General features: G+C 67.4%; 53 protein-coding genes (2 of these 53 running past the window's edge). 28 read left to right on the forward strand and 25 right to left on the reverse strand.

What is annotated here, in order from left to right; genetic code table 11:
• The 6 genes from repC to hutU all read left to right on the forward strand — a co-directional run.
• Positions 1-103, forward strand: partial view of a plasmid replication protein RepC gene (repC, locus tag B2P87_RS12115; RefSeq protein WP_141889075.1) — the end only. It extends 1,037 nt beyond the left edge of the window; only the last 103 of its 1,140 coding nucleotides appear in the window; its start codon lies beyond the left edge, outside the window; the stop codon is at positions 101-103.
• 360 nt (positions 104-463) lie between these two features.
• Entirely contained in the window at positions 464-1,777 is a 1,314-nt protein-coding gene (locus tag B2P87_RS12120; RefSeq protein WP_141889076.1) for an MFS transporter, read from the forward strand.
• A gap of 116 nt (positions 1,778-1,893) precedes the next feature.
• Positions 1,894-3,102, forward strand: a complete 1,209-nt coding sequence (gene hutI, locus B2P87_RS12125) for an imidazolonepropionase (protein ID WP_141889077.1) — start codon at positions 1,894-1,896, stop codon at positions 3,100-3,102.
• A 5-nt stretch (positions 3,103-3,107) separates the two neighbouring features.
• A complete protein-coding gene (gene hutH / locus B2P87_RS12130; RefSeq protein WP_141889175.1) occupies positions 3,108-4,631 on the forward strand; it encodes a histidine ammonia-lyase in 1,524 nt (507 codons plus the stop codon).
• A complete protein-coding gene (hutG, locus tag B2P87_RS12135) occupies positions 4,628-5,410 on the forward strand; it encodes an N-formylglutamate deformylase (protein WP_141889078.1) in 783 nt (260 codons plus the stop codon). Before hutH ends, hutG begins: the two co-directional genes overlap by 4 nt.
• Complete coding sequence (gene hutU / locus B2P87_RS12140; RefSeq protein ID WP_141889079.1) at positions 5,407-7,089, forward strand: urocanate hydratase; 1,683 nt, start codon at positions 5,407-5,409, stop codon at positions 7,087-7,089. The genes hutG and hutU overlap by 4 nt, the downstream gene beginning before the upstream one ends.
• An 88-nt stretch (positions 7,090-7,177) precedes the next feature.
• On the opposite strand, the gene B2P87_RS12145 is transcribed toward hutU, so the two are convergent.
• From B2P87_RS12145 to ugpB, 5 genes are all read right to left on the reverse strand, one after another.
• On the reverse strand, positions 7,178-8,119 hold the full coding sequence (locus B2P87_RS12145; RefSeq protein WP_141889080.1) for a glycerophosphodiester phosphodiesterase family protein: 942 nt from the start codon (positions 8,117-8,119) through the stop codon (positions 7,178-7,180).
• A complete protein-coding gene (locus B2P87_RS12150) occupies positions 8,119-9,174 on the reverse strand; it encodes a sn-glycerol-3-phosphate import ATP-binding protein UgpC (RefSeq protein ID WP_141889081.1) in 1,056 nt (351 codons plus the stop codon). Before B2P87_RS12150 ends, B2P87_RS12145 begins: the two co-directional genes overlap by 1 nt.
• A gap of 13 nt (positions 9,175-9,187) precedes the next feature.
• Positions 9,188-10,039 (reverse strand): sn-glycerol-3-phosphate ABC transporter permease UgpE, encoded by an 852-nt coding sequence (ugpE, locus tag B2P87_RS12155; protein WP_141889082.1) that lies wholly within the window; start codon positions 10,037-10,039, stop codon positions 9,188-9,190.
• A complete protein-coding gene (ugpA, locus tag B2P87_RS12160) occupies positions 10,039-10,920 on the reverse strand; it encodes a sn-glycerol-3-phosphate ABC transporter permease UgpA (RefSeq protein WP_058284797.1) in 882 nt (293 codons plus the stop codon). The genes ugpE and ugpA overlap by 1 nt, the downstream gene beginning before the upstream one ends.
• 71 nt (positions 10,921-10,991) lie before the next feature.
• Complete coding sequence (gene ugpB / locus B2P87_RS12165; protein WP_141889083.1) at positions 10,992-12,293, reverse strand: sn-glycerol-3-phosphate ABC transporter substrate-binding protein UgpB; 1,302 nt, start codon at positions 12,291-12,293, stop codon at positions 10,992-10,994.
• A 137-nt stretch (positions 12,294-12,430) separates the two neighbouring features.
• On the opposite strand from ugpB, the gene B2P87_RS12170 reads away from it, so the two are divergent.
• Positions 12,431-13,348 (forward strand): LysR substrate-binding domain-containing protein, encoded by a 918-nt coding sequence (locus B2P87_RS12170; RefSeq protein ID WP_141889084.1) that lies wholly within the window; start codon positions 12,431-12,433, stop codon positions 13,346-13,348.
• 101 nt (positions 13,349-13,449) lie between these two features.
• Here the strand turns inward: B2P87_RS12170 and B2P87_RS12175 are convergent, their stop codons facing one another.
• Positions 13,450-14,124: a GntR family transcriptional regulator gene (locus tag B2P87_RS12175; protein ID WP_141889085.1), complete on the reverse strand. Its 675-nt coding sequence runs from the start codon at positions 14,122-14,124 to the stop codon at positions 13,450-13,452.
• Positions 14,125-14,231: 107 nt separating this feature from the next.
• Between B2P87_RS12175 and B2P87_RS12180 the strand changes: the two genes are divergently transcribed.
• From B2P87_RS12180 to B2P87_RS12235, 12 genes are all read left to right on the forward strand, one after another.
• The gene (locus B2P87_RS12180; protein WP_141889086.1) at positions 14,232-14,834 is read left to right on the forward strand and encodes an amino acid synthesis family protein; all 603 of its coding nucleotides are present in this window, start codon (positions 14,232-14,234) and stop codon (positions 14,832-14,834) included.
• Positions 14,806-15,609 carry an alpha/beta fold hydrolase gene (locus B2P87_RS12185; protein ID WP_141889087.1) on the forward strand — a complete coding sequence of 268 codons (804 nt, stop codon included), beginning with the start codon at positions 14,806-14,808 and terminating at the stop codon, positions 15,607-15,609. The genes B2P87_RS12180 and B2P87_RS12185 overlap by 29 nt, the downstream gene beginning before the upstream one ends.
• The gene (locus B2P87_RS12190; protein ID WP_141889088.1) at positions 15,606-16,532 is read left to right on the forward strand and encodes a flavin reductase; all 927 of its coding nucleotides are present in this window, start codon (positions 15,606-15,608) and stop codon (positions 16,530-16,532) included. The genes B2P87_RS12185 and B2P87_RS12190 overlap by 4 nt, the downstream gene beginning before the upstream one ends.
• Positions 16,529-17,566, forward strand: a complete 1,038-nt coding sequence (locus B2P87_RS12195) for an LLM class flavin-dependent oxidoreductase (protein ID WP_141889089.1) — start codon at positions 16,529-16,531, stop codon at positions 17,564-17,566. Before B2P87_RS12190 ends, B2P87_RS12195 begins: the two co-directional genes overlap by 4 nt.
• Before the next feature lie 11 nt (positions 17,567-17,577).
• Positions 17,578-19,041 carry an aldehyde dehydrogenase gene (locus tag B2P87_RS12200; RefSeq protein ID WP_141889090.1) on the forward strand — a complete coding sequence of 488 codons (1,464 nt, stop codon included), beginning with the start codon at positions 17,578-17,580 and terminating at the stop codon, positions 19,039-19,041.
• A gap of 190 nt (positions 19,042-19,231) precedes the next feature.
• The gene (locus tag B2P87_RS12205; protein WP_141889091.1) at positions 19,232-20,506 is read left to right on the forward strand and encodes a flavin-containing monooxygenase; all 1,275 of its coding nucleotides are present in this window, start codon (positions 19,232-19,234) and stop codon (positions 20,504-20,506) included.
• A 59-nt stretch (positions 20,507-20,565) separates the two neighbouring features.
• On the forward strand, positions 20,566-20,982 hold the full coding sequence (locus B2P87_RS12210) for a RidA family protein (protein ID WP_141889092.1): 417 nt from the start codon (positions 20,566-20,568) through the stop codon (positions 20,980-20,982).
• A 121-nt stretch (positions 20,983-21,103) separates the two neighbouring features.
• Entirely contained in the window at positions 21,104-21,778 is a 675-nt protein-coding gene (locus B2P87_RS12215; RefSeq protein ID WP_141889093.1) for a DUF1028 domain-containing protein, read from the forward strand.
• Positions 21,779-21,910: 132 nt separating this feature from the next.
• Positions 21,911-22,849, forward strand: coding sequence for a LysR family transcriptional regulator (locus B2P87_RS12220; RefSeq protein WP_141889094.1), 939 nt, complete (start codon positions 21,911-21,913; stop codon positions 22,847-22,849).
• A 159-nt stretch (positions 22,850-23,008) separates the two neighbouring features.
• The gene (locus B2P87_RS12225) at positions 23,009-23,215 is read left to right on the forward strand and encodes a dodecin (RefSeq protein WP_058284809.1); all 207 of its coding nucleotides are present in this window, start codon (positions 23,009-23,011) and stop codon (positions 23,213-23,215) included.
• Positions 23,208-24,359, forward strand: coding sequence for an acetylornithine deacetylase (gene argE, locus B2P87_RS12230; protein ID WP_141889095.1), 1,152 nt, complete (start codon positions 23,208-23,210; stop codon positions 24,357-24,359). The genes B2P87_RS12225 and argE overlap by 8 nt, the downstream gene beginning before the upstream one ends.
• A gap of 296 nt (positions 24,360-24,655) precedes the next feature.
• Positions 24,656-25,558 (forward strand): complex I NDUFA9 subunit family protein, encoded by a 903-nt coding sequence (locus B2P87_RS12235; protein ID WP_141889096.1) that lies wholly within the window; start codon positions 24,656-24,658, stop codon positions 25,556-25,558.
• A 72-nt stretch (positions 25,559-25,630) separates the two neighbouring features.
• Here the strand turns inward: B2P87_RS12235 and B2P87_RS12240 are convergent, their stop codons facing one another.
• Genes B2P87_RS12240 through B2P87_RS12250 form a run of 3 tightly spaced genes read right to left on the reverse strand, consistent with a single transcriptional unit; the run spans position 25,631 to position 29,146 of the window.
• Positions 25,631-27,808, reverse strand: coding sequence for a xanthine dehydrogenase family protein molybdopterin-binding subunit (locus tag B2P87_RS12240; protein ID WP_141889097.1), 2,178 nt, complete (start codon positions 27,806-27,808; stop codon positions 25,631-25,633).
• A gap of 1 nt (position 27,809) precedes the next feature.
• Positions 27,810-28,271 (reverse strand): (2Fe-2S)-binding protein, encoded by a 462-nt coding sequence (locus tag B2P87_RS12245; RefSeq protein ID WP_141889098.1) that lies wholly within the window; start codon positions 28,269-28,271, stop codon positions 27,810-27,812.
• Between the two features lie 35 nt (positions 28,272-28,306).
• A complete protein-coding gene (locus B2P87_RS12250; protein WP_141889099.1) occupies positions 28,307-29,146 on the reverse strand; it encodes an SDR family NAD(P)-dependent oxidoreductase in 840 nt (279 codons plus the stop codon).
• Between the two features lie 201 nt (positions 29,147-29,347).
• On the opposite strand from B2P87_RS12250, the gene B2P87_RS12255 reads away from it, so the two are divergent.
• The gene (locus B2P87_RS12255) at positions 29,348-30,238 is read left to right on the forward strand and encodes an AraC family transcriptional regulator (RefSeq protein WP_141889100.1); all 891 of its coding nucleotides are present in this window, start codon (positions 29,348-29,350) and stop codon (positions 30,236-30,238) included.
• Positions 30,239-30,275: 37 nt separating this feature from the next.
• Here B2P87_RS12255 and B2P87_RS12260 read toward each other — a convergent pair whose 3' ends face one another.
• From B2P87_RS12260 to B2P87_RS12280, 5 genes are all read right to left on the reverse strand, one after another.
• Positions 30,276-31,661, reverse strand: coding sequence for an aldehyde dehydrogenase family protein (locus tag B2P87_RS12260; protein WP_141889101.1), 1,386 nt, complete (start codon positions 31,659-31,661; stop codon positions 30,276-30,278).
• A complete protein-coding gene (locus B2P87_RS12265; protein WP_141889102.1) occupies positions 31,658-33,331 on the reverse strand; it encodes an acetolactate synthase large subunit in 1,674 nt (557 codons plus the stop codon). Before B2P87_RS12265 ends, B2P87_RS12260 begins: the two co-directional genes overlap by 4 nt.
• Before the next feature lie 34 nt (positions 33,332-33,365).
• Complete coding sequence (locus tag B2P87_RS12270; protein WP_141889103.1) at positions 33,366-34,874, reverse strand: FMN-binding glutamate synthase family protein; 1,509 nt, start codon at positions 34,872-34,874, stop codon at positions 33,366-33,368.
• Positions 34,875-35,174: 300 nt separating this feature from the next.
• On the reverse strand, positions 35,175-35,648 hold the full coding sequence (locus B2P87_RS12275) for a RidA family protein (RefSeq protein ID WP_141889104.1): 474 nt from the start codon (positions 35,646-35,648) through the stop codon (positions 35,175-35,177).
• 139 nt (positions 35,649-35,787) lie between these two features.
• Positions 35,788-36,699, reverse strand: a complete 912-nt coding sequence (locus tag B2P87_RS12280) for a LysR family transcriptional regulator (protein WP_141889105.1) — start codon at positions 36,697-36,699, stop codon at positions 35,788-35,790.
• Between the two features lie 129 nt (positions 36,700-36,828).
• Between B2P87_RS12280 and speB the strand changes: the two genes are divergently transcribed.
• Entirely contained in the window at positions 36,829-37,794 is a 966-nt protein-coding gene (gene speB / locus B2P87_RS12285; RefSeq protein ID WP_058284849.1) for an agmatinase, read from the forward strand.
• A 50-nt stretch (positions 37,795-37,844) separates the two neighbouring features.
• Here speB and B2P87_RS12290 read toward each other — a convergent pair whose 3' ends face one another.
• A complete protein-coding gene (locus tag B2P87_RS12290; RefSeq protein WP_141889106.1) occupies positions 37,845-39,887 on the reverse strand; it encodes a pyridoxamine 5'-phosphate oxidase family protein in 2,043 nt (680 codons plus the stop codon).
• Between the two features lie 75 nt (positions 39,888-39,962).
• Positions 39,963-40,583 carry a glutathione S-transferase family protein gene (locus B2P87_RS12295; RefSeq protein WP_141889107.1) on the reverse strand — a complete coding sequence of 207 codons (621 nt, stop codon included), beginning with the start codon at positions 40,581-40,583 and terminating at the stop codon, positions 39,963-39,965.
• 143 nt (positions 40,584-40,726) lie between these two features.
• Between B2P87_RS12295 and B2P87_RS12300 the strand changes: the two genes are divergently transcribed.
• The 7 genes from B2P87_RS12300 (at position 40,727) to B2P87_RS12330 (ending at position 48,803) form a co-directional block, all read left to right on the forward strand.
• Positions 40,727-41,614 (forward strand): LysR family transcriptional regulator, encoded by an 888-nt coding sequence (locus B2P87_RS12300; RefSeq protein WP_141889108.1) that lies wholly within the window; start codon positions 40,727-40,729, stop codon positions 41,612-41,614.
• Positions 41,615-41,940: 326 nt separating this feature from the next.
• On the forward strand, positions 41,941-43,077 hold the full coding sequence (locus tag B2P87_RS12305; protein ID WP_141889109.1) for an ABC transporter substrate-binding protein: 1,137 nt from the start codon (positions 41,941-41,943) through the stop codon (positions 43,075-43,077).
• 73 nt (positions 43,078-43,150) lie between these two features.
• Entirely contained in the window at positions 43,151-44,071 is a 921-nt protein-coding gene (locus B2P87_RS12310; RefSeq protein WP_058284823.1) for a branched-chain amino acid ABC transporter permease, read from the forward strand.
• Positions 44,068-45,057: a branched-chain amino acid ABC transporter permease gene (locus tag B2P87_RS12315; protein ID WP_058284824.1), complete on the forward strand. Its 990-nt coding sequence runs from the start codon at positions 44,068-44,070 to the stop codon at positions 45,055-45,057. The genes B2P87_RS12310 and B2P87_RS12315 overlap by 4 nt, the downstream gene beginning before the upstream one ends.
• Positions 45,050-45,805 carry an ABC transporter ATP-binding protein gene (locus B2P87_RS12320; RefSeq protein ID WP_141889110.1) on the forward strand — a complete coding sequence of 252 codons (756 nt, stop codon included), beginning with the start codon at positions 45,050-45,052 and terminating at the stop codon, positions 45,803-45,805. The genes B2P87_RS12315 and B2P87_RS12320 overlap by 8 nt, the downstream gene beginning before the upstream one ends.
• On the forward strand, positions 45,802-46,491 hold the full coding sequence (locus B2P87_RS12325; RefSeq protein ID WP_141889111.1) for an ABC transporter ATP-binding protein: 690 nt from the start codon (positions 45,802-45,804) through the stop codon (positions 46,489-46,491). The genes B2P87_RS12320 and B2P87_RS12325 overlap by 4 nt, the downstream gene beginning before the upstream one ends.
• 212 nt (positions 46,492-46,703) lie before the next feature.
• A complete protein-coding gene (locus tag B2P87_RS12330) occupies positions 46,704-48,803 on the forward strand; it encodes a TonB-dependent siderophore receptor (protein WP_141889112.1) in 2,100 nt (699 codons plus the stop codon).
• Positions 48,804-48,891: 88 nt separating this feature from the next.
• Here the strand turns inward: B2P87_RS12330 and B2P87_RS12335 are convergent, their stop codons facing one another.
• The 9 genes in view from B2P87_RS12335 to B2P87_RS12375 are tightly spaced (at most 11 nt apart) and all read right to left on the reverse strand, a layout consistent with a single transcriptional unit that may run on beyond the window.
• Complete coding sequence (locus B2P87_RS12335; protein ID WP_141889113.1) at positions 48,892-49,725, reverse strand: energy transducer TonB; 834 nt, start codon at positions 49,723-49,725, stop codon at positions 48,892-48,894.
• Entirely contained in the window at positions 49,722-50,105 is a 384-nt protein-coding gene (locus tag B2P87_RS12340; protein ID WP_141889114.1) for an ExbD/TolR family protein, read from the reverse strand. Before B2P87_RS12340 ends, B2P87_RS12335 begins: the two co-directional genes overlap by 4 nt.
• Positions 50,106-50,115: 10 nt before the next feature.
• Complete coding sequence (locus B2P87_RS12345) at positions 50,116-50,493, reverse strand: ExbD/TolR family protein (protein WP_141889115.1); 378 nt, start codon at positions 50,491-50,493, stop codon at positions 50,116-50,118.
• Between the two features lie 4 nt (positions 50,494-50,497).
• Positions 50,498-51,415 carry a MotA/TolQ/ExbB proton channel family protein gene (locus tag B2P87_RS12350; RefSeq protein ID WP_141889116.1) on the reverse strand — a complete coding sequence of 306 codons (918 nt, stop codon included), beginning with the start codon at positions 51,413-51,415 and terminating at the stop codon, positions 50,498-50,500.
• Positions 51,412-52,464 carry a siderophore-interacting protein gene (locus tag B2P87_RS12355; RefSeq protein WP_141889117.1) on the reverse strand — a complete coding sequence of 351 codons (1,053 nt, stop codon included), beginning with the start codon at positions 52,462-52,464 and terminating at the stop codon, positions 51,412-51,414. Before B2P87_RS12355 ends, B2P87_RS12350 begins: the two co-directional genes overlap by 4 nt.
• A gap of 11 nt (positions 52,465-52,475) precedes the next feature.
• A complete protein-coding gene (locus B2P87_RS12360) occupies positions 52,476-53,258 on the reverse strand; it encodes an ABC transporter ATP-binding protein (protein WP_141889118.1) in 783 nt (260 codons plus the stop codon).
• A complete protein-coding gene (locus B2P87_RS12365; protein ID WP_141889119.1) occupies positions 53,258-54,274 on the reverse strand; it encodes a FecCD family ABC transporter permease in 1,017 nt (338 codons plus the stop codon). The genes B2P87_RS12360 and B2P87_RS12365 overlap by 1 nt, the downstream gene beginning before the upstream one ends.
• Entirely contained in the window at positions 54,271-55,302 is a 1,032-nt protein-coding gene (locus B2P87_RS12370; protein ID WP_141889120.1) for a FecCD family ABC transporter permease, read from the reverse strand. Before B2P87_RS12370 ends, B2P87_RS12365 begins: the two co-directional genes overlap by 4 nt.
• 1 nt (position 55,303) lies before the next feature.
• Positions 55,304-55,870, reverse strand: partial view of an ABC transporter substrate-binding protein gene (locus B2P87_RS12375; RefSeq protein ID WP_141889121.1) — the 3' portion only. The gene runs 456 nt beyond the window's last position; 567 of the gene's 1,023 nt are visible here — the last part of the coding sequence; its start codon lies off the right edge, out of view — the gene reads right to left on this strand; the stop codon is at positions 55,304-55,306.

Consider the following 55,870-nt stretch of genomic DNA (forward strand, 5'->3'; position numbering starts at 1 on the left):
TCTGCGGCGGCTGGCGCAGAAGGCGCGGGCGGGTCAGTTTTCGACCAAGCCGATGCTGGATGCGCTGCTGCAAAGGGGTGCCGGGGCGGAAATTGTCAGCTGACAATTTTCTGCCATGTGCGGGATTGCGAAGGGTCTGCAAACCCGGATGGCGCTGCTGCGGGATGATGCACGCCCTGCCCGCGGTCCTGCTGAACTCGGCTCGCATCGTCCGCCAATGAAAAATTGTCAGCTGACAATCCCGGCTGTTTCTGGCGGCGCCTGCCGCTCACACAGGCCATTCCGAACCGGTTTCGCAGCCAGCCTCTGCCCGCGCTCAGCACCTGCGCGCGCTTGGACTGCGAAAATTGTCAGCTGACAATTTTCCTCTGCCGCCGCGTTCCGGTGATCCGGGCCGTTGCTTTTACCGCCGGCCTGCGGCCACAGTGGCGGCAACGCTCCCAGCCCGAGGACCCCGCTGCCCATGCTGTCCATCCTGAAGAACCGCACCTACCGGCATTTGTTCCTGGCCCAGATCGTCGCGCTGACCGGCACCGGGCTGGCGACCGTGGCGCTTGGCCTGCTGGCCTTTGACCTGGCGGGCGAGCGTGCCGGGCTGGTGCTGGGCACCGCGCTGACGATCAAGATGGCGGCCTATGTCACCGTGGCCCCGATCGCCGCCGCCTGGGCGGAACAGGCGGACCGGCGCAAAATGCTGATCGCCCTGGATCTGGTGCGGATGCTGGTGGCGGTTTGCCTGCCGTTCGTCAGCGAGGTCTGGCAGGTCTATGTGCTGATCTTCGTGCTGCAATCGGCCTCTGCCGGGTTCACGCCCGCGTTCCAGGCCTCGATCCCCGATGTGCTGACGGATGAGAAGGAGTACACCCAGGCGCTGTCGCTGTCGCGGCTGGCGTTTGAGCTGGAGAGCCTGGCCAGCCCGATGCTGGCCGCGGCGCTGCTGCTGGCGGTCAGTTCCGGCACCCTGTTCTGGGGCACCGCGGCGGGGTTCGCCGGATCGGCCCTGCTGCTGCTGACAATCGCGCTGCCGTCGCCCGCGCCCCGGGCGCCGCGGCCGGTCTGGGAACGCACCACCCGCGGCATCCGCAACTATCTGAAGACACCGCGGCTGCGCGGGCTTCTGGCGCTGAACTGGGTGGTGTCTGCCATCGGCGCGATGGTGATCGTCAACACGGTGGTGCTGGTGCGGGCCGGCATGGCGCTGCCCGAAAGCTCCGTGGCGCTGGCGCTGGCGGCGTTCGGCGGCGGCTCGATGCTGTCGGCCATGCTGCTGCCGCGGCTGCTGCAGCGGCTGCCGGACCGGACCGTGATGCTGGCCGGGGCAGGGCTGAGCATTGCCGCCATGGCGTGCCTGGCGCTGGCCGCCTTTGCCGCGCCGCTGACCTTTGCACGGCTGGCAATCGGCTGGGCTGTGATCGGCGTGGGCTGGTCGGCGGTGCTGACGCCTTCGGGGCGGCTGCTGGCGCGCTCGGCCCATCCGGCGGACCGGCCCGCGATCTTTGCCGCGCAGTTCACCCTGTCGCACGCCTGCTGGCTGCTGTTCTACCCGCTGTCGGCCTGGCTGATGGCCGCCTGGGGCGGCGGCGCGGCAATGCTGGCGCTGGCGCTGCTGGCCGCGGCAGGGCTGATCGCCGCGCAGCGCCTGTGGCCCCGCGACAGCGCCGCCCCGGTTGCGCACAGCCATCCGGATTTGCCAGCGGACCATCCGCACCTGCAAGGCGCCGCGCCGCACGCGCATCCGATCATCATCGACGATCTGCACCCGCGCTATCCCCGCTGAAGGGGGCAGGCGGCGGCCGGGCGCGGGCGCGGCCTTTGCGATTTTATGACTAGACATAATATCCTAATTGAGTAGCTTAATGCCGAACCAGCAGCACAGCGACTCGGGGGGATTCCGTGACAGGGAACTACGTTCTGACAGACGCCCGGCTGGCCACGATGGCCAGTTCAGACACGCCTTATGGCCTGATCGAGGACGGGGCCGTCGCGGTCTCGGACGGCAGCATCGTCTGGGCCGGGCCGCGGGAAAAATTGTCAGCTGACAATTTCCCGTGGGAGCAGCGCAGCCTGGGCGGGCGGCTGGTCACGCCGGGGCTGATCGACTGCCACACCCATATCGTCTTTGGCGGCAACCGCGCGATGGAGTTTGAGATGCGCCTCAACGGGGCGTCCTATGAGGAGGTCGCGAGGGCAGGGGGCGGTATCGTCTCCACCGTCTCGGCCACCCGCACCGCATCGCTGGAGGATCTGGTGCAGGGCGCGCTGCCGCGTCTGGAGGCGCTGATCGCCGAAGGGGCTGCGGTGGTGGAGGTGAAATCCGGCTACGGGCTGGATCTGGACACCGAACTCAACATGCTGCGCGCCGCCCGCCGTCTGGGCGAGCTGCGCCCGGTCACAGTGAAAACCACCTTCCTCGGCGCCCATGCCACGCCCGGCGAGTACAAGGGCCGCGACGATGACTATATCGATCAGGTCTGCATCCCCGCCCTGCGTGCCGCCCATGCGGAGGGGCTGGTGGATGCGGTCGACGGCTTCTGCGAAAACATCGCGTTTTCCCCTGCGCAGATCGAACGCGTGTTCAAGGCGGCGCAGGAACTGGGCCTGCCGGTGAAACTGCACGCCGAACAGCTGAGCCATCAGGGCGGCACCAAACTGGCCGCGCGCTACGGCGCGTTGTCAGTCGATCACGTGGAATACGCAACCGAGGAGGACGCCAGGGCGATGGCCGCGTCCGGCTCCGTCGCGGTGATCCTGCCCGGTGCGTTCTACACCATCCGCGAGACGCAAGCGCCGCCGATTGACCACTTCCGTGAGCATGGCGTGCCGATGGCGCTGGCGACCGATTGCAATCCCGGCTCCTCGCCGCTGACCTCCTTGCTGCTGACAATGAACATGGGCTGCACCCTGTTCCGGATGACCCCGGAGGAGGCGCTGGCAGGCGTCACCCGCAACGCAGCCCGCGCGCTGGGGCTGACGGATCGCGGCCAGATCGCCGCCGGTCTGCGCGCCGATCTGGCGGTCTGGGACGTGGAAACCCCGGCAGAGCTTGCCTACCGCATCGGCTTCAACCCGCTTTACACCCGTATCTATGAGGGCACCCTATGATCGAGATGATTCAGATGGTTCCGGGCACAGTGACCCTGGCCACGCTGGAAGATATCTACCGCAACCTGACCCCGGCCAAGCTGGATGCCTCGGCCCGCGAACCGGTGGAGGCTGCTGCGAAAATGGTGGCGGATGCCGCAGCGGGGGAGGAGGCCGTCTATGGCATCAACACCGGCTTCGGCAAGCTCGCCTCGACCAAGATCGCACCGGCCGATACCGCCACCCTGCAGCGCAACCTGATCCTAAGCCATTGCTGCGGGGTAGGGGAGGCGCTGCCGGAGGACAAGACCCGGCTGATGATGACGCTGAAGCTCCTGTCGATGGGCCGCGGTGCCTCCGGCGTGCGCTGGCTGGTGATCGAGCAGATCGAGCAGATGCTGGAACGCGGCGTGGTGCCGGTGATCCCGTCGCAGGGCTCCGTCGGCGCCTCCGGCGACCTGGCGCCGCTGGCGCATATGGCGGCGGCGATGATCGGGGCAGGGGAGGCCACGTTTGAAGGGATCCGCATGTCCAGCGCGGATGCGCTGAAAAAGGCCGGGTTAGAGCCTATTGTGCTCGGCCCCAAGGAGGGCCTGGGGCTGATAAACGGCACCCAGTTCTCCACCGCCTGCGCGCTGGCCGGGCTGTTTGACGCCTGGCGCATGGCGGAGGCGTCGATGGCGATTGCCTCGCTCACCACTGACGCCATCATGGGGTCCACCGCGCCGCTGGTCGCCGATATCCATTCCTTGCGCGGCCACGCCGGGCAGATCGACGTGGCGCGGGAGATGCGCGCCATCATGGACGGATCGGAAATCCGCGAAAGCCACCGCGAGGGCGACACCCGGGTGCAGGATCCCTATTGCATCCGCTGCCAGCCGCAGGTGGTGGGCGCGGCGCTGGACGTGCTGCGGATGGCCGCCAAAACGCTGGAGATCGAGGCCAACGCCGTTACCGACAACCCGCTGGTGCTGGTGAACGAAGGCCGCATCGTCTCCGGCGGCAACTTCCATGCCGAATACGTGGGCTTTGCCGCCGATCAGATCGCGCTCGCCGTGGCCGAAATCGGTGCCATCGCGCAGCGCCGGGTGGCCTTGATGGTGGACCCGACCCTCAGCCACGACTTGCCGCCGTTCCTGACGCCGGATCCGGGCCTCAATTCCGGTTTCATGATCGCCGAGGTGACCACCGCGGCGCTGATGAGCGAGAACAAGCATTTGGCGAATCCTTGCGTCACGGATTCAACCCCGACGTCAGCAAACCAGGAGGACCACGTGTCGATGGCCGCCCACGGCGCGCTGCGGCTGGGACGGATGAACGCCAACCTGTCGGTGATCCTGGGCGTTGAAATGCTCTGCGCCGCGCAAGGGGTGGAGGCCCGCGCGCCGCTCAAGACCTCGGCCCGGTTGCAGGACGTTCTGGCGATGTTGCGCGCGGAGATCCCCGCGCTGGCGGAGGACCGCTACCTGGCGCCGGATATCGAAGCTGTCAGCGCCATGGTCCGCGCAGGCCGCGTCGCGGACGCCGCAGGCGTCAAGGTGGCGGCATGATCGAGGTCACCAATGGGTCGTCGCCGCTGGTGCTGGGGCTGCCCCACACCGGCACCGATGTGCCGCCAGAGGTCTGGGACTGCCTGAACGGGACGGGCAGGGCGCTGGCCGACACCGACTGGCATATCCATGACCTCTACGCCGGGCTGGTGGAGGACATCACAACCGTCCGCACGCCGGTCCATCGCTATGTGATCGACGTGAACCGCGATCCCGCCGGTATCAGTCTCTATCCTGGGCAAAACACCACCACCCTGGTGCCGTTGACAGACTTTGACGGGCTGCCGATCTGGCAGGACGGCAAGGAGCCGGACGAGACCGAAATCGCACGCCGCCGCGACGCCTATCACGCGCCCTATCACACCGCGCTGGCGGCGGAGCTGGAGCGGGTGAAGGCCCTCCACGGCTTTGCCATCCTCTATGACTGCCACTCGATCCGCGGCGATATTCCCTTCCTGTTCGAGGGCCGCCTGCCGGATTTCAACGTCGGCACCGACATGGGCGAAACCTGCGATCCTGCCATCGAGGCGCTGACCGTGGCCCATTGCGAGGCGGCGGAGGGTTATACCTCCACCCTCAACGGGCGCTTCAAGGGCGGCTGGACCACCCGCCACTACGGGCGGCCCGGCGAAGGCCTGCACGCGATCCAGATGGAGCTGGCGCAGGCCACCTACTGCCAGGAAAGCCCGCCCTGGACCTACCTGCCGGAGCGCGCGGAAGACCTGCGCGCCCATCTCACCAAAATTCTCACCGATCTTCAGACCTGGAGGCCCGCATGAGCGATCCCCGCAAGAACACCCGCGACATCTTCCCGCCGACCGGCACGGAGCTTAACGCCAAGTCCTGGATGACCGAGGCGCCGCTCAGGATGATGATGAACAACCTGCATCCGGATGTGGCCGAAAACCCGCATGAGCTGGTGGTTTACGGCGGCATCGGCCGCGCCGCGCGCACCTGGCAGGATTTCGACTTGATCGTAGAGACCCTGAAAAACCTTGAGGAAGATCAGACCCTTATGGTGCAGTCTGGCAAGCCCGTGGGCGTGTTCCAGACCCACAAGGACGCGCCCCGCGTGCTGATCGCCAACTCCAACCTGGTGCCGCATTGGGCCAACTGGGACCACTTCAACGAGCTCGATAAGAAGGGCCTGATGATGTACGGCCAGATGACGGCCGGCTCCTGGATCTATATCGGCACCCAAGGCATCGTGCAGGGCACCTACGAGACCTTTGCCGAAGCCGGCCGCCAGCATTATGGCGGCGACCTCAAGGGCAAATGGATCCTGACCGGCGGCCTCGGCGGCATGGGCGGCGCGCAGCCGCTGGCAGCCGTGTTTGCCGGAGCCTGCTGCCTGGCGGTGGAGTGCAACCCGGACTCCATCGACTTCCGCCTGCGCACCAAATACCTGGACGAAAAGGCCGAAACCCTGGACGAGGCGCTGGAGATGATCGAGCGCTGGACCGCGGCGGGCGAGGCGAAATCCGTGGGCCTTCTGGGCAATGCGGCAGAGATCTTCCCCGAACTGGTCGAGCGCGCCAAGGCGGGCGGCATCCGCCCCGATATCGTGACCGACCAGACCTCTGCGCATGACCCGGTGAACGGCTACCTGCCGCTGGGCTGGACCATGGGCGAATGGAAGGAACGCCGGGTCTCCGAGCCGAAGGCGGTGGAAATGGCCGCCCGCGCCAGCATGCGCGTGCAGGTGAAGGCGATGTGCGATTTCCATGCGATGGGCGTGCCGACGGTGGATTACGGCAACAACATCCGCCAGATGGCGCTGGAGGAGGGGCTGGAGAACGCCTTTGACTTCCCCGGCTTCGTGCCCGCCTACATCCGCCCGCTGTTCTGCCGCGGCATCGGCCCGTTCCGCTGGGCGGCGCTGTCCGGCGATCCGGAGGATATCCGCAAGACCGACGCCAAGATGAAGGAGCTGTTCCCGGATAACGAGGGCCTGCACCGCTGGTTGGACATGGCGCAGGAGCGCATCGCGTTCCAGGGCCTGCCCGCGCGGATCTGCTGGATCGGGCTTGGCGACCGCCACAAGGCGGGCCTTGCCTTCAACGAGATGGTCCGCACGGGCGAGCTGAAGGCGCCGGTGGTCATTGGCCGCGACCATCTGGACTCGGGTTCCGTGGCGTCCCCGAACCGCGAGACCGAGGCGATGATGGACGGCTCCGACGCGGTGTCCGACTGGCCGCTGCTGAACGCGCTCCTGAACACCGCCTCCGGTGCGACCTGGGTGTCGCTGCACCACGGCGGCGGGGTTGGCATGGGCTTCTCGCAGCATTCCGGCGTGGTGATCTGCTGCGACGGCAGCGAGGACGCCGACCGCCGTATCGGGCGGGTGCTGTGGAACGACCCGGCCACCGGCGTCATGCGCCATGCGGATGCAGGCTATGACATTGCCAAGGACTGCGCGCGCGAGCACGGGCTGAACCTGCCCGGCATCCTGGGCTGATTGAGAGAAGGCTGAAATCCGGCGCGGATTTCAGCCATGAAAAATCCAATTTTTCATGGCCGTTTCCCTTGCAGGGAAACGGCTTTGTTTAGTCTGTGCGCCAGTGCAGCCCGTGCATCAGCAAGCGCCGCTGCACCCGGCCCGGGTAATCGGTGCAGATCGCATCGACCCCTAGGGCGATCATCCGGTCGATGTCTTCCGGCTCATTCACCGTCCAGACCACCGTCACCAGCCCCAGCGCGCGGGCGCGGGCCAGCGCGTCTGCTGTGATGTCCAGAAAATAGGGGCACCAGAACTGGCCCTTGGCAGCGGCAACCCGGTCCGGCAGGTCCAAAGCGCTGCAGCCCGCCACCGGGTTCACCGCCTTGGAGGAATCCTCGCCCGGGTCATCGGCATTGTCGGGCAGCTGGGTCAGGAAGGAGGCAGGCATCTCCGGCGCGATCCGCTGGCACTCCGCCAGCAGGTCCCAGTCGAAACTGTGCAGCACCGTGCGCGGCTGCATATGGGCCTTGCGCACCTCCGACACCACTGCCTCCACCAGTTTGCGGCGCGCGGTGGTGTCGCCGATTAGGTCCGGATCGGATTTGATCTCCAGCAGCAGATGCACGTTGTGATGCTCAGGCCGCTGCAGCAGCGCCAGCAGGTCCGCCAGCCGGGGTATGCGCACGCCTGTCAGAAACGCCTGATCCGGGAACCGCCGGCCATAGGTGCTGCTGCCGTCCAGCCCGCCCGCGTCATAGGCCTGCAGTTCGGCGTAAGTCAGAGACGACACCTTCGGCTCTTCCCCCTGCAGCCAGCAGCCATCGGCGCCGCGGATCATCGAGCGGGTGAGGCGGTGGTTGTGGGTGATCACCGGGACGCCGTCGCGGGTGGCGGTCACGTCCAGCTCCAGCAGCTCCACCCCGGCGGCCAGGGTGAAGGCAAAGCCTTCCATCGTGTTTTCCGGCAAGACGCCGCGGGCGCCGCGGTGGCCGATCAGGCGGATCACGCCGGGCCGGGCGGCGAAGGCGGGGATCTGGGGGTACTGCATCAGTCCTCCAGACGTTTACCGGTGGCGGGATCGAACAGATGGGTCAGCTCCGGCGCCACCGAGAAGCGGCGGATGCTGCCGGTGCCGTCATTGGCATGGCCCGGCACGCTGGCGGTGATGCTGAGATCGGTGCCCGGCAGGCGGCCGTGGATCAGGGTGTTGGCGCCCAGCTGCTCCAGCAGCTCCACCTCGATGGCGATCGGGCCAGCGGGGTCTTGCATCAGGTGTTCGGGGCGCAGGCCCAGGGTGGCGGTGCCGGAATGGGCGGAGGCCACCGGCAGCATGCCGCCGCCGGGCAGGGCGGCCTGGCCGCCGCGGATCTCTGCCGGGAAGAAGTTCATCGCCGGGCTGCCGATGAACCCCGCCACAAACACCGAGGCCGGGCGGTCATAAAGCTCGATCGGGGTGCCGAACTGTTCGACATAGCCGCCGTTCAGCACCATCAGCCGGTCGCCCAGCGTCATCGCCTCGACCTGATCGTGGGTGACGTAGATCGACGTGACCCCCAGCCGCTGCTGCAGCTTGCGGATCTCCAGCCGCATCTGCACCCGCAGCTTGGCGTCGAGGTTGGACAGCGGCTCATCGAACAGGAACACCTGCGGATCGCGCACGATGGCGCGGCCCATGGCGACCCGCTGGCGCTGGCCGCCCGACAGCTGGCGCGGCTTGCGGTCGAGGTACTGTTTGATCTCCAGGATCTCCGCCGCCTCCTCGACGCGGCGGTTGATTTCGTCCTTCGGCAGTTTGCGGATCTTCAGGCCATAGGCCATGTTCTGGCGCACCGACATATGCGGATAAAGCGCGTAGTTCTGGAACACCATGGCGATGTCGCGCGCCGAGGGTTCCAGCTCGTTCACCCGGCGCCCGCCGATGGAGATTTCACCGGAGGTAACGCTTTCCAGCCCCGCCACCATCCGCAGCAGAGTGGACTTGCCGCAGCCGGAGGGGCCGACGATGACGATGAACTCGCCATCCCGGATGTCGCCTTCGATATGGTGCAGCACCTCGGTCGGCCCGTAGGATTTCACCAGGTCTTTGAGTTGAATATCAGCCATTATTCGGGGCGCCTTACTTATCGGTTTCCGTCAAGCCCTGCACAAAGAGCTTTTGCATTGCGATCACCACAAACACCGGCGGGATCATCGCCAGAAGGGCCGTGGTCATGATGATGTTCCACTGCGGGCTTTGCTCTGCCGCCTCCAGCATCTGCTTGATCGACATCACGATGGTGGTCATCGAGGTGTCTGTGGTGATCAAAAGCGGCCAGAGGTACTGGTTCCAGCCGAAGATGAACAGGATCACGAACAGCGCCGCGATGTTGGTGCGCGATAAGGGCAGCAGGATGTCGAAGAAGAACCTAAGCGGCCCGGCGCCGTCGATGCGGGCGCTTTCCAAGAGCTCATCCGGCACCGTCAGGAACACCTGGCGGAACATGAACGTTGCGGTGGCCGAGGCGATCAGCGGCACCGACAGGCCCCAGTAGCTGTTCAGCATCCCGAGGTTGGCGACCACCTCGAAGGTCGGCAGGATCCGCACCTCGACCGGCAGCATCAGGGTGATGAAGATCATCCAGAAGAAGGTCATGCGGAACGGGAACTTGAAATAGACGATGGCAAAGGCGGACAGCAGCGAAATCGCGATCTTGCCGGTGGAGATCATCAGCGCCATCGCCAATGAGTTCAGCAGCATCAGCCAGACCGGCGCGGTTTCGGTCCCGCTGAGGCCGGAGCCGAACAGGGTCTGCTTCATGTTCACCAGGAAATAATCGCCGGGCCACAGCGGCAGCGGCGCCTGGTTCATCCGCAGCTGGTCGTGGGTGGCGGCGACAAAGGTGATCCACACCGGCAGCGCGATCGCCAGAACGCCAAGGATCAGCACCAGATGGGTGAGGAAGGCGGTAAGGGGGCGGTTTTCGACCATCAGTAAGCCACCTTTCTTTCAACAAAGCGGAACTGAACCACGGTCATGGCGATCACCAGCACCATCAGCACCACCGACTGCGCGGCGGAGCCGCCGAGGTCGAGGCCAACAAAGCCGTCGTTGAACACCTTGTAGACCAGGATGGTGGTGGAGGTGCCGGGGCCGCCCTGGGTGACCGCGTGGATGATGCCGAAGGTCTCGAAAAACGCATAGACCATGTTGATCACCAAGAGGAAAAACGTGGTGGGCGAGATCAGCGGGAAGATGATGGTCCAGAACCGCCGCGCCGGGCCTGCGCCGTCGATGGCGGCGGCCTCGATCACGGAATTGGGGATCGACTGCATGGCGGCAAGGTAGAACAGGAAGTTATAGGCCACCTGCTTCCACGCGGCGGCCAGGATCACCAGCGCCATCGCCTGGGTGCCATTGAGGTAGTGGTTCCAGGTGATGCCCGCGAATTCCAGGAAATAGGGGAAGATGCCAAGGGTGGGGTTGAACATGAACACCCACAGCGCGCCCGCCAGCACCGGCGCCACCGCATAGGGCCAGATCAGCATGGTGCGGTAGAACATGGCGCCGCGCACCACCCGCTGGGCAAAGCCCGCGAGGATCAGCGCAACGCCCATCGACAGCGCCGCCACCAGGAGCGAGAACACCGCGGTGCGCTGGAAACTGGCCAGATAGTGGGGATCGGTGGCGAGAACCTCGAAATTCTCGAACCAGACGAATTCGGTGCCAAGGCCAAAGGCGTCTTCGATCAGGAACGACTGATACATCGCCTGGCTGGCGGGCCAGAGGAAGAACACCAGGGTGATGGCGATTTGCGGCGCCACCAGCAGGTAGGGCAGCGCCGAGGTTGGGAAATGCACCCGTTTGAGCATGAGGAACCCCGATCAGGAAAATGACCCTGCCGCCCGGGGGAGGGCGGCAGGGCCGGATGTGTCAGAGTGGTTTACTTCGCGGTGCGCTCGAACTTGCGCAGCAGGTCGTTGCCGCGCTCAACCGCCGCGTCCAGCGCCTCTTGCGCGGTTTTCTCGCCGCCCCACAGCGCTTCCAGCTCCTCGTTGATCACGTCGCGGACCTGCACGAAGTTGCCATAGCGCAGACCGCGGCTGTTGGCGGTGGGCGTGTTCAGGCTCAGCTGCGTGATCGCGGTGTCGGTGCCCGGGTTGCTGTCATAGAACCCCTGCTCCTTGGACAGCTCATAGGCGGCGGTGGTGATCGGCACGTACCCGGTCTCCTGATGCCACCAGGCCTGCACCTCGGGCGAGGACAGGTAGGTCAGGAACTTGGCGGTGCCTTTGTATTCCTCTTCCTCGTGGCCGGCCAGCACCCACAGGGTGGCGCCGCCGATGATCGAGTTCTGCGGCGCGTCGGCCACCTTGGTGTCCAGCGGCAGCATGGTCTGGCCGAATTCGAACCCGGCCTGATCCTTGATCGAGCCGTAATAGGCCGAGGAGTTCATCCACATGCCGCATTCGCCGTTGGTGAACAGCGGCAGGCTGTCGCCGCGGCGGCCGCCGTAGACGAACAGGCCGTCCTTGCCCATCGACGCGACATCATCCAGGCGCGCGGCCAGCTTGTCGTTGTTGAAGGTCAGTTCGGTGTCAAAGCCCGCAAAGCCGTTTTCCTGGGTGCCGGTGGGCAGGTTGTGCCAGGCCGAGAAGTTCTCGATCATCACCCAGGACTGCCATCCGAAGGACAGGCCGCATTTCATGCCGTTATCGACCAGCTTCTGCGCGGCGGTTTTCACCTCGTCCCAGGTCTCGGGCACCTCGGCGCCGGCCGCGTCCAGCGCGTCCTTGTTATACCACAGCACCGGGGTGGAGCTGTTGAACGGCATCGACAGCAGCTCGCCCTCGGGGGTTTCGTAGTAGGAGACCACGGCGGGCAGGAAGGCGTCGCCGTCAAACGGTTCGCCCGCGTCGTTCATCAGCTGCTCGACCGGGTAGATCGCGCCCTTGGCGGACATCATGGTGGCGGTGCCGACCTCGAAGACCTGCACAAGCTGCGGGTGTTCCTTGGCGCGGAAGGCGGCAATCGCCGCGGTCATCGTCTCGGTGTAGTTGCCCTTGTAAACCGGCACGACCTTGTAATCGTCCTGGGTGGCGTTGAAATCTTCGGCAATCTTGTTGACGCGCTCGCCATTGGTGCCGCCCATGGCGTGCCACCACTGAATTTCGGTTTCTGCAAATGCGGTGCTGCCGGCAACGGCCAGAACGGCCGAGGCGCAGAGCAAGGATTTAACGGACATAATCTTCTCTCCCAGTTTTGTTCTGCAAAAGCTTTTGTCCGGCCAAGGGAATAATTCAAGCAAAAGTTTTTTGACAAGAATCATAATATCATGTTATGCCGCCGCGTGTTCACCCCCAGCCGAAGGCCGCTAATCCCTTGAAATTCAGTCTCAGACAGCTGGAGGCCTTTCAGGCCGTGGCCCGCAGCGGCTCTGTCACCCGTGCGGCGGAGACGCTGGGAATCTCGCAGCCAGCCGCCAGCCGGCTGCTTTCGGATTTTTCAAAATCGGTGGCGGTGGAGCTGTTCACCCGCCAGGACGGTGTGCTGATTCCCACCAGCGAGGCGCGGTACCTGCTGTCCGAGGTGGGGCGCGTGTTCGACAGCCTGAACCACCTGGAAGAACTCAACCGCGACTTGACCGAGCGCACCGCCGGGCATCTGCGCATCGCCTGCCTGCCGGGCTTTGCCACGGCGCTTTTGCCCAAGCTGCTGGCCCGGTTCCTGGAGCACCGCCCGGGCGTGCGGCTGACGCTGGAGCCGGACCGGCCGGAGCGGATCCTGGAGTGGATCATCGGCGAGCAGTATGACTGCGGCATCACCGACGGCTTTGCCGCCCATCCGGCGGTGGAAAACATCGACATCCCGATGCGCACCGTCTGCGTGCTGCCCGAAGCGGATCCGCTGGCAGAACAGGATGTTATCACGCCCCGCGATCTGCGGGACCGCAAGATCATCCACACCCGGCGCGACAGCCCGTTTTACCGCAAGCTGCACAAGGCGTTTTCCGAAGACGGGGTGGAGCTGAACAGCTGGATCGAGGTGCGCCAGTTCTCCACCGCCTGCATCATCATCAGCCAGGGGCAGGGCGCTTCGGTGGTGAGCGCCTTGGACGCCGAGCAGTTCCGCGGCCAGGGGATTGCCATCGTGCCGTTTGCTCCGGAGCTGCACCACCGGCTGTCGATCCTGCGGCCGGTGTCGGGCAGCCGCTCGCTGCTGGCGCTGGATTTCCTGGACGCCTTTGTCGACAGCCTGAAACCCTTCCGCGCCGATCCGTCTCAGCCGCCGCGGATCTGAGGCTTAGCTGCCGGGGCAAGCGGCCCGCGGGCTGAAATCCGGCGCGGATTTCAGCCATGAAAAATCGATTTTTCATGGCCGATTTCCTCGCAGGAAATCGGTTACCCCTCTTTCAGCAGCCGCTCGGCAGTGTGTTTCGCGTCACTCAGATGCTGTTCAATGGCGGCCTGCGCGGCCTTGGCATCGCCTGATACGATGGCGGCGCAGATCTCCTGCATATGGGCGGGGCCGGGTTTCTGCCGCTCGGCAGTTGACAGCGTCACCGCCCGCAGCCGGCTGATGCGGCCGTTCAGACGCTGGGCGATCTCCCAGGCGACCGTGTGGCCGGCGCCGGCAAAGATGATCCGGTAAAACTCCGTCGTGGCGCGCAGCATCGGGCCGGGCACGCCTGCCGCCACCGCCTCTTGCAGCTCCAGCAGCGCGGCCTTCAGCTGCTCCGCCAGCGCTGGCGTGATGTTCCTGGCGCATTCGGTGGCGGCGGCGGTCTCCAGCATCTGGCGGATGTCGTAGATCTGCCGCGCGTCCTCACAGCTGAGCTGCGCCACGATCGGCCCCTTGCCGGGCAGGATCTCCACCAGACCCTCCGCCTCCAGATAGCGGATGGTTTCGCGCACCACGGTGCGGCTGACGCCAAGCTGGTCGCACAGGGGCCGCTCCACCAGACGCGCGCCGGGGGCAAACTGGCCGGAGATGATCGCCTCGCGCATCCGCTCCTGCACGATGTCGCGCAGGGTCTGCGGGGGGTGGTCGATCTTGCTCATAACGGGACTGGTCATGGGACCTCCGATAGCAACAGGGGCAGGTCGGAACAAGGCTGCATTGACATACTGTATGATGGTATACCATATTACGGCAACTGGAATCAGACAGGAAAGACCCGCCCATGCCCGCCGAGATCCGCAAGACGCTGCTGCATGTCGAAGAGACCCTGATCGAGGGCGGCAAACCAGCTGAGACCCCGCTGAAAATGATTGCCGCGGTGGCGGTGATCAAAAACCCCTGGGCGGGGCAGGGGTTTGTCGAGGATCTGCGCCCGGCCATCCACGACTGCGCGCCGGGTCTGGGGGCCAGGCTGACCGCGATGATCCTGGAGGCCGCTGGCGGCGGCGGCAAGGTTGAGGGCTACGGCAAATCCGCCATTGTCGGTGTGAATGGCGAGGTGGAGCATGCCTCTGCCCTGATCCACACGCTGCGCTTCGGCAACCACTTCCGCGAGGCGGTGGGCGCGAAATCCTACCTCGCCTTCACCAACACCCGCGGGCCGGCCAATGCCTCGCTGCAGATCCCGCTGATGGACAAGAACGACGGCGGGCGGCGCAGCCATTACCTGACCATCCAGCTGTCGGTGGCCGATGCGCCCGGCCCGGATGAGATCGTGATCGCGCTTGGCGCCTCCATCGGCGGGCGGCCGCATCACCGTATCGGCGACCGCTATCAGGACCTGAAGGAACTGGGCCATGACGCCGACAACCCTGCCGCTGTCTGAGCCTTACGGCACCGTCACCTGCCAGCGGGCGGGGCGTGGCGATCCGCTGGTGCTGATCCACGGGGTTGGCATGCAGGCGGCGGCCTGGGGGCCGCAGATTGAGGCGCTCTCGAACTCTCACGAAGTAATCGCGCTGGACATGCCCGGCCACGGCGGCAGCGCGCCGCTGCCGGAGGGCGCGGAGCTGCCGGACTATGTGGCCTGGCTGCATGAAGTTCTGACGGCGCTGGACCTGGGGCCGGTGTCGCTGGCGGGCCATTCCATGGGGGCGCTGATTGCCGGCGGCTATGCGGTCTGCCATCCTCAGAATGCGGCCCGCGTAGCGCTGCTGAACGGGGTGTTCCGCCGCTCAGCCGGGGCACGGGCTGCGGTGGAGGCGCGCGCCGCCGAAATCCGCGCGGGCAGCTTTGATCTGGAAACGCCGCTGGCGCGGTGGTTCGGGGAGAGCGCCGCAGACCAAGCGGCGCGGGTGAAAGTTGCCGGATGGCTGTCGGCTGTGAACCTTGCAGGCTACGCGGCCGCTTACACTGCCTTTGCCCGCGGCGACAGCACCTATGCGGACGGCTTCGGCGGCATCCGCTGCCCGCTCTTGGCGCTGACCGGCGATGGCGACCCGAACTCGACACCGGAAATGGCCGAGGCGATGGCACAGGCCGCGCCGCGGGGCAGGGCGGTTGTCATCGAAGGCCACCGGCATATGGTCAACCTGACCGCGCCCGCAGAAGTCAACGCGGCCCTGCGGGACTGGCTGAACGAGGAGGAGGAGCCGTCATGAGCGACCTTGACCCGAGATCCTTACGCAATGCCTTTGGCACCTTCATGACCGGCGTCACCGTGGTGACAGCGCATGATCCGGACGGAAACCCCATCGGCTTTACCGCCAATTCCTTCACCTCTGTCTCGCTGGACCCGCCGCTGGTGCTGGTCTGCATCGCCAATTCCTCCAGCAACTATGCCGCGTTCGAACAGGCCGCAGGCTTTGCCGTCAATGTGCTGGCGGAGGATCAGAAGGATGTCTCCAACACCTTCGCCCGCCCCGTGGAGGACCGCTTTGCTGCCGTGAGCTGGCAAAAGGGACCGCAGGGCAGCCCAGTGTTCGCGGGCGTTTCCGCCTGGTTCGACTGTTCCATGCACAACCGGGTGGAGGCGGGCGACCATCTGATCCTGATCGGCCGGGTCGAGGCGTTTGAGACCTCGCCCGCGCCGGGGCTGGGATATGCCCGCGGCGCCTATGTGACGGCGGCGGCAGAGGCGGAGGCGCTGAGCCAGGGGGCCAAGCTGATCGTCTCGGCCTTGATCGAGCATGAGGGCAAGGTGCTGCTCATGGGCAACGGCCAGGGCAAGCTGACGCTGCCGGAAACCCGGGTCGGCAAGGAGGGCGCCTCAGCCGCGCTTGCCCGGCTGATCGCGGAAACCGGCGTCGCGGCGGAGCCGGGGTTCATCTATTCCGTCTTCGAGGACAAGGCGCGCGAACATCAGCACATCTCGTTCCTGTGCCAGTCGGCCGGCGGCACACCGGCCAAGGGGGTCTTCACGGCGCTGACCCAATCCACGCTGATGGACATCGCCGATGCGGCGGTCTGCACCATGCTGGAACGGTTCGCCAGTGAAAGCCGGATGGGCAATTTCGGGGTGTATTACGGCAATCAGACCAGCGGGCAGGTTCGGCCCGTTGCCACAGGGAGCAAGGGCGCATGAAGTTTTCCCTCTTTGCGCATATGGAGCGGATTTCCGCGGCGGACGACCAGAAGCAGCTCTATGACGAATTCATCCAGCTGTGCAAAATCGCCGATGACGGCGGGATGCACGCGGTCTGGACGGGTGAGCATCACGGGATGAACTTCACCATCTCGCCGAACCCGTTCCTGAACCTCATCGACGTGGCGCGGCACACCCGGAACGTGCGGCTGGGGACGGGGACGGTGATTGCGCCGTTCTGGCATCCGATCCGGCTGGCGGGCGAGGCGGCGATGACCGACATCATCACCAATGGCCGCCTGGATCTGGGCATCGCGCGCGGCGCCTATTCGTTCGAATACGAGCGGATGATGCCCGGCATGGACGCCTGGGAAGCAGGCCAGCGGATGCGGGAGCTGATCCCGGCGGTGCAGGGCCTGTGGCAGGGCGATTACGCGCAGGAGGGGGAGTTCCACTCCTTCCCCAAGGCGACCTCTTCGCCCAAGCCGCTGCAGGAAAACGGCCCGCCGGTCTGGGTGGCGGCGCGCGATCCCAACAGCCACGAGTTCGCCGTGGCCAACGGCTGCAATGTGCAGGTGACACCGTTGTGGAAAGGCGACGAGGAGATTGCCGACCTGATGGGCAAGTTCAACGACGCCTGCGCCAAGCATAGTGACGTGCCGCGGCCCAGGATCATGCTGTTGCAGCACACCTATGTGGCGGACAGCGCCGCGGACGTGAAACGCGGGGCGGAGGAACTCAACCGCTTCTACTGCTACTTCGGCGCATGGTTCATGAACCAGCGGGACGTGTCGCAGGGCCTGATCGACCCGCTTTCAGATGAGGAAATCGCAGCCCATCCGTTCTACTCGCCCGAGGCGATGGAGCGCGATCTGGTGATCGGCGAACCGGCGGCGGTGATCGAGCGGCTGAAGAAATACGAGGCGCTGGGGTATGATGAATATTCGTTCTGGATCGACTCCAGCATGAGTTTCGAACGCAAGAAAGCCTCGCTAGAGCGGTTCATCGCGCAAGTGATGCCGGCGTTTCAATAAGGGAGCGGCAGATGCAGACCTTCCAGCAGTATATTGGCGGGGCGTTTGAGGACGCAGGCGAGACCTTTGCCAGCCTCGATCCGGCCACCGGCAAAGCCTGGGCACGGATGCCAAGCGCTTCGGCGGCGGATGTGGACCGGGCGGTTCGGGCCGCGGAGACTGCATTCTTCTCACCCGAGTGGGCGGGCATGAGTGCCACCCAGCGCGGCAAGCTCCTGCTGCGGCTGGCGGATCTGGTGGCGGAAAACGCGCCCCGGCTGGCGGAGCTGGAAACCCGCGACACCGGCAAGATCATTCGCGAAACCTCGGCCCAGATCGCCTATGTGGCGGACTACTACCGCTATTACGCAGGGCTGGCGGACAAGATCGAGGGCGCGCATCTGCCGATCGACAAGCCGGACATGGAGGTCTGGCTGCGGCGCGAGCCGGTGGGGGTGGTGGCCGCCATCGTGCCGTGGAATTCGCAGCTGTTCCTGTCGGCGGTGAAAATCGGCCCGGCGCTGGCGGCGGGCTGCACGGTGGTGTTGAAAGCGTCTGAGGACGGTCCCGCGCCGATGCTGGAATTTGCCCGGATCTTTGATCAGGCGGGCTTTCCGCCCGGCGTGCTGAACGTGATCACCGGCGGGCCGGAGGCGGGGGCGGCGCTGACCCGCCACGCCTCGGTCGCGCATGTCGCTTTCACCGGCGGACCGGAGACCGCACGCCATATTGTGCGCAATTCTGCGGAAAACCTCGCCTCCACCTCGCTGGAGCTGGGCGGCAAGTCGCCCTTCATCGTGTTCGACGACGCCGATCTGGAAAGCGCGGTGAATGCGCAGGTGTCGGGGATCTTTGCCGCCACCGGGCAAAGCTGCGTTGCCGGATCGCGGCTGGTGATCCAGAGGGGCATCAAGGATGCGTTTCTGAAGCGGCTGAAGGAAAAGGCCGAAGCGGTGGTCATCGGCGCGCCGGATGACATGGCGACCGAAGTAGGGCCGCTTTGTACCCTCAAACAGCGCGGCCATGCGCTGCGGCTGATCGCGGCGTCGGTCGAGGCGGGTGCGAAGCTGATCACCGGCGGCACCGTGCCGGAGGGGGAGGGGTTCTATTTCCCGCCCACGGTGCTGGACTGCTCTGACGCGCCGGGGGCGCCCTGCCTCAGCACCGAATTTTTTGGTCCCGTCCTGTCTGTTGTGGAGTTCGGCACCGAGGCGGAGGCGGTGGAGATTGCCAACAGCACTGCCTTCGGCCTCGCCTCGGGCGTGTTCACCCAGAACCTGACCCGGGCGCACCGGATGATCCGGGGCATCCGGGCCGGGATTGTCTGGGTCAACACCTACCGCGCGGTCAGCCCGGTTGCGCCCTTTGGCGGCCACGGGCTGTCCGGCCACGGGCGCGAGGGCGGGCTGCAGGCGGCGCTGGATTACACCAGGGTGAAGACGGTCTGGCTGCGCACCAGCGATGAGGTGATCCCGGACCCCTTTGTGATGCGCTGACGGCCGTGCGCCGGGGCGGGCTGTGCTGCGGATGTCCCGCAAGGCCCTGAACGCAGCGAAAACTCCTTGCTTAGCCTCAAGCGAAGCAGCGGTTCGCCATGCACTTCTTTGCCTTGGCCCTGTGATGTGGAAATGCTGCCGGGACAGCGCGGCGGGGCAGCAGCCCGCGCGGGATCGCAGGGGGGCGGATATGGCGGCAGAAACGGTTGACACGCTGGTGGTTGGCGCAGGCCAGGCGGGCATCGCCATGAGCGAGCATCTGAGCCGCAACGGCGTGCCGCATCTGGTGCTGGAAAAGAACCGCGTCGCCGAGGCCTGGCGGACCGGCCGCTGGGATTCCCTGGTCGCCAACGGACCGGCCTGGCATGACCGCTTTCCCAATCTCGAATTCACCGGCACCGGCCCGGAGGCGTTTGCGGGCAAGGACCGGGTGGCAGAGTATTTTGCCGAATATGCCGAACGCATCAGCGCGCCGGTCCGCACCGGGGTGGAGGTGCTGAAGGCAGAACGCCTCGACGGCTGCGGCAGGTTCCGGGTGGAGACCTCGGACGGGGTGATCGAGGCGCAGCGCATCGTCGCCGCCACTGGCGCCTTTCAGCACCCGGTGATCCCGCCGCTGGTGCCGCAGGCGGCGGGCGTGCATCAGCTGCACTCCTTCCGCTACCGCAACCCCGGGCAATTGCCGGACGGCGCGGTGCTGGTGGTGGGGGCGGGTTCCTCCGGCGCGCAGATCGCCGATGAGCTGAACCGCGCGGGCCGCAAGGTCTATCTGTCGGTGGGGCCGCACGACCGGCCGCCGCGGCGGTACCGCGGCCGCGATTATGTCTGGTGGCTGGGGGTGCTGGGCCTGTGGGACGTGGCGGCGCAGGACCCGGGCAGGCAGCACGTGACGATCTCCGTCAGCGGCGCCTATGGCGGGCGGACGATGGATTTCCGCCGTCTGGCGGGCGAGGGCGTGACCCTCTTGGGGATGACCGAAGCCTTTGAGGGCGGGGTGCTGGCCTTTGCGGGCGACCTGCAGCAGAACATCGCCAATGGCGATGCCGATTACCTGAAGATCCTCGACCGCGCCGATGCCTATGCGGCGCGCAACGGCCTTGATCTGCCGGAGGAGCCGCAGGCGCGCGCGGCCTTCCCCGACCCGGAGTGCCTGACCCGCCCGCTGCGCACGCTGGACCTGGAGGCGCAGGGCATCACTACTATTCTCTGGGCGACCGGCTTCCGGCAGGATTTCTCCTGGCTGAAGGCGGATGCGTTTGACGATCAGGGCCGCCCGCAGCACCAGCGCGGGGTGTCGCGCGCGCCGGGGGTTTATTTCCTGGGCCTGCCCTGGCAGTCGCGGCGCGGCTCGACCTTTATCTGGGGCGTCTGGCATGATGCCAGCCATGTGGCGGACCAGATCGCCATCCAGCGCCACTATGAAAGCTACCGCGGCCCTGCCGGGCGCGGCGCGGAGCAGGCCTGAGGGCGGATTGCGCCCCAGCCGCCGCACCCGCCCGCCCGCCGTCATGACAGGAGAACACCATGGCCCATACCCGCATCCGCAAGTTCAACACCAGGGACACCTACCCGGAACAGAACCTGGACAACGACCTGTGCCAGGCGGTTGTGACCTATGGCGGCAAGACCGTCTATCTGCGCGGCCAGTGCCCGCAGAACCTCGATGATGCGAGGAATATCGGCAGCCACGATCCGGCGGAGCAGACCCATAAGGTGATGCAGAACATCCGGCAGCTGATCGGGGAGGCCGGCGGCTCGATGGAGCATCTGGTGAAGGTCGTGGTCTATATCACCGACGTGCGCCACCGCGAGGCGGTCTACCGCACCATGGGCGAATATATCAAAGGGGTGTATCCGGTGAGCACCGGGCTGGTGGTGCAGGCGCTGGCGCGGCCCGAGTGGCTGGTGGAGATCGATGCCACGGCGGTCATTCCGGACTAATCCGGAAGCGCGAAGGGGGCTGTCTGCCCCCTCTTGAGCCTGCGGCTCAATTCACCCCCGAGGATATTTCCGGCCAGATGAAGAACGGATCATCTCCAGCGGCTGGTGAGGAGGAGAGACGATGACATTTTCGCTTGTGGCGCGCTGTGCGGACAGCGGCATGTTCGGGGTGGCGATCGCGTCGTCGTCGCCAGCGGTGGCGGCGCGCTGTTCCTTTGCCCGGGCGGGCACCGGCGCGGCGGCCAGCCAGAACGTGACCGACCCCAGCCTCGGGCCCTTGGCGCTGGACCTGATGGGACAGGGCCTGAGCGCGGCTGAGGCCCTGCAGGAAGTGCAGCGGCGCGGCAGCTTCATGGAATACCGGCAGGTGCTGGTGGTGGACAGCGCAGGCGGCACCGCCATTCATTCCGGGGCGAACGCGCTGGGGATCTGGGCGCAGGCAGAGGGCCGGGACGTGGCCTCGGGCGGCAATCTTTTGGCCAATGACGGGGTGTGCCAGGCGATCGTGGAGGGGTTTCAGGCGGCTGAAGGGCATCTGGGCGGCCGGCTGATTGCGGCCTTGCGCGCCGGGCTGGCGGCGGGCGGCGAGGCCGGGCCGGTGCATTCGGCGGGCCTGAAGCTGGTCGGCAAGGTGAGCTGGCCGGTGGCCGACCTGCGCTGCGACTGGAGCGAGGACTGCCCGGTGGAGGCGGTCGCCGCCGCCTGGGATATCTACAGCCCGCAGCTGGACGCCTATGTGCAGCGCGCGCTCGACCCGCGGGCGGCCCCGTCCTACGGCGTGCCCGGCGACGAGTGACCGGCGGCGGGGGCGGGGCTGTGCGGGCGCGCGCGGCCCCTGTCCTTGCCCCTGCCGCGGACGTAGACTGCGCTGAAAACCGCCCGGATCAAGGATGCGCCCTGATCCGCCCAGCCCCGGGAGAGCCTGCCCTTGCCTGTCAGATACACGCTGCGCCAGCTGGAGTATTTCGCCGCCGTGGGGGAAGCGGGGTCTATCGCGCTGGCCTCGGAGAAGGTGAACGTGTCCTCGCCCTCGATCTCGGCGGCGATTGCGCAGCTGGAACAGGAATTCGGGGTGCCGCTGTTTGTCCGCCGCCACGCGCAGGGGCTGGCGCTGACGCAGGCGGGGCGGGTGATGCTGGCGCAGGCCCGCTGCGTGCTGCGCGAGGCCGCCCGCATGGCCGAAATCGCAGACGGCATCTGCGGCCAGGTGCGCGGGCCGCTGGCGGTCGGCTGCCTGCTGACCTTTGCCCAGGTGGTGCTGCCTGCGGTGCGGCGCAGCTTCGAGGACCGTTACGGCGAGGTGGCCGTGCGCCAGATCGAGCTGGATCAGGCGGCGATCTTCAGCGGCCTCCGGCGGGCGGAGCTGGACATCGCGCTGACCTACGACCTGGATATTCCGGCCGATCTGCGCTTCATCCCGCTGGCGGAGCTGCCGCCCTATGCGCTGGCGGGCGAAGGCCATCCGCTGGCGGATCTGCCGGAGGTCACGGTGGAGGCGCTCTGCGCGCATCCGATGGTGCTGCTGGATCTGCCGTTCAGCGCGGATTATTTCCTGTCGTTCTTCCAGCAGGCCGGGATCACGCCCAACGTGGCGGAGCGCACCCGCGACATGGCGGTGATGCGCAGCCTGGTGGCCAATGGCTATGGCTATTCGATTGCCAATATCCGCCCGGTCAACGACCGGTCGCCGGATGGCAAACCGCTGAGGTTCATCCCGCTGAAGGGGGATCTGCGCCCGATGCGGATGGGGCTGCTGATGGCACCGGATGCGGAGCAGTCGAGCACCATCCGCGCCTTTGCCGGTCACTGCGCGGAGCTGGTGACGGACGGCGCGCTGCCGGGTCTGGCCGCGCCGCCGCCGCGATAGGCCGCAGCACGGGGGCATCCGCGGGGCCTTTGAGGCGGAATGGCTGGACGCAGGCAGCAAATCCGTCACACTGGCTGGCGCTGAACGGGCCGGCACCGGCGGCGCGCCGCAGGTGCCGCGCGCCATTGCCGGGCTGGCCGCAGAGTGAGGAGAAACGTGATGAGTGACGCAATTTACAAGACGGTTGACGTGGTGGGCAGCTCCGCCAGCAGCATCGAGGATGCGGTGAGCGGCGCGATTGCCCGGGCCGCCAAGACCATCGACCACATCAGCTGGTTCGAGGTCGGCGAGATCCGCGGCCATGTCGAGGACGGCAAGGTCGCGCACTATCAGGTCGCGCTGAAGATCGGGTTCCGGCTTGACTGACCTTGCCGGGACGCTGGAGATCCTGGAGCGGCTGACCGCCTTTGACACGGTCAGCCGCAACTCCAACCTGGACCTGGCCGCCTATGCGCAGGATGTTCTGACGGGGCATGGCTTTCGGGTGACGCGCCTGCCGTCGCCCTGCGGCCGCAAGACCGGGCTTTATGCCGAAACCGGCCCGGCGGGGGCGGGGGTTCTGCTGTCGGCGCATACCGATGTGGTGCCCGTGGACGGGCAGGCGTGGAGCCGCGATCCCTTCCGCCTGACCCGTGAGGGCGCGCGCGTCTATGGCCGCGGCACCACCGACATGAAGGGCTATGCCGCGAGCGTGCTGGCGCTGGCCGGGCGGGCGGCGGCGGCTGAGCTGAAGGCGCCGCTGAAGATCGTGCTGTCCTATGACGAGGAGATCGGCTGCGTTGGCATTCAGCAGATGCTGGACCGGCTGGCGCCGCTGGCGGGCCGCCCGCGCGCCTGTTTCGTGGGCGAGCCGACGCAGATGCAGGTGGCCACAGGCCACAAGGGCAAGGCCGCGTTGCGGGCCGTCTGCCGCGGCCGGAGCGGCCATTCGGCGCTGGCGCCGCAATTCACCAACGCCTTGCATCTGGCGGCGGATTTCCTGGCGGAACTGCGCGCGCTGCAGGCGGACTTCGCCGCCCATGGCGCGCGGGATGCGGCCTATGATGTGCCTTACACCACGGTTCATGCCGGGACGCTCTCTGGCGGCAGTGCGCTCAACATCGTGCCGGACCGGGCTGAGCTGGCGTTTGAATACCGCCATCTGCCCGCCGACCGGCCCGAGGACATAATGGCCCGCATCCGGGCGGCGGCGGACCGGGTCTCTGCCCGCTACCCGGCGCCGGAGGCCTGCATCGAGGTGGCGCTGGACAGCGCCTATCCCGGCCTCGGCACGCCGCCGGACAGCCCGGTTGCGGTCTATGCCCGCACCCTGGCCCGCAGCCCCGGCTGCACCAAGGTGGCGTTTGGCACCGAGGCCGGGGTCTTTGACCGGCTGGGCATTCCAACTGTGGTCTGCGGCCCGGGGTCGATGGCGGGGCAGGGGCACCAGCCGGACGAGTATCTGGAGCTGAGCCAGCTGGCCACCTGCGATGCGATGATGGACCGGATCCTGGAGGATCTGACGGTCTGAGGCCGGTGCCCGGGCAGCCCGCCCTGACCGCGCGGCAGCCTGGCGGGGTGCCTAAAATTTTACCGGAGTTGTCAGCTGACAATTTGCCGCCGCCTGCCGCGCCGCGTGCGGGCTGGCGATGGCGCTGGGGCGGCGCATTTGCTGGCGCCGGTGGCGCGGGCGGGCGGCCGCGCTATGTGGTAGCGCTGCGATGGAATGGTCCGCCGGGCGGTTGCTGCCGGGCGGGCAGGCCTGGGGCGGACCCGGGCCGGGAAAGGCCTGCGCCGCTGACGCAGGCTTACGCGGGGCTATGCGCCATGAAGACCAGCGAGCGGAATGTGATCGTGCTTGGCGGCACCGGGTTTCTGGGCCAGCGGGTGGTGCGCCGGCTGCAGGACCGCGGCTGCCCGGTCAGCGCCGGAACACGGTTTCCGGAGGCCGCGGCCTCTTACCCCGGCAGCTGGGACCGCGGGGTCCGGCTGGTGGGGATGGATCTGGCGGACCCGGACACCCTGGCCCGGGCGCTGGAGGGCGCCGCTGCCGTGGTCAATTGCATCGGCTTTTACGCCGAGACCCGCCAGCAGAGCTTTCAGGACGTTCATGCCGAGGGCGCCCGCCGGATCGCCCGGCTGGCGCGGAACGGCGGGGTGCAGCGGCTGGTCCATATCTCCGGCATCGGCGCCAGCTTGCAATCGCCCTCGGCCTATGTGCGCGCCCGGGCCGAGGGCGAGGCCGCCGTGCGCAGCGTCTTTCCGGGCGCCGTCATCCTGCGGCCCAGCGTGATGTTCAGCCGCAGCGGCGCCTTTTTCGGCGACCTGCAGAAGATCGTCGCCCGCCTGCCGGTGATCCCGCTGTTCGGCAGCGGGCGCACGCGGCTGCAGCCGGTCTGGGCGGGCGATGTGGCAGAGGCGGTCTGCCGCCTCCTGGATGGCGCGCGGGCGCCGCGCAAGGTGTTTGAGCTGGGCGGGCCGGATGTGTTCACCTACCGGGAAATCCTGCGGCGGCTGGCGGTGCTGTCGGGACGCCGCCGCCTGCTGCTGCCGGTGCCCTTTGCGCTATGGCGGGCGGGGGCGGTGCCGCTGTCGCTGCTGCCGCAGCCGCCGGTGACGCGGGCGCAGATCGCCCTGATGGAACACGACAACACGGTGGGCGAGGGAATGGCGGGGTTTGCCGATCTCGGCATCACCCCGCAGTCCGCCATCGCCATGGGTCTGGTTTGACGCGGGGTTGTTAAGCCCTTGTACTAAAAAGGATTTCCCCGCACCGGATCCCTTGCCCGGCGCGGGGCAGGCTCAGGCGAAGCTGACTCCGTTCAGGACCATCGGCAGCTCTGTCACCCGCGGGCCGTCCGCCGCGATGGCATTGGCCAGCGCCGGGGCCGCGGGCGGGGTGCCGGGTTCGCCAACCCCCGTGGGCATTTCGGCAGAGGGCACGATATGCACCTCGATGGCACCGATGTCGCCGATCCGCAGCGGCTCGTAATCCGGGAAGTTGGACTGGTCCACCACGCCTTCGGTCAGGGTGATCTGGTTGCGCATCGCATGGCCCAGGCCATAGCCGATGCCGCCCTCCATCTGCGCCTTGATCACATCCGGGTTGACCGCGATGCCGCAATCCACCGCGCAGGTGACTTTCTCGATCTTCACCCCGTCCCCGGCGTTGCCGGAGACCTCCACCACCTCGGCCACATAGCTGCCAAAGCTCTTGTGGACAGCGATGCCCTGGCTGCGGCCTTCCGGCGCGCTGCCCCAGCCGGCCTTCTCCGCGGCCAGTTTCAGCACCCCGGCCAGCCGCTGCTGATCGGCGCCGCCGCCCTCCAGCAGGGCCAGGCGGAAGTCCACCGGATCGCGGCCTGAGGCGCGGGCGGCTTCGTCCATCATCACCTCCATCACATAGGCCGTGTGGGTGTGCCCGACCGAGCGCCACCACAGCACCGGGGTGGCCTTGGCCACGTCGCTGAGGCCGGTGAACTGCGCCGGGATCCTGTAGGGGGTGTCCGCCGCGCCCTCGACCGAGCTGTGATCGACGCCGCCGTGCACCATCATGCTCTCAAACGCGGTGCCTTTCAGGATCGACTGCGCGGCGATGCGGTGGTCCCAGCCGGTGATATTGCCCTCCGCGTCCAGACCAACCCGCACCCGGTGCGCCACCGCGGGGCGGTAATAGCCGCCGGTGATGTCATCCTCGCGCGACCAGACCAGTTTCACCGGGCGGGTGCGGTCGGTCAGGGCAAAGGCCAGCGCCGCCTCCACCTGGTAATCGGCCGTCGGCGTGGCGCGGCGGCCGAAGGAGCCGCCGGCGAACATCGTGTTGATGCGCACCTTGTCCATCGGCAGCTGGAAGATTTGCGCCAGTGCCATATGCGGCCCGCTGGGGAACTGGCAGCCGTCGTGCAGAGTGACGCCGCCGTCCGCGTCGGCCTCGATCGTGCAGGTGAGCGGCTCCATCGGCGCGTGCGCCAGCAGCGGGAAGTAGAAGGTCTGCTCCACCACCTGCGCCGCGCCCTTGATCTGCTCCGTGGTGGCGGCGTGGTCCGCGCCGGTCACGTTGAATTCCGGCTCGGCGTACACCGCGGCCAGCAGTTCCTCGCGGATCTGGTCCGAGCTGCGGTGTTCGGCGTTTGAAAAATCCCAGTCCACGGTGATCGCGTCGCGGGCCTGGAACGCGGCCCAGGTGTTCTCGGCATAGACTGCGATGCCCGCCTGGTTGGGCAGGACGGCGGCGCGGATGTAGCCTTTGACCGCCATGGCGCCGGTATCGTCAAACCCGCTGGCAAGCCCGCCCATGCGCGGGCTGCGGAGGATCACGGCAACCATCTGCCCCGGCAGATGCAGGTCCATCGCAAACATCGCGGTGCCATTGGTCTTGGGCAGCGAGTCCTTCCGCTTCACCTGCGGGTTGCCGATCAGGCGGAATGCGCTGGGGTCCTTCAGCCGCGGCTCTGCCGGGGCCTCCATCTGCGCGGCGGCGGCAACGAATTCCGCAATCGGCGCCGACTGGCCTGCGCCGGTGATGATGCCGTCCTCAAGGCTCAGCGCTGCGGCGTCTGCGCCCCAGGCTTCGGCGGCGGCCTTGATCAGCATTTCGCGCGCGGCGGCCCCGGCCTGGCGGTACTGCATGAAGGAATTGGCCATCGCGGTGGAGCCGCCGGTGCCCTGCATCTGCCCGAACGCCAGGTTGGCATAGCGCGCGGCATCGGAGGGGGCGAATTCGTAACGAATGTCCTCCATCGAAACGCCCAGCTCCTCGGCGATCAGGGTGGTGAGGCCGGTGGCCGGGCCCTGGCCCTTCTCGAAGTGCTTGATAATGGCGGTGACGGTGCCGTCGGCGCTGATCTTCACAAACGGGTTCAGCTGCGCAGGCGCGGCGCCGGCCGCCAGCGCGCCGTTCGGACGGACGCCGACATAGAGGACCGCGGCAGCGGCGGCGGCGGAGGCGAGGAAACCGCGGCGGGAGGTGGTGAGGGTCATATCAGGCCTCCATCATTTCGGATGCGCGCTGGATCGCGGCGCGGATGCGCTGGTAGGTGGCGCAGCGGCAGGCGTTGCCGTCCATGTAATCGTCGATCTCCTCAACCGTCGGCTTGGGGTTTTCGCTCAGCAGGCCCACGGCGGACATGATCTGGCCCGACTGGCAATAGCCGCATTGCACCACGTCCAGCTCCACCCAGGCGTCCTGCACGGCCTTGGACACCTTGGAGTCCAGCCCTTCGATGGTGGTGATCTCGGCGCCTTCGGCGTCCTCCACATAGGTCTGGCAGGAGCGCACGGGCTCGCCGTCCAGATGCACGGTGCAGGCGCCGCAGGCGGCCACGCCGCAGCCGAACTTGGTGCCGGTGAGCTTCAGCTCATCGCGGATCACCCACAGCAGCGGGGTGCCGGGTTCGGCCTCCACCTGATGCGTCTGGCCGTTGAGATTCAATGAAATTGCCATGGTTCTGGGGCCTCCCCTTGGCTGGAATGTACGGGTCAGGATTTTTCGAATGCGGCGAAGGCGTCCGCGTAATCGGGATGCCAGCGCGACAGGGCCGGGCGGTTTTCGAGGATGTCGCCCAGGGCCCAGGCGACCCGGCGCTGGTCGCGCTCGGGGGTCACGTCGTTGTCGGGGCAGAGGATATAGAAATCGCCCGCTGCCATGCGGGTCAGCAGATGGTCCACCGTCTGCCCGGAGGTCCAGGCGGCGGCGGGTTTTTCCGGCATGACGCTGGCGATCATGCCGGTATAGGTGAAGCCGGGCACGAACAGATGCGCGCTGATTGGCGCTTCCGCCTGGCGCAGATCGTGGGCCAGCATCTCCGTCAGCACCTTCACCCCCGCCTTGGAGACATTGTATCCCGGATTGCCCGGCGGTGTGGTGATGCCCTGTTTGGAGCCGGTGTTGACCACCGCCGCGGGGCGCGCGGCGGCGATCATCCGGGGCAGAAAGGCCTGCACGCCGTTCAGCACGCCAAACAGGTTCACCTCGATCATCGCGCGCCAGGCGTCCGGGTTTTCCCAGCTGCCGGAGAGGCGGGCGATGCCTGCGTTGTTCATCAGCACCGCCACGTCGCCCGCGTCGAAAGCGGCATCGGCCAGCGCCGCGAGCTCCTCCGGCTTGCTGACGTCCGTTGGAACCGCCAGCACCGGCGCGTTCGCCGCAGCGACGCTGCGCAAGCGCTCTGCCGCCTGCTCCAGCGCGTCGCCCGGCAGGTCGGCCAGCACCACCCCCAGCCCGGCCTGGGCAAAGCGTTCGGCGGCCGCAAATCCAACCCCGCTGGCACCGCCTGTCACCACCGCCAGGCCGCCTGCTGCAACTGCGTCTGTGTACATGAAATATCCTCCCGCAAGTGTTGTGCTGCCAGGGCTTGCCGCCGCCCCGGCTGTATTGGTTGCAGAAAAAGGTAGGGCGTGCGGGGCGGATTGCCGTGCCTGATCCTCCGGATGATCTGCCTGATCCTCCAGACCGCCGGGATTTGCGGTTCTGTTGCGGCTGCCCCGCGCCTATAGTCAGCTGCAACAGGAGGTGCGCCAATGGTGCCGCAGGATCTGATCGAAGAAGTTGCCGCCTTTGTCCGCGCCAAGGGCACGCCGGAGGACGGCTGCGAGACCGGGGTGGGCGGGCTGTTCGCCTTTTGCCGCGAGACCCCGACCGAATTTCAGGCGATGGTCTATGAGCCCGTCATGTGCCTGGTGCTGCAGGGCGCCAAGGAGGCGCATCTGGAAGACCGGGTGATCCGCTATGGCGCGGGCATGTCGCTGATCGTCAGCCATGCGCTGCCGGTGACGGCGGGGGTGATCGATGCCGCGCCGGACAAGCCCTATGTCTCGCTGGTGCTGCGGCTGGATCTGGCCACCGCGCGCAGCCTGTATGATGAGGCCGGCGCGGCAGCGGGACAGCAGCGGGGCACCCATTCGATGAGCGTGGCGGACAGCGATGCGGCGCTGACCGATGCGATGGCGCGGCTGTTCCGGCTGTCGCAGGACCCGGCGGAGGTGCAGGCGCTGGCGCCGCTGGTGCTGCGGGAGATCCATTTCCGGCTGCTGCGCGCCCAGCACGGCGGGATGCTGCGGCAGCTGCTGCTGCACGAAAGCCCGGCGAGCCGGATTTCCAAGGCGATTGCGCTGATCCGCGCGGGGTACAAGGCGCCGATCGCCGTGGCGGAGCTGGCCGCCGCAGCAGGGATGAGCCAGTCGACCTTTCACGAGCATTTCAAAACGCTCACCTCCACCACGCCGCTGCAGTACCAGAAGGAGCTGCGGCTGCTGGAGGCGCGGCGCTTGCTGATGAGCGGCGGGCGGTCGGTGGCCTCGGCGGCCTATGACGTGGGCTATGAAAGCCCGACCCAGTTCAGCCGCGAATATGCCCGCAAGTTCGGCCTCCCGCCGCGGGACGAAAAACCGGCCCCGGCGGCGGCGACCTAGGCGGGGCTGGAACAGCCCTGCCCGGCGCATCCCCGCGTCAGAGCCGGATCACCGCCATCTTGTCCTGGGTCATGTCATGCATGGTGTAGCCGATGCCGCCGGTGTTGTAGCCGGACTGGCGGCGGCCGGCGAAGGGCATCCAGTCGACCCGGAAGGCGGTGTGGTCGTTGACCATGACCGCGGTGGCATCCAGCCCGCGCACCGCCTGCATCGCGGTGTCCAGGCTTTGGGTGAAGACCGCGGCCTGGAAGGCATAGGGCAAGCTGTTGGCGGTCCCTATGGCCTGCGCGATGCTGTCCGTGCTGTAGACGCAGATCACCGGGCCGAAGATTTCCTGCTGCGACACGCGGGCCTCCGCGGGCGGGTCCAGCAGCACGGTGGGGGCATAGGTGGTCTTGCCCAGCCGTTTGCCGCCCGCCAGCAGCCTGGCGCCGCCGTCCAGTGCCTCCTGCACCCAGTCCTCGACCCGGTCGACCTCGCCCGGGCGGATCAGCGGGCCGCAGTCGACGGTCGGGTCGGTGGCATCGCCGACCTTCAGCGCCTGTGCCGCTTCGGCCAGTTTCTGCGCGATCTCTTCGGCCTTGGCGGCGGGGGCAAACACCCGCTGCACCGAGACGCAGACCTGGCCGGAGTGGTAGAAGCCGCCCTTGGCCAGCAGCGGGATCATCGCGCCGATGTCCGCGTCCTCGGCCACGATCACCGGCGCGGCGCCGCCGTGTTCCAGCGCGCAGCGGGTGCCGGGGGCGAGCTTGGAGCGCAGCATCCAGCCGACGCGGGCGGAGCCGATGAAGGAGAAGAACCCCGTGCGCGGGTCGGTGATCATCCTCTCCGCCACCGCGTTGGAGCAGACCACATCGCGGCACCAGTCCTGCGGCAGCCCGGCCTCGTGCAGCATGGCGACAAAGGCCTGGCACGACAGTGGCGTGTCCTGCGCCGGTTTCACGATCACCGGGCAGCCGGTGGCCACCGCCGGCGCGACCTGATGCACGATCAGGTTCAGCGGATGGTTGAAGGCGCTGGCGGCCACCACCACCCCGATCGGCTCGCGCTGGGTAAAGGCGATGCGGCCCGATCCGGCCTCGGTCAGATCCATCGGGATTTCGGTGCCCGCCATCTGGCCGATCTCATGCACGCACAGCTCCACCCCGTCGATGGCGCGCTTGACCTCGACCTTGGCGTCGGCCAAGGGCTTGCCGCCCTCGCTGGCGATCAGCAGGGCCAGCTCGTCAAAGCGGTCCTCCATCAGCCGGGCGGTTTTCTTGAGGATGTCTATGCGCTGATAGGCGGGCAGCCACGCATCGCGGTTGCGGAACAGCCCGTGCGCGGTGTCCAGCATCGCGTCGATCCGGTCCCAGCCTGAGGTTTCGGCCGTGCCGATACACTCCAGGCTGAACGGGTTCACAACGTCTATGGTTTCGCTCATATCAGGCACACCTTGTCGGCCAGCTCCTCGATCAGGACCCGCTGGTTTTCGCTGTAGTCCACCGGCACATCAATCAGATGCACGCCGCCCGCGTCAAAGGCTTTTTCAAAGGTTGGCAGCAGGTCTTCGGTGCGCTCGATCCGGTGGCCGGTGGCGCCGTAGCTGCCTGCGTACTGGACAAAATCGGGATTGTTGAACTCCAGCCCCCAGTCGCCGAAGCCTGCGTGGGCCTGTTTCCAGCGGATCATTCCATAGGCGCTGTCGTTCAGCACCGTCACCACCAGGTTGAGGCCGAGGCGGACCGCGGTTTCCATCTCCTGGCTGTTCATCATAAAGCCGCCGTCGCCGCAGATCGCCATTACCCGGCGGTCCGGGTTCAGCTTGGCCGCCATCATCGCCGAAGGCAGCCCCGCGCCCATGGTCGCCAGCGCGTTGTCCAGCAGCACGGTGTTGGGCTGATAGGCCTTGTAGTTGCGGGCGTACCACAGCTTGTAGATGCCATTGTCCAGCGCGATGATATCGCATTCGTCCATCACCTTGCGGGTGTCGGCAACCAGCCGCTGGGGGATCACCGGGAAGCGCCCGTCATCGGCGCCTTCGGAGATATGCTCGTCGGTCTCCCGCTTGACGCGCTCGAAATAGCTGCGGTCGAAATCCAGCGGCCCGCCGAGGATCTTGCCCAGCCGGGTGATCGACTGGGCCAGATCGCCAACCACCTCCAGCTGCGGGAAATAGACCCGGTCGACCTGCGCCGCCTTGTAGTTCACATGTATCACCTTGGTGCCGCCTTCCTCCATGAAGAAGGGCGGTTTTTCGACCACGTCGTGGCCGACGTTGATGATCAGGTCGGCGCGGTCGATGGCGCAGTGCAGATAGTCGCCATCCGACAGCGCCGCAGTGCCCAGGAACAGGTCCGAGCGTTCGTCGACCACGCCCTTGCCCATCTGGGTGTTGAAGAAGGGGATCTGGATCAGGTCGGTGAAATCGCACAGCGCCGAGCGGGCCTTGCGCCGGTTGGCCCCGGCCCCGACCAGCAGCAGCGGCATCTTGGCGGCCCGGATCATCTCTGCCGCCTCGTTCAGCACCGCGTCGCCCGCCACCGCGTAATGGCGCGGGTGGGGCTGCAGGACAGAGGCGTCGGTTTCTTCGGCGGCGATATCCTCCGGCAGTTCCAGCAGAACCGCGCCGGGGCGTTCCTCCTCGGCGGTGCGGAAGGCCTCGCGGATCAGGGCGGGGATGGTGTTGCCGTGGACGATCTGCTTGGACATCTTGCAGATCGGATCGAACAGGTTGACGATGTCGATGATCTGGAACCGGCCCTGTTTCGATTTCTTGATCGGCTTCTGCCCGGTGATCATGATCAGCGGCATCGCCCCGAGATGGGCATAGGCGGCGGCGGTGGCCAGGTTGGTGGCGCCGGGGCCAAGCGTCGCCATGCACACCCCCGTCTTGCCGGTCAGGCGGCCATAGGTCGCCGCCATGAAGCCCGCGCCCTGCTCGTGGCGGGTCAGCACCAGTTCGATGCTGGAGGTGCGCAGGGATTCCAGCAGGTCGAGGTTCTCCTCGCCGGGGACGGCAAAGATGTATTCGACGCCTTCCCGCTCCAGCGCGGCAACAAGCAGATCGGAAGCTTTGGACGGAGCGGAAGCGGGGGGGTGAGAGTCGGGCATGGGGGCTCCTGTTGGGTTGACGGCTTGGGGGGCCTTATTGTGCGGCGTGCTGCTGTTCCGGCGTCGGATACAGCTCATCCATCGAGACAGAGCGGCCGGTATCCAGCACGATGCGCGCATGGTAGCGTTTCAAGAGCCGCGGCTCTGCCACGCCGCAGCTGTGGGCGATGATGCCGACCTCCTTTTTCATGTTGCGGGCGTAATAGGCGACCCGTTCCGATTTGCTGGCCGGGTCGAGGCCGAATTGCAGCCTGCGGTCGTGGGTGGTGATGCCGGTGGGGCAGGTGTTCTTGTTGCACTGCAGCGCCTGGATGCAGCCGAGCGCGAACATGAAGCCGCGGGCGGAGTTGACGAAATCGGCCCCGGCGCAGAACGCCCAGGCGACCTCTGACGGGTTGATCAGCTTGCCGCTGGCGCAAACCTTGATCCGGTCGCGCAGGCCATAGCGGATCAGGGTATCGACGGCCAGCGGCAGGCTTTCGCGCAGCGGCATCCCCATGTTGTCGATCAGGCTCATCGGGGCGGCGCCGGTGCCGCCGTCGGCGCTGTCTATTGTGATGAAATCCGGGGCGCTTTCGATGCCGCGGGAGTGGACCTCCTGGCACATGCCCTCGATAAAGCCATAGGCGCCCAGCACCGCCTTGAACCCCACCGGCTTGCCGGTCACTTCGCGGACATAGGCGATCATGTCCAAAAGATCGCCGACGCAGTCGATTTCCGGGTGGCGGTTGGGGCTGATTGCGTCCTCGCCCGGGGTAAGGCCGCGGATTTCGGCGATTTCCTGGGTCACCTTGGCGCCGGGCAGGATGCCGCCCTTGCCGGGTTTGGCGCCCTGGCTGAGCTTCAGTTCGAACATGCGGACGGTGTCATGCGCCGCCACCGCGCGCAGCTTGTCCTCGTCAAAGCCGCCCTCGGGCTTGCGGACGCCGAATTTGCCGGTGCCGATCTGGAACACGAGGTCGCAGCCGCCCTCCAGATGGTAGGGCGACAGGCCGCCCTCGCCGGTATTGAGCCAGATGCCGGCCTTTTTGGCGCCATGCGACAGCGCCCGCACCGCGGGCACCGAAATCGCGCCATAGCTCATGCCGGAGATGTTGAAGATCGAGCTGGTGGTGTAGGGGTGGCGGGCATGGGGGCCGATGGTGATTTCGGCCGGGGGCGAGGCCTCATGCGACAGCGACGGGAACGGGCAGTTGGCGAAGTAGACAGTGGCGGGCCGCCGCAGATCGCGGGTGGAGCCGAAGGCGACGGTGGAATCCACATTCTTGGCGGCGCGGTAGACCCAAGAGCGTTCGGCGCGGTTGAACGGCATCTCCTCGCGGTCGAGGGCAAAGAAATACTGCCGGAAGAATTCGCCCAGATGCTCAAACAGATAGCGGAAGCGGGCAATCACCGGATAGTTGCGCCGCAGGGTGCTGTCGGTCTGGGTCTTGTCGCGGACATACAGAACGATCAGCCACAACAGGCCCGCCCCGATGGCGAAGATGAAAGCGTAGGACAGGAATTCAAGCAGCGCCAGGACGGTGCTGGATATCTGGGACATGTTCTCCATCGCTCCTTCAGGGGCTTGTGGCGCGGCTGGGTCCGCACGCCTGGCTTATGCCGTTACAGAATGCGCATTGGCCGCAGATATTGCATTCACGGGCCGATCACTTCCTCAGGAGCCGCGCCGGCGGCGGGGGAAGGGCAGGCTGCCCGCGGGGCCGGAGTCCCCACAGGATAACGGCTGGCAGGCCTGTTTGGTTCCCCCGCAGCGCGGGCCTGGATACTGATCGCGATAGTGCGCCAGCCGGGCAAAAGATGTCCAGCCTGCGGGGACGGGCGGTACAGGCCGCCACTCAGATCAGGGACCTGGCCGGATGCGGAACAGCGCTTCGATCTCGACCGCCGCGTTTGAGGGCAGGCTTGGGCTGCCGACAGCAAACCGCACGTGGTTCGCTTTCTCAGGCCCCAACGCCTGAACCATAAAGTCCGATGCACCGTTCACGACCTTTGGATGGCCGGTAAAGTCCGGGACCGAATTCACGAAAGCGCCCAGCTTTATGAGCCGTTCTATCTTATCAAGATCGCCGATGGCGGCTTTGGCACGGGCCAAGATACCTATACCGCAGCAGCGTGCGGCTTCGATCCCTTGCTCTATCTCGATATCTTGGCCGAGCTTTCCTTGGATGACCCGGCCATCCGGAGCTATGGATATTTGTCCAGAGATATACAAGAACTCCCCATCCACGAGATAGGGGGCGAAGTTGCCCAGGGGCCGGGGGGCTTCGGGTAGTTTTACTCCAACGGATTGCAGGTTCTTCTCAATCGAATTCATGAAATCGTCCTGATGAATGATCTGTGCTTAGGCAAAAAGTGCCGGATCAGGGGTAAACTGATCGGCCCCTTATTACTATAACCTATGCCTAAGTCAGAGCACAGTTTTCCAGGGACGGCGGCGCTCCTGCTTGCGGGGATCAGGATGGCGTGTCGGGACCGGACCAGTGCCGGCAGGCGGCGCGGACGTCCTCGACGAACAGCTCCACCGCGCGGCTGCGGATGTGGCTGCGCCGGGTGGCGAGCGAAAACGCGGAGTGCCAGCGCAGCTGCGGGTGGGACAGCTCGCGCAGGCGGCCCGCGCGCACCCGGCTTTCGGCGTAATGCAGCGGCAGCGGGCCGAGGTACTGGCCGGTTTCGATCAGCATCGCCATCGCCTCCATGTTGGCAACGACCGCCTGCGGATCGGGGCTGCCGAGATCGGGGGAGACCAGCATGTCATAGGAGCGCTGGCAGAGCGGGTGCTGCGCAACCGCCTGCGGGCTGACCTGCTGCGGCGGCAGCGGGAACAGCGGGTGGCCCCGGCCGCAGTAAAACCGGTGCTCCTCGCGGCACAGCGGCTCATACGCCAGGCCGGCGCTTTGGGTGCGGAACGGCGCGATGGCGGCGTGCAGCGCGCCGGTGATCAGCTGTTGGGTCAGCTCCGCCGGGGAGGCGACGGTGATTTCCAGCCGCACCTCGTTCGGGCGGGACAGGAACGCCTGCAGCGCCTGCACCAGGTTGAGACCGGGCAGGCTGCTGACCGCATCCGCCACGCCGATGCGGAGGCTGCCGGTGACGGCATCGCGCAGCTCCAGCAGCTCGGCGTCGAAATCGCGGGCGCTGCGCAGGATGCTGCGGGCCTTGCGATAAGCGGCCTCGCCCCGTTCGGTCAGGCGGAAGCCGCCGCGGCCGCGCTCGCACAGCCGGTAGCCAAGGGCGGTTTCCAGATCGCGGATGCGCAGGCTGATGGCCGGCTGGGTGATCCCCAGCGCATATTGCGCCTCGGAAAACCCGCCGCATTCGGCGACGGTGACAAAGGTTTCCAGCAGCGTGCTGCGCAGCAGTTTCATGGCGCTGGCCCTCCCCGGCCGCCGGTCTGGACTTACATGAGTTCACCTTATGTAAGGATAAGCAACATGATATTTTTTCATGCAATGACCCGTGCTGAGGTGCTGTGAAACCTGATGACGGAGATGCCCATGCCTGGACACAGTTACGAAACCGGCCGCCTGAACCTGCCCTTTGTCGGCATCGCCACCTTTGGCAAGGCGCCTTATGTGCAGGACTGGGACGCGATTGATGCCGATGTTGCCATCCTCGGCGCGCCCTTTGACTCCGGCTGCCAGTACCGCCCCGGCGCGCGGTTCGGGCCGCGGGCGGTGCGCGAGGCCTCGACGCTGTTCAGCTTCGGCCATGCCGGCGCCTATGACCACGAGGATGACGCCACCTATCTGGGCGAAGACGTGCGGATCGCTGACTTGGGCGATGCCGACATCATCCACACCAAGACGGAGGAAAGCCACGCCGGTATCGAATACGGGGTGACGAAGATCCTGGAGGCCGGCGCGCTGCCGGTGGTCATCGGCGGCGACCATTCTGTCAACATTCCCTGCATCAATGCCTTTGCACAGGATTGCGCCCGGAACGGCCCCCTGCATGTGGTCCAGATCGACGCGCATCTGGACTTTGTCGATACGCGCAAGGGCGTCACCATCGGCCACGGCAACCCGATGCGCCGCGCGATCGAAAAGGATTACGTCTGCGGCATGACGCAGCTGGGGATCCGCAATGTCTCCTCCACCGCGCGCGAAGGGTATGAGGATGCCCGCGCGCGCGGGTCCGACATTCTGTCGGTGCGCCAGGTGCGCAAGCTGGGGGCTGACGCGGTGCTGGAGCGCATCCCCGAAGGCGCGCGCTATTACGTGACCATCGACATTGACGCCTTCTGCCCGTCGATTGCCCCCGGCACCGGCACCCCCAGCCACGGCGGGTTTCTGTATTACGATGTGCTGGAACTGCTGCAGGGCCTCAGCAAGCGCGGCGATGTGGCGGGCATCGACCTGGTGGAGGTCGCGCCCGCCTATGATCCCACCGAAAGCACCCAGATCCTGGCCGCGCAGCTTCTGCTGAACTTCATCGGCTTCATCTTCCACAACAGGCGGTAGGCGCTCCCCCGGCAGACCCTTGCGCAGCCTAAGCGGCGTGCCGTGCGGGGTCACAGGTCCAGTTCAATTGTGTCCGTTGCCGGGACCGCGCAGCAGATCAGGGCATCGCCGTCCTGGGGCGCGGCGGCGGGCGGGGTGCGGTAGGCAACCTTGCCTGCCCCCAGCCGGGTGGCGCAGCTGCCGCAAGTGCCCGCGCGGCAGCTGAACTCCGGCGTCAGACCGTGGCGTTCGGCCAGCTCCAGCAGGGTGCCGTCCGCCGGGGTCCACGGCTGCTCAAACCCTGATTTCGTGAAGCGGACGATGGCGCTGGCGGCTTCTGGAACAGTGTCCCCGAGGGCCGGGGCGCGTGTCAGCGCGGAGGGGCCGAAGGCCTCGGCATGGATGTCTGCGTCCTTGACGCCAAGGCTGAGCAGACCGTCATAGGCCGCCTGCATGAAGCCGCCCGGGCCGCAGAGGTAGACATCGGCGTCCATCTGCGGCAGCACCTGCTGCAGGATTTCGGTGCTGAGCCGTCCGGCATGATCGAAATCGCGGCCTGCCGCCTCCTGCGCACCGGGCGCGCTGATCAGCGAGACATAGCGGATCTGGCCGCCGGAGGCCTGCTCCAGACTGCGGAACTCGCGGGCAAAGGCGCGGTCCTGAGTGGTGCGGGCCGCGTGCAGGATGGTCAGCGGGCGCAGGTGCCGGGAGCGGACCCCCTCGCGCAGCGCATGGCGTGCCATGGCGATCATCGGGGTGACGCCGACACCGCCGGCGATCAGAACCGCCGGGCGGTTCTCTGCGGTGTTGAGAAAAAACCCGCCGCGCGGCGCCTTGGCCTCGATCACCGCGCCGGTTTGCAGATGCGCGTGCAGGTGGCGGGACATAGCTCCGGCCTCCTCGCGCTTGACCGAGATGCGGAACTGGCCCTCGCCGGGGGCGGAGGACACGGTGTAGGTCCGCACCAGCGGCGCCTTTGCGCCCGGCGGCGTGAGGCGGATGGTCAGGAACTGCCCGGCCTCAAAGGGCAGCAGCGGGCCGCCGTCCTCCGGCTCCAGATAGAAGGAGCGGATCACGGTGCTTTCCATCTCCGTCCGGGCCACCCGGTAGCGCCGCCAGGCGCTGCGCTGCTGGTCCAGTTTGGCGCGGGCCTCCGCCTCTGCCCAGGTGTCCGTCATCAGCGTGTTGGGCGAAAACGCACCGCGCGCGGCGCGCAGCGGCAGGATGCCGTCCAGCCAGATGCCCTTATGCAGGGTGAACCGCCAGCCGCGCTCGGCGCCTTGAAAGGCGGTGACCTCGGGGTGCGTTTCGTCCAGCAGCTCGACGGTGCCGGTGAGCAGCAGCAGGCTGCCGGTGGTGAAGTCCGGGAACACCAGGCCCGCGCGCGGGTTCAGCAGGAAATTCCCCAGCGTGTTGAAGTGGTTGTTGCCGGGGAAATCGGGGATCGTCAGGCGGTTGCCGTCGATGCGGACAAAGCCGGGCCGCCCGCCGCGGTGCGAGACATCGACGCCTTCGCGCTCCGGGCGGCTGGCGGCGGGGACGTGGCTGGCGGCAAAAAACATGTCGGCCCCGGCGATCAGCGCGGCGTGGCTGCCGCTGAGGCCGGTGAAGGGCTGCGGCTGCGCAGGGGCGTGCGGTTCGGCCGGTTCCAGCCCGCGCAGCTGGATGTATTGCGGGCAATTGCCGAAGGACTGGTCGACCCGCAGGGCAAAGCCATCGGGACCGGCCGCCGACACCCGTCCGTTGACCCGGTTGCGGCGGCGGCTGTGCAGTTCGATCCCAAGCAATCCAACTGCGGCACCTTCGCGGATCGCCGCCTGCACCGGATCGCGGGGATCCGGCGCCAGCGCGATATCCAGGTGCTGGGGATCCGGGGAGGCGGCGAAACCGGGCGGGCCGCTCAGCAGGCTGGCCCAAGGCCAGCCGTCGCTGTCCACGGCACCCGCTGCCAGGAACGGCAGCTGGGCATAGAACAACCGGTGCTGGTCGGGCATGAAGCTGCGGATCACCCGGCGGCCAAAGGTCTCCATCACCTCGCGCTTGCCGGCGCGGCGCTGCATTTCCTGTTCGCCTTCGTGGAAGGGGGAGGGGGTGTTCGCATCGAGGGGCGTCATCGAAACCTCCTTCTGGCTGAGAGGGGCGCGCGGCGGCGCAGGCACCGTTCGCCGCGCGCGGGTGTTGGGCAAGGATCAGGCTGCCAGCCCGGCCTTGGTGGCGGGCATCGGCTTGAAGCCCTTCAGCCCTTCGATATTGGCCAGCAGGGCGCGCACGTTGGGGTAGGGGGCCAGCGAGATGCCGCCTTCGGGCGCGTGGGCGACGTAGGAATAGATCGCCGCGTCGGCGATGGTGGGGGCGTCGCCGACCAGGAACGAGCGGCCCTCCATATGGGCGTCGATCTTGCCCAGAACGCGGGCCGCCACGGTGGCGCAGAACGCAGCATCGATCGGCGCATTGAAGACGGTGATCAGCCGCGCCGCCGCCGGGCCGAAGGCGATCTCGCCCGCGGCCAGGGTCAGGAACTTCTGCACCTCGGCTTCCTGCACCGGGTCGGACGGCAGCCAGGACGGGGCGTATTTGCGGGCGAGGTAGACCAGAATGGCGTTGGAATCGCTGATCACGGTGCCGCCGTCCTCGATCACCGGGACCTGGCCTGCGGGGTTCAGCGCCAGAAACGGCGGCTGCTTGTGCTCGCCCGCGGCAAGGTCGACGGTGACCATCTCATGGGCGATCCCGGCGAGGCAGGCGAACAGCTCCACCCGGTGGGAATGGCCGGACAGGGGGAAGCCGTGAATGCGGAGGGTCTGGGGCATGTCTGGGGTCCTTTTGCTTGGCATGTGCCGTGGGGTTGTGAAGACACCCGGAAGATACGCCGCCTGGTCATTGGCGATAATATTCCTTGTTGTGGAATGATTATGTACATTGCATTCATAAACCGGCGATGGGAGCCCCCGCGATGGACAAGCTGGACTGTATGCGCACCTTTGCCGCGGTGGCGGCGCAAAGCTCCTTTACCGGCGGCGCCCGGCAGATGGGAATCAGCACCAAGCTGGCCAGCAAATATGTCGCCCGGCTGGAGGAGCAGCTGGGCGCGCAGCTGCTCAACCGCACCACCCGCAAGGTGACGCTCACCGACACCGGGCGGGCCTATCTGGAGCGCTGCCTGCCGCTGCTCGACCAATTCGACGAGCTGGAGGACGTGGTGCAGCTGCGCCAGCAGGAGCTGGCAGGCCCGGTCCGCATCACCGCCCCTACTGGCCTGGGCAGCCGTGAGCTGGTGGAGGCGCTGCACACCTTCCAGCAGGCGCACCCCAAGGTGGCGGTGGAGCTGGTGCTGTCCGACCGCCACCTGCCGATTCTGGAGGAGGGGGTGGATCTGGCGGTCCGTTTTGGCGCGTTGAAGGATTCGACGCTTGTGGCGCGCAAGCTGTGCCGCATGCGGCGGGTGGTGGTGGCCTCTCCGGAGTACCTGGCCGCCCATGGCGAGCCTGCCGAGCCGGAGGCGCTGGCTACCCACAACTGCCTGCTGCTCACCACCGCGCCGCAGCCGGAGGTCTGGGCGTTCGGGCGCGGCAGCGGGGCGCGAACCATCCCCGTCGGTGGCAGCTTCCGGGCCAACTCGCCGCGGGCGGTGGCGCATATGGCGGCCCATGGCCTGGGCATTGCCCGCTGCCCGCATTACACCGCGCTGCCGTTTCTGCGGGACGGCAGGCTGCAAGTGCTTTTCGAAAAACAGGAAACCGATCCGATCACGCTTTATGCGGTGTATCCCCCCAGCCGCCATCTGACGGCGCGGATCCGGGCCTTGATCGACCATCTGGCGGCCTTCTTCGCGCCAGCCTGACCGGTGCGCCCGGCACCGGGAAACCCCCGTTGTTTCATCTTTCCCCAAATACTCCGGGGAGCGCGAGGGGCCGGCCCCTCGCTTCTGCCGCTGACGCATTTGAACGGGCTGCGGGGAAATAGGGCAACAATATTTCCCTACATATTTTATGCTTGAAATAATAATCCAAGCCTGCGTAGGCTCATCCCGAGGGCTGGCGCGAGATCAGCCGGGGAGATGCGGGCTTTTGCCGGTCTTGGCGTCTGCCGGGGCGGCGGTAAAGCCGCAAGCATTTGATCAAGAACCCAGGCCCAAGGGCCGGGGCACATTCTGGGAGGAAAGACGTAATGAAGACCATTCGGATGCTCGCCATGGCAGCGACGGTCCCGGCGCTGGCGGCTGCGGCCCAGGCCGACACCAAGATCGGCATGATCACCACCCTGTCCGGCGGCGGCGCGGGGCTGGGCGTGGATGTGCGCGACGGTTTCATGCTGGCGATCGAACAGGACGGCCGCGAGGGCGTCGAGGTGGTGATCGAGGACGATCAGCGCAAGCCTGAAGCGGCGGTGCAGATTGCCGACCGGATGATCCAGTCCGAGAAGGTGGACATCATGACCGGCATCATCTGGTCGAACCTGGCGATGGCTGTGGTGCCCGCCGCAACCGCGCAGGGCGTGTTCTACCTGTCGCCCAACGCCGGTCCCTCGGCGCTGGCGGGCAAGCGCTGCCACCCGAATTATTTCAACGTTGCCTGGCAGAACGACAACCTGCACGAGGCCGCGGGCGCCTATGCCAATGAGGCGGGGCTGAAGAACAGCTTCATCCTGGCGCCGAACTATCCGGCGGGGCAGGACGCGCTGACCGGCTACAAGCGGATGTATGAGGGCGAGCTGGCGGGTGAGATCTATACCAAGCTGGGCCAGACCGATTACGCCGCCGAGATCGCGCAGATCCGGGCCTCCGGTGCCGACTCGGTCTATTTCTTCCTGCCCGGCGGCATGGGGATTTCCTTCCTCAAGCAGTATGCGGGCAGCGGCGTCGATCTGCCGGTGGTCGGCCCTGCGTTTTCCTTTGATCAGGGCATCCTGCAGGCCGTCGGCGACGCGGCGCTGGGGGTGAAGAACACCTCGCAGTGGAACAAGGACATCGACAATGAGGCCAACGCCGAATTTGTCGCCTCCTTCCAGGAGAAATACGGGCGCCTGCCGTCGCTGTATGCCAGCCAGGGCTTTGACACCGCCAACCTGATCCTGAGCGCGCTGGACAAGGCGGAGCCTGCCGATCAGGACGCCTTCCGCGCGGCGCTGAAGGCGGCGGATTTCGCCTCCGTGCGCGGCAGCTTCAAGTTCGGGGACAACCATCACCCGATCCAGGACATTTACGTCCGCGAAGTGATCAAGGAAGGCGATGTCTTTACCAACAAGATCATCGCCACCGGCCTAAAAGACCACGCCGACGCCTATGGCGGCGAGTGCAAGATGTAAGCTAAGCCCCTGAGCGGAGACGCCTTGTGCGGCGTCTCCGCAAACGGCCAGGCTTCCCCGCGGAAATCCGAAAATGACTTATATTCTAGTTCTGGAGCAGATCCTGAATGGGCTCCAGCTCGGGGTGATGCTGTTCCTGATGGCAGCCGGGCTGACGCTGGTGTTCGGGGTGATGGGGCTGATCAACCTCGCCCATGGCTCGCTTTACATGGTGGGGGCCTTTGCGGCGGCCGCCGTTGCGGGCTGGACCGGTTCGTTCCTGCTGGCGCTGATCGCAAGCCTGGCCGCCGCCGCCGCTGCCGGCGCGCTGATGGAGCTGGTGGTGATCCGGCGCCTCTACCGCCGCGACCATCTGGACCAGGTGCTGGCGACCTTCGCGCTGATCCTGATTTTCTCTGAGGGCACCCGCTGGCTGTTCGGCTCCTTCCCGCTGTTTCTGGATGTGCCGTCCTACCTGTCCGGGCCGGTGAGCCTGCCGGGCGGCATTGAATACCCGCTCTACCGGCTGACCATCATCCTGATCGGGCTGGGTATCGCTGCCGGGCTGTTCCTGCTGATCGCGCGCACCCGCATCGGCATCCAGATCCGCGCGGGCGAGGCCGACCGTGAGATGATTGCCGCGCTTGGCGTTGATATCTCGAAACTCTACACGCTGGTCTTTGCCCTGGGCGCGGCGCTGGCGGGGCTGGCGGGCGCGCTGGTCGGCGCGATCCAGTCGGTGCAGGTCGGTATGGGCGAGCCTGTGCTGATCCTCGCCTTTGTGGTGATCGTCATTGGCGGCATCGGCTCCATCAAGGGCGCGCTGGCCGGTGCGCTCTTGGTGGGGATGACCGACACCCTGGGCGGCGTGTTCCTGCCGCAGCTGTTTGCGCTGTTTCTGGACCCGGCCAGCGCGGCCTCCGCCGGGGCGTCGCTGGCCTCGATGCTGATCTACATTCTGATGGCGGCAATCCTGCTGGTGCGCCCCTCTGGCCTTTATGGAGGGAGCGCATGATGCTGACGCGCGAGAGCCTGCTCAATTGGGCGATGATTGCGGCGCTGCTGCTGGTGCCGCTGGCGGCGTGGAGCTTGGATGAGCCGTTCATCATTACTCTGGCGACCAAGGCGGCGATCCTGGCGCTGGCGGGAGTGGGGCTGAACATCGCCCTGGGCCTTGGCGGGCTGATCAGCCTGGGCCATGCGGCGTTCTTCGGGATCGGCGGCTATGCCATGGGCATTCTCGCCGCCCATGCCCAGAACTACGAGCCGCTGTTTGACTGGCCGTTCCTGTTCGAGGGCAGCAACCAGATGCCGCTGATCTGGCTGGTGGCGGTGGTCTTCAGCGCGCTGGCCGCACTGGTGATCGGGGCGCTGTCTTTACGCACCTCGGGCGTTTATTTCATCATGATCACCCTCGCCTTCGGCCAGATGCTTTATTACTTCGCGATCAGCTGGAGCGCTTACGGCGGCGAGGACGGGCTGTCGATCTGGGTGCGCAATGAATTTCCGGGCCTCAACACCCTGGATCCGATCCAGTTCTTTGCCATTGCCTATGTGATCCTGTGTCTTGCGCTGGTGTTTGCCGCCCGGCTGGCGCGCTCTCCCTTCGGGCTGGCGCTGGCGGCGGCGCGGCAGAATGAGGATAGGGTGCAGGCGGTGGGGCTGACGCCCTTTACCCTGCGGCTGACGGCATTCGTGATCTCCGGCGCCATCACCGGGCTGGCGGGGGCGCTGTTTGCGGACCTCAACCGCTTTGTCAGCCCCACCATGCTCAGCTGGCACACCAGCGGCGAGATCATGATCTTTGTGATCCTTGGCGGGGTCGGGCGGCTCTACGGGCCGGTTGCGGGGGCGGCGCTGTATATCATTCTGGAGCACCTGTTGGGCGGAATCAGCGATTACTGGCAGATCTTCCTTGGGGTGCTCTTGCTGCTGATCGTGCTGTTTGCCCGCGGCGGGCTGATCGGTGCGCTGGCAGGACGGGAGAAGGCGCATGGCTGAGGCGGTTCTGAGGGTACAAGGCCTGAACAAAAGCTATGGCGCGCTGCAGGCCAGCAAAGATGTCTCGCTGGACCTGCGGCCCGGTGAAATCCATGCGCTGATCGGGCCGAACGGGGCGGGCAAATCCACCCTGATCAAGCAGATCGCGGGCAATATCGCGCCCGACAGCGGGCGGGTGGAGCTGCTGGGCCGCGACGTGACCGCGCTGGACACCGTGGCGCGGGCGCGGATGGGGCTGGGGCGGACGTTCCAGATCTCGGCGCTGGCGATGGACTACACCGTTTTGCAGAACGCGGTGCTGGGCGCGCTTGGCGGGCGGGGGCGGCCGTTCCATTTCTTCCGCAACGTGATGAAGGATCCGGAGCTGCTGGAACAGGCGCGCGACGCGCTGGAGCGGGTGGGGCTGACGGACGATGCAAACCGCCGCACCGCCGACCTGTCGCACGGCCAGCGCCGCCAGCTGGAGGTGGCGGTGGCGCTGACGCTGAAGCCCAGGCTGTTCCTGATGGATGAGCCGATGGCGGGGCTGGGCGCTGCCGGGTCCAAGGCGCTGACCGGCTTTCTGGACGGTTTGCGGCAGGAGGCGCCGATTTTGCTGGTGGAGCATGACATGGATGCGGTCTTTGCGCTCGCGGACCGGATCAGCGTGCTGGTCTACGGCCAGATCATCGCCACCGGTACCGCGGATGAGATCCGCGCCAACGCCGAGGTGCGCCGCGCCTATCTGGGAGAGGAGGACGCCGCATGAGCCTGCTGACCTTACAGGGCGTCGAGGCCTTTTACGGCCCGGCGCAGGCCTTGTTCGGCGTCGATCTGGAGATCGGCGAGGGCGAGGTGGTGGCGCTGATGGGCCGCAACGGGATGGGCAAATCCACCACCATCAAGACCATCTGCGGGATGCTGGGACCCTCCAAGGGGGAGCTGCGGTTCGACGGCCATGACCTGCGCCAACTGCCGTCCTACAAGATCGCCCGGCTGGGGGTCGGGCTGGTGCCCGAGGGGCGGCGCTGCTTTGCGCCGCTGACGGTGGAGGAGAACCTGATCGCCGCGGCCCGTCCCGGACCATGGGATATGGCCAAGGTGGCAGAGTTGTTCCCCCGGCTGGAGGAGCGGCGCAGCCAGACCGCCGGGTCGCTGTCGGGCGGCGAGCAGCAGATGCTGACCATCGGCCGCGCCCTGATGACCAACCCGCGCCTGCTGATCCTGGATGAAGCGACCGAAGGCCTGGCGCCGGTGGTGCGGCAGGAGATCTGGGCCGCGATCGGGCGGCTCAAGCGCGAGGCGGGGCTGGCCATTCTGGTGGTGGACAAGTCGCTGCGGGAGCTGTCGGCCATCGCCGACCGCGCGGTGATCCTCAACAAGGGCAGCAACGCCTGGGGCGGCAGCATCGGCGATTTGCCGGCAGAGGTGGCGGACCGCTATCTGGGGGTGTGATCCTGCGCGCCCCTCAAAGGTGCCCGCGGGCTGCAAAGGTGATGCATTTTTGCAAGTTTTGACCCTTGGGACCTGCTGTTCCCGGCCGCCCGCGCGCCTTTGGCCCGGCGGGCGGCGATTGGCGCTTGACCGCGCGCCCGATCCTTACTAGCCCGCACCTACCCAGCAATACGTCAGGCAGAAATTGCAACCGCACATAGCGGAGATGGGACATGATTCTGCGACGTACTGCTGCGTCAGCTTGCGCCCTGCTGGCAGCCATGCCGGCACTGGCCGAAGTTGTCGAGCTTGAACAAATCAACGTAAACCGGCACAGCGGCGAGGGCTTCTTTGGCGAAAGCGTCTCGCTGGAGACCGGCACTATTGCCAAGACCGGCGACCCGATAGCGGAGACGCCGCGGTCGGTGACGGTTGTAACCGCCCAGGAAATCGCCGCGCGCGGCGCTCAGAACGTGGAGCAGGCGCTGCAATACTCCGCGGGCATCGTCGGCGGCCAGTGGGGGCTGGACAACCGTGCGGACTGGTATCTGGTGCGCGGCTTCAGGGCCAGCACGCTGCATGACGGGCTGCCGGCCCGTTACGGCTTTTACAACGACACCAAGCCGGAACCCTTCCTGCTGAACAGCGTCGAAGTGCTGAAGGGGCCGGCCTCCGGCCTTTATGGCAGCGGTTCGGTCGGCGGGGTGGTGAATACCACCTCGAAAACTGCGGCGCAGGATGCTGAGAACCTGTTCCAGCTGCAGTTGGGGTCGCATGACCGCAAGCAGGTTGCCGCGGACGTGAGCGGTGATCTGAACGCAAGCGGCACCCTGCGCTACCGCTTCGCCGGGGTGCTGCGGGACTCGGAAACCCAGGTCGATCATTCGCAGGACGATGTACTGGCGCTGGCGCCGTCCATCACCTGGCGGCCGAATGCGGATACCGAGCTGACGGTGCTGGCCAATTATCAGGACAACAACGGTAGCCCGCTGATCCAGTTCGCCTCGATCTATGGCACGCTGCTGCCCGCGACGGGGTTCGGCAACGGTGATTTCCTCCCCAGCAGCGTCTTCGTGGGCGAGCCGGGCTTTGACCGGTTCGACAGCGAGCAGCGCGCCATCACCGCGATGTTCAAGCACCGGTTCAACCCGGTCTGGAGCCTGAACGCCAACGCGCGCTATCTGGAGGCCGAAGCGCTGTACCAGCATGCCTGGTGGGCCTTCGACAACACCGGCACGGGCCGGTACAATCCGGACGGCACCATCAACCGCACCTTCTACCGGGCGGAAAACAAGCTGAAGACCTGGGCAATCGACGCCTATGCCACCGCGGAATATGCGCTTGGCGTCTTTGACATGCGGACCTTTGCCGGGGTCAGCTACAGCCGCGGGCATTATGACAGCGATACCGGCTATGGCGCGCAGGTTGGCCCCATCGATCCGTTCAACCCCGTCTATGCGGGTTATCCGTCGATCACCGTGGCCGACACGCCCGGCACCTCGATCACCGAGACCGGCGCCTATGTGCAGCATCGCGCCGCCTATGACGACCGGCTGTTCATTGATCTGGGCCTGCGCTACGGCAATATCGAAACCGGGCCGAGCACGGGCAGCTTCGGTGCTTCCTCCATTGCCGCCAAGGACAGCGAGTGGACTGGCAATGCCGCGGTGATGTACCGGTTCGGCAATGGCGTTGCCCCCTACATCAGCTACGCCGAAAGCTTCCGCCAGGATGCGATCGGTACCGATGCGGCGGGCACCCCGTTTGAGCCGACCCGCGGCGAGCAGGTTGAAATCGGGGTGAAATACCAGCCGCCTGGCACCGATACGCTGCTGACGGCGGCAGTGTTCGACCTGACCAAATCGAACCTGACGGTGGCCGATCCGGGCAACCCCGGCTTTCAGGTGCAGACCGGCGAAGCCTCCGCCAAGGGGCTGGAGCTGGAGGCGTATCACCGCTTTGGCGATCTGACTGTTGATGCCGCCTATACCTATCTCGATACCGAGGATGCGGAGGGCGATTACATCGCCCAGGTGCCCAAGAACGCGGCGTCGCTGTGGCTGAACTACGCGCCGCTGGAGGGCCGGCTGCAGGGTTGGACGCTGGGCGCCGGGGTCCGCTACAACGGCGAGGCCTGGGGCGGGTCCAGCACCTATCTGACGCCGTCTTACACGCTGTACGACGCGGCTGTGTCTTATGGCCAGGACAACTGGCTGGTGTCGATGAACCTGCGCAACCTGAGCGATGAGCGGTATGTCAGCACCTGTGCGGGCGGTGCCTGCTACTTTGGCGAAGGGCGCAGCGTGGCGCTGACGCTGACCACGAAGTTCTGAGCCGCCCCGCAGCGGTTCACACAAGGAAAAGGCCCGCGCAGGCAGCGCGGGCCTTTTTTTGTTTTGCGGGCCGAACCCGCAGCCGTGCTTATTTCGAGAAGCGCATCGGCAGGGTGAAGGTGAGCTGGCTGAGGCCGAGTTTTTTCGGCGCGGCGGGGAATGTCCCGGCGCGGGCGACCGCCTGCAGCGCCGCCTGGTCGAACGCGGCGCTGCCGGAGGATTTGGCAATCCGGTATTCTAGCAGCTGGCCGGAGCGGGACACGGTGATCCGCACCACCGCCACGCCGCTGCCGCTGGCGCCAGCGGGGAAGCGTTTGCGGCGTTCGATGCGGGCGCGGATCCTGGCGCCCCAGACCGCTTGCAGCTTGGCCTCTTGCCCGGCCCGGGCGGTGGCAGCGGCAGCGTTTCCGGCCTGCCCGGCCTGGGCGCCGCCGCCGGATCCGGCAGACCGCTGCCCGGCCCGGCTGGCCGCGGTCTGCTCAGCCTTGCGTGCCTGCTGCAGTTCGGGCACCGCCTTGGGGCGGGGGGCTGGCTTGGCTGCGGTTTCCGGCTGTTCCTCAGGCGGCGGCGGGGGCGGGGCGGCGGTGTCCACCTCCAGCGTGCCGGCGGGCGCGGGCCGGGCCAGCGCAATCTGCGCGGCCGCGCGCGGCGCCTGGGCCAGCTCGAATTGCGGCACTGCGGGGGGTGCGGGGACGCTGAGGGACTGAGACAGGTCTGCCGTTAGCTGCGGCACCGCCTGCGGCGGGCGCTGCCAGGCTTCCACCATGTCCGCAACGGTGGCATCGGCGGCCTGGACCGAAACCAGCGCCTCGCCGCCCGCGCCGCTCGACTGGGCGCCGGAGCGGGGCGCGGCGGCAAACAGCGCGGCGTGGATCAGCGCGGCGATCCCGGCAAAGACGGTGAGTTCGGCGGCGCGTTTCATTGCGGGCGCACCGCCAGTTCGGCCCGGTTGAGCCCGGCTGCCGCCAGTTGCCGCAGGATCCGCGCCAGCGCTGCGGCCTCCAGCCCGGCATCGGCCCGCAGCTGCACCGCGGCATTGTCCGCGCTGGCGGCGGCCAGCCGGGCGATTGCCGCTTCACCAGCGGAACCGTCAAAGTGCATTTGGCCCTCCGCGTCGATGTACAGCACCGCGTCCGCCTTGGCCTCGGTGTCCAGCGCGGCCTCGGGCGGGGTGACCTCGAAGGGCTCAGGCTGGGCGAGGCGGGAGGTCATCAGGAAGAAGATCAGCAGCAGGAAGACCACGTTGATCATCGGAACGATGGATTCGGCGCGCGGGCGGCCGGGGGGATCGGTCAGGTCCATGAACGCCTCCTCATTCCACCAGGACGAAATTGGTAAAGCCTGCCTGCCGCAGCAGCGCGGTCACATCGGTGATGCGCTGCAGGTCAGCCTTGCCGCGCCCGCGAAGCACCAGCATGTCACCCGGCGTTTCCATCAGCGGCGCCAGCGCCTGCGCCAGGTTGCTGTCGGCCACCGGCACGCCGTTGATATCCAGGCTGTTCGGGCCGATCCCGATCAGCCGCGGCGGGCCGGTGTAGGCGCCGCCCTGGCCGGCCAGCGGCAGGTCCAGCACTGCCTCCGTGCCGAAGCGCGAGGCCAGCATGAAGAACACCAGCAGAAGGAACACCACGTCGATCATCGGCGTCAGGCTCGGCTTGCGGCGGGGTTTGGCGGGCGGATCGAGCAGCATCGCGTCACTCGGCCGCCAGTTTCAGCTCTGCGGGCGCTGCCGCCACGAACAGCCGGGTGGCGCTGTCTTCGATATCGCGGCGGATGCGGCTGATCACCGCCTCGAACCAGGTCAGCGCGGCGGAGGCCGGGATCGCCACTGCCATGCCCGCGGCGGTGGTCAGCAGCGCCTCCCAGATGCCGCCCGCCAGCAGCGCCGGATCGGCGCGCGCGCCTGCTGCCTGCAGCGCCTGGAAAGCGGCGATCATCCCCAGCACGGTGCCAAGCAGGCCCAGCAGCGGCGCGATGGTGGCAATCAGCTCCAGCGCGCCCAGCCCGGTGGCGGCGCTGCCGAGGTGCAGCTTGGCCACCCGGGCGGTTTCTTCGCGGGCGCGGTCCTCGGGCAGGGCGGCGAGGGCGGTCAGGGCCGCGGCCACCACCCGTGAGCGGATGCCGATGCGGCCCTTGACGATGGCCAGCGCGGTGCCGGTGTCGCCGCGTTCAAAAGCCTCCACCGCGCGGCCCGCCTTGCCGCGCGACCAGGCGCCGATCAGCGCCAGGCGCCAGATCTTCCACAGGATCAGCGCCAGGGTGATCACGGACAGCGCCGCAATCGCCCAGATCGACGGTCCGCCGTCGCGCAGGAGTTTCAACGCCTTGGCAGCGGCATCGCGGGCGGTGTGCGTCAGTTCCTCCTGCCGGGGGAGCGGGTCGGCGGGCGCCAGCACGTCTGCGTCCGGCGCTGGCGCTGCCGGGGCGGGCGCGGAGGAGTGCGGCATCGCCAAAGCGGGGGCTGCGGGGGCTTCGGGCTGGGCTGCCGCCGGGGCCTGTGCGGCGATCTGCGGCACCGGCGCGGCGGGGGAGTTCTGCGCGGCAGCCGGGGCTGCAAGCAGCGGGGCGGTCAGAAACACGGCGGCAAGGGCCGCCCGGGCGCGACGGGTCATGATTGGCTCCAATATGCGGCGATATAGCTGGTTCCGGGGGCGGGTTTGTCGCGCTGGAGGGCTGCGCGCAGGCGCTGCACCTCCGCCTTTTCGCAGGCAAACCACAGGAAATGGCCGGGCGCGCGTTTGCGTGCGGCCAGGGCGCGCTCGGCCAGGCTGTGCCCGCCATCGCGGCGCAGCCAGGTCAGGGAGACGCCCGCCGGGGCGGTCACCGGGTAGCCGCAATCCTTGCCCTCGGAGCTGAGCAGAACCGCCTCGCCCGCGCTGTCCCGCGGCAGGCTGTCCAGGATGCGGGCGGCGGCGGGCAGGGCGGTTTCGTCGGCGAACAGCAGGATGCTCGAGGTGTCAGGTATGCCGCCGCCGCCGGGACCGGCAAGGACCAGCTGGTCCCCGTGAGTTGCGTTGCGCGCCCACTCGGTAGCCCGCCCTCCATCGTGCAGGAAAATGTCGAAATCCATCAGCCCGGCTGCATGGCTGATCCAGCGGGTGGTGTAGACCGGGCGGTGCAGCGCGGTCTCTCCCTTGGGCCAGACGGTGGCGCCGGTTTCCGACAGCCGGGGCCATTGCGGCGCGGCACAGCCCGCGGGCGGCAGCAGCAGGCGGAAGTGGATGGCGTCGTCCTGGAAACCGGCCAGATCCGGCGCCTTGATGCGGACGCGCAGGAAGGCGCTGCCGATGGGGGTGATCGACTGGACCGTGGTGAAATGGACATTGGGCGGCAGGCTGCCAGCGGCGGCGGCGCCGGGCCAGCGCAGGGCGGCGGAGGCACCGGGCCGGATCTCGTCCAGATGCGCGGCGATGCCGTCCTTCAGCATGTGCAGCCTGTCCGGCAGGGCTGCCGAAACGCCGATTGCCGTGCCGCCGTTCCTTGCGGCAAAGCGGTAGTGGCCAAAGCCCGCGATCTCCACCGTGACGGCGGCGGCGCTGGCCTCGACCACCGGCAGTTCATGCTCCTGCGCCATCGCCAGGACGGCTTGGCGCACGTCCGGGAACGGCAGCATCGGCAGGTCGGTGTCCGCTTGCAGCGGGAAGGTGGAGCGGAGGGTCATGGCGGCCTCATTCATGCGGGGATGACATGCGGGGTGCCGTGCAGCGGATCGGGGATGATCCGGCAGGGCAGCTGAAAGACGGAGTGCAGGACCGCTTCCGTGACCACCTCGGAGGGGGCGCCCTGGCAGAACACCTTCCCGTCCTTGAGCGCGATCATGTGGCTGGCAAAGCGGGCGGCCAGGTTGATGTCGTGCAGCACCATGGCCACGGTGCGCCCGGTCTCGCGGTTGAGCCTCTGCACCAGCTTCAGCAGCTCGATCTGATGCGGCAGGTCCAGGTAGGTCGTCGGCTCGTCCAGCAGCAGGATGCCGGTTTCCTGCGCCAGCGCCATCGCGATCCAGGCCCGCTGGCGCTGCCCGCCCGACAGCGCCTCCAGCGGTCTGCGGGCGTGCCCGGCCATATTGGTGAGCTCCAGCGCCCGGGCGACCGCTGCCGCGTCCTGCCGCGACCACTGCCGCAGCGCCGATTGATAGGGGGTGCGGCCGCGCGCCACCAGATCGCGCACCGTCAGCCCTTCGGGCGCGGCGGGGGTTTGCGGCAGGATCGCCAGCCGCCGGGCAACAGAGCGGCTGCTTTGGCGGTGGATCGCCTTGCCGTCCAGCACCGCCTGGCCGCGGCCGGCGGGCTGCAGCCGGGCCAGGGTTCTGAGCAGGGTGGATTTGCCGCAGGCGTTGGGGCCGACGATGGCGGTCAGCCCGCCATCGGGGATGGCGGCGGTCAGGCTGTCCAGCACGGGTGTTCCGGCATAACCGGCCGAGAGGTCCTCGGCCCGAAGGCGGGCGGTGTCAGGCATCAGAGCGTTCCTTTGCGGAAATGCGCCAGCAGCAGCCACAGCAGCACCGGGGCGCCGGTGAGCGCGGTAAAGACGCCGGCGGGCAGCTGCACCCCCGGCACCATGCGGGCGGCGGTATCGGCCAGCAGGGTCATCAGCGCGCCGGCCGCGGCGGCGGCCAGCAGCGCGGGCTTGCCGGAGGGAACCAGGCGGCGGGCGATCGGCCCGGCGGCAAAGGCGACAAAGGGCAGGGGGCCCGCGGCGGTCACCGCAAGCGCGGTCAGCACAATGCCGGCACCGGCCACCGCCAGCCGCAGGCCGGAGACCGGCAGGCCGAGGCCGGTTGCGATGCCGTCGTCCATCGCCAGCCGCGCCAGCGGGAAGTGCAGCCGCCACAGCACCGGCGCCAGCAGCGCCAGCCCGGCCCAGACCCGCGCCGCGTCCGCCCAGCCGCGGCTGTGCAGCGAGCCGGTGAGCCAGTTCAGCAGATCGGAGGCGGTTTTCGGGTCAATGCGGCTGACCAGCAGGTCGGCGGCGGCGGTCAGGGTCAGGCTGGCGCCGATGCCGGTCAGGATCAGCCGGCCCGGGGGCAGCCCGTCCTTCCAGCTCAGCAGCAGCACCAGCGCCGCGGCCAGCGCCGCGCCGGCAATGGCGCCCGCCAGCATCATGCCGCCGGTCAGGATCACTGCGGCCAGGGCGCCGCAGCTGGCGCCGGCGTTGAAGCCGATCACATCCGGCGAGGCGAGCGGGTTGCGCAGCATCGTCTGGAACATCGCCCCCGCCAGGCCGAAGGCGGCACCGGCGCCAAGCGCCGCCGCAATCCGCGGCAGCCGGTGGTCCAGCAGGATCATCTGCTCAATACCGGTGCCCCCGCCTTGCAGCACCGCGGCCATCTGCGCGCTGCTGAGGGGGTAACTGCCGGTCTGCACCGCCAGCAGGGCGGCGGCCAGCAGCAGGGCCATCAGGCAAAGGCCGGCCAGCAGGGCGCGGCGCGAGATCTGCACCGACAGGGCAGCGAAACGGAGGGTCCATGTCATAGGCTGCGCACTCCGTTCCGGCGCACCATCCAGACCAGCACCGGCCCGCCGATCAGCGCGGTCATCACGCCCGCCTGCATATTGCCGCCGAACAGCGGCAGGCGTCCGGCCAGATCGGCGGCAACCAGCAGCAGCGGCCCGAACACCGCGGAAAAAGCCAGCGTCCAGCGCATGTCCGGCCCGGCGGCCCAGCGGGCCAGATGCGGCACGATCAGCCCGGCAAAGGCGATCGGCCCGGCCATCGCGACAGTGGCGCCGCACAGAAGCACGATGGCGCTCCCGGCGGTGGCCCGCGCCAGCCCGGTGCGCACGCCCAGACCGCGGGCGGTGTCCTCGCCCAGAAGCAGCGCGTTCAGCCCGGCGGCGGCCACAGCGGCCAGCCCTGCGCCCAGGGCCAGGAAGGGCAGCAGCGCAATAAGGGTGGCGGGCATAGTGCCGTCGAACCCGCCCAGCACCCAGAAGCGGTAAACATCCAGGGTTTGCGAACTGACCAGCAGCAGCGCCCGGGTCAGCGCCAGGATCAGCGCGCTGAGCGCCGCGCCCGCCAGCACCAGCCGCAGCGGGCTGGCACCGCTGCCGCCGCCCAGCAGGAACACCAGCACCGAGGCCGCCAGCGCGCCGCCAAGCGCCACCCAGACAAAGGCTGCCGGATCGGTGATGCCGAAGCCCAGGATGCAGATCACCACGCCAAGCGCGGCGCCGCCGTTGATGCCGAGCAGGCCCGGATCGGCCAGCGGGTTGCGGGTCATCCCCTGGATCAGCGCGCCGGACATGCCGAGCGCTGCGCCAGCAAGCACCGCGCCCGCCAGCCGCGGCAGGCGCATGCTGCGGATCACGATATGGCCGGCATCGTCCGGGTCATAAGCGGTCAGCGCCGCCCAGACGGTGTCCCAGCCGGCGGGCCGGAAGCCGAAGCGTAGCGCGGCGGCCGACAGCACGGCCAGCCCCAGCAGGGACCCGGCGAGCCGCAGGCCGCGCAGGCTGGCGGCGGCGCGTGGCGGCGGCACACCGATGGCTGAGACGGGCATGTCAGCGGCCCTCCGGCAGCAGGCCGGCTTCGGCCATGCTGGAAACCGGGGTGCCCGGGTCGCCGTCCAGCGCCGCCTCCAGCAGCGGCACCAGCTGGTCCAGCGCGGCGTCCAGGCTCAAGGGGCTGGAATGGGACAGCGCCGAGGACAGCAGCCGCCCGGCATAGATCTCCCGCCCCTCCCGGTAGGCGCGCAGGATGTGGCGCAGCGGCAGCCGCTTGAGGCGCGGCACCGATCCGCCGGCGTCAATCCAGATCAGCGCATCCGTGTCGATGGGCGAGAGGTCTTCATCGGGCAGCAGGGCATAGTAAGCGTTCGCAGGCGCAAACGGGTTTTCCACCTCCGGCACGGTGAAGCCCAGGGCAGCTAGGAACTGGCCGCGGATGTCGCTGGCGGAATAGGCGCCAGTGCGGGTGGCCGAGACCATGACGGCGCTTGCGCCCTGCCACTCCGGGTGCGCGGCGCGGATCGCGGCAAAGCGGCCTTCGATCCGGGCGATGATCTGTTCTGCCTTGGAAGCGTTTCCGGTGGCCGTGCCCAGGGTGCGCAGCATCACCTGCCAGGGCGA

Origin of the sequence: Leisingera sp. UBA4491 (assembly GCF_002388965.1) — a bacterium.
In the GTDB taxonomy this organism is placed as follows: domain Bacteria; phylum Pseudomonadota; class Alphaproteobacteria; order Rhodobacterales; family Rhodobacteraceae; genus Leisingera; species Leisingera aquaemixtae.

Coding starts and splice junctions, on each gene's coding strand:
- B2P87_RS12120 (WP_141889076.1), top strand. CDS start 464: ATGCTGTCCATCCTGAAGAACCGCACCTACCGGCATTTGTTCCTGGCC.
- hutH (WP_141889175.1), top strand. CDS start 3,108: ATGATTCAGATGGTTCCGGGCACAGTGACCCTGGCCACGCTGGAAGAT.
- hutG (WP_141889078.1), top strand. CDS start 4,628: ATGATCGAGGTCACCAATGGGTCGTCGCCGCTGGTGCTGGGGCTGCCC.
- hutU (WP_141889079.1), top strand. CDS start 5,407: ATGAGCGATCCCCGCAAGAACACCCGCGACATCTTCCCGCCGACCGGC.
- B2P87_RS12145 (WP_141889080.1), bottom strand. CDS start 8,119: ATGCAGTACCCCCAGATCCCCGCCTTCGCCGCCCGGCCCGGCGTGATC.
- B2P87_RS12150 (WP_141889081.1), bottom strand. CDS start 9,174: ATGGCTGATATTCAACTCAAAGACCTGGTGAAATCCTACGGGCCGACC.
- ugpE (WP_141889082.1), bottom strand. CDS start 10,039: ATGGTCGAAAACCGCCCCCTTACCGCCTTCCTCACCCATCTGGTGCTG.
- ugpA (WP_058284797.1), bottom strand. CDS start 10,920: ATGCTCAAACGGGTGCATTTCCCAACCTCGGCGCTGCCCTACCTGCTG.
- ugpB (WP_141889083.1), bottom strand. CDS start 12,293: ATGTCCGTTAAATCCTTGCTCTGCGCCTCGGCCGTTCTGGCCGTTGCC.
- B2P87_RS12175 (WP_141889085.1), bottom strand. CDS start 14,124: ATGACCAGTCCCGTTATGAGCAAGATCGACCACCCCCCGCAGACCCTG.
- B2P87_RS12180 (WP_141889086.1), top strand. CDS start 14,232: ATGCCCGCCGAGATCCGCAAGACGCTGCTGCATGTCGAAGAGACCCTG.
- B2P87_RS12185 (WP_141889087.1), top strand. CDS start 14,806: ATGACGCCGACAACCCTGCCGCTGTCTGAGCCTTACGGCACCGTCACC.
- B2P87_RS12190 (WP_141889088.1), top strand. CDS start 15,606: ATGAGCGACCTTGACCCGAGATCCTTACGCAATGCCTTTGGCACCTTC.
- B2P87_RS12195 (WP_141889089.1), top strand. CDS start 16,529: ATGAAGTTTTCCCTCTTTGCGCATATGGAGCGGATTTCCGCGGCGGAC.
- B2P87_RS12200 (WP_141889090.1), top strand. CDS start 17,578: ATGCAGACCTTCCAGCAGTATATTGGCGGGGCGTTTGAGGACGCAGGC.
- B2P87_RS12205 (WP_141889091.1), top strand. CDS start 19,232: ATGGCGGCAGAAACGGTTGACACGCTGGTGGTTGGCGCAGGCCAGGCG.
- B2P87_RS12210 (WP_141889092.1), top strand. CDS start 20,566: ATGGCCCATACCCGCATCCGCAAGTTCAACACCAGGGACACCTACCCG.
- B2P87_RS12215 (WP_141889093.1), top strand. CDS start 21,104: ATGACATTTTCGCTTGTGGCGCGCTGTGCGGACAGCGGCATGTTCGGG.
- B2P87_RS12225 (WP_058284809.1), top strand. CDS start 23,009: ATGAGTGACGCAATTTACAAGACGGTTGACGTGGTGGGCAGCTCCGCC.
- B2P87_RS12235 (WP_141889096.1), top strand. CDS start 24,656: ATGAAGACCAGCGAGCGGAATGTGATCGTGCTTGGCGGCACCGGGTTT.
- B2P87_RS12240 (WP_141889097.1), bottom strand. CDS start 27,808: ATGACCCTCACCACCTCCCGCCGCGGTTTCCTCGCCTCCGCCGCCGCC.
- B2P87_RS12245 (WP_141889098.1), bottom strand. CDS start 28,271: ATGGCAATTTCATTGAATCTCAACGGCCAGACGCATCAGGTGGAGGCC.
- B2P87_RS12250 (WP_141889099.1), bottom strand. CDS start 29,146: ATGTACACAGACGCAGTTGCAGCAGGCGGCCTGGCGGTGGTGACAGGC.
- B2P87_RS12255 (WP_141889100.1), top strand. CDS start 29,348: ATGGTGCCGCAGGATCTGATCGAAGAAGTTGCCGCCTTTGTCCGCGCC.
- B2P87_RS12260 (WP_141889101.1), bottom strand. CDS start 31,661: ATGAGCGAAACCATAGACGTTGTGAACCCGTTCAGCCTGGAGTGTATC.
- B2P87_RS12265 (WP_141889102.1), bottom strand. CDS start 33,331: ATGCCCGACTCTCACCCCCCCGCTTCCGCTCCGTCCAAAGCTTCCGAT.
- B2P87_RS12270 (WP_141889103.1), bottom strand. CDS start 34,874: ATGTCCCAGATATCCAGCACCGTCCTGGCGCTGCTTGAATTCCTGTCC.
- B2P87_RS12275 (WP_141889104.1), bottom strand. CDS start 35,648: ATGAATTCGATTGAGAAGAACCTGCAATCCGTTGGAGTAAAACTACCC.
- B2P87_RS12280 (WP_141889105.1), bottom strand. CDS start 36,699: ATGAAACTGCTGCGCAGCACGCTGCTGGAAACCTTTGTCACCGTCGCC.
- speB (WP_058284849.1), top strand. CDS start 36,829: ATGCCTGGACACAGTTACGAAACCGGCCGCCTGAACCTGCCCTTTGTC.
- B2P87_RS12290 (WP_141889106.1), bottom strand. CDS start 39,887: ATGACGCCCCTCGATGCGAACACCCCCTCCCCCTTCCACGAAGGCGAA.
- B2P87_RS12295 (WP_141889107.1), bottom strand. CDS start 40,583: ATGCCCCAGACCCTCCGCATTCACGGCTTCCCCCTGTCCGGCCATTCC.
- B2P87_RS12300 (WP_141889108.1), top strand. CDS start 40,727: ATGGACAAGCTGGACTGTATGCGCACCTTTGCCGCGGTGGCGGCGCAA.
- B2P87_RS12305 (WP_141889109.1), top strand. CDS start 41,941: ATGAAGACCATTCGGATGCTCGCCATGGCAGCGACGGTCCCGGCGCTG.
- B2P87_RS12310 (WP_058284823.1), top strand. CDS start 43,151: ATGACTTATATTCTAGTTCTGGAGCAGATCCTGAATGGGCTCCAGCTC.
- B2P87_RS12315 (WP_058284824.1), top strand. CDS start 44,068: ATGATGCTGACGCGCGAGAGCCTGCTCAATTGGGCGATGATTGCGGCG.
- B2P87_RS12320 (WP_141889110.1), top strand. CDS start 45,050: ATGGCTGAGGCGGTTCTGAGGGTACAAGGCCTGAACAAAAGCTATGGC.
- B2P87_RS12325 (WP_141889111.1), top strand. CDS start 45,802: ATGAGCCTGCTGACCTTACAGGGCGTCGAGGCCTTTTACGGCCCGGCG.
- B2P87_RS12330 (WP_141889112.1), top strand. CDS start 46,704: ATGATTCTGCGACGTACTGCTGCGTCAGCTTGCGCCCTGCTGGCAGCC.
- B2P87_RS12335 (WP_141889113.1), bottom strand. CDS start 49,725: ATGAAACGCGCCGCCGAACTCACCGTCTTTGCCGGGATCGCCGCGCTG.
- B2P87_RS12340 (WP_141889114.1), bottom strand. CDS start 50,105: ATGGACCTGACCGATCCCCCCGGCCGCCCGCGCGCCGAATCCATCGTT.
- B2P87_RS12345 (WP_141889115.1), bottom strand. CDS start 50,493: ATGCTGCTCGATCCGCCCGCCAAACCCCGCCGCAAGCCGAGCCTGACG.
- B2P87_RS12350 (WP_141889116.1), bottom strand. CDS start 51,415: ATGACCCGTCGCGCCCGGGCGGCCCTTGCCGCCGTGTTTCTGACCGCC.
- B2P87_RS12355 (WP_141889117.1), bottom strand. CDS start 52,464: ATGACCCTCCGCTCCACCTTCCCGCTGCAAGCGGACACCGACCTGCCG.
- B2P87_RS12360 (WP_141889118.1), bottom strand. CDS start 53,258: ATGCCTGACACCGCCCGCCTTCGGGCCGAGGACCTCTCGGCCGGTTAT.
- B2P87_RS12365 (WP_141889119.1), bottom strand. CDS start 54,274: ATGACATGGACCCTCCGTTTCGCTGCCCTGTCGGTGCAGATCTCGCGC.
- B2P87_RS12370 (WP_141889120.1), bottom strand. CDS start 55,302: ATGCCCGTCTCAGCCATCGGTGTGCCGCCGCCACGCGCCGCCGCCAGC.